This is a genomic window from Cytobacillus sp. EB106-05-05-XG126 (assembly GCF_058791715.1).
Genome location: NZ_JBYTDU010000001.1, coordinates 1,627,572 through 1,668,979 on the forward strand (window position 1 = coordinate 1,627,572; position 41,408 = coordinate 1,668,979).

Here is a 41,408-nt window from a genome sequence, read left to right on the forward strand (position 1 = left end):
TACTTTAAAAGGCGGCAGAATCAATAAGATTCAGCAGCCATATAAAAATGAAATCATTTTAGTTGTGCGGGCAAACGGGAAGAATCACAGGCTTTTGCTGTCAGCCCATCCAAGCTATGCGAGAGTCCAGCTGACGAATGAAACACACGAAAACCCTTCAGAGCCGCCGATGTTCTGCATGCTTTTAAGAAAGCACCTGGAAGGCTACATACTTGAAGATGTCCATCAAATCGGGCTTGACCGTATAATCGTGTTTGAGGTGAAAGGCAGGAATGAAATTGGCGATACATCCTATAAACAGCTGATTGTTGAGATTATGGGCAGGCACAGCAATATTACACTGGTGGATAAATCCCGCAACATCATTCTCGACAGCATCAAACATGTTTCTTTTGCCGTTAATAGCCATCGTGCGATTTTGCCCGGACAGGAGTACATACTCCCTCCATCTCAGGATAAAATGAATCCCTTCGAGGCAGATGAAGAAGTTATACTGCGTAAAATTGATTTTAACAGCGGGAAAGTTGATAAACAGCTTGTGGCGGGTTTCTCCGGAATCTCACCGCTCTTTGCCAAAGAAGTGATACACCATGCAGGTCTAGTAAACAGGACAACTGTTCCTAAGAGTTTCCAGCATTTTATTGACTTGCTGAAAAACCATAGAATAAGGCCGGCCATTACGGAAGGGGAAAATAAAGAAAGCTTTTATTTATTGCCCCTCCAGCATCTAAAAGGGGAAAGCCGGGAGTTTAATTCCCTGAGTGAAATGCTGGACCGCTTTTATTTTGGCAAAGCCGAAAGAGACCGGGTCAAACAGCAATCCAATGATCTTGAACGGTTTATAGTAAATGAGAAAGAAAAGAATGAAAAGAAAATTGAAAAGCTGAAAAGAACCCTTCATGAAGCGGAAAATGCCGATAAACATCAATTATATGGGGAATTGATCACGGCAAATATTTATGCGATTCAAAAGGGTATGAAGGAAGCGGAAGTCGTCAATTATTACGATGAAAATAGCGCTTCAGTGACGATTCCTTTGGATCCTCAAAAGACTCCTTCGGAGAATGCACAAAAGTATTTTACAAGATACCAAAAAGCAAAGAATGCCGTAATTGCAGTAAAAGAGCAAATTAAAAAAGCAGAAGAGGAAGCGGCATACTTCGAGTCTCTTCTTCAGCAAGTCGAAACCGCTTCAACAAGAGACATTTCCGAAATTAGAGAAGAGCTTGCAGAAGGCGGTTATATTCGTGAAAGGCAGAAACGGGGAAACAAGAAACAGCAAAACCTAAAGCCTGTTTTGGACCGTTATACCGCCACTGACGGAACGGAAATTCTAGTCGGGAAAAACAACAAGCAAAATGACTATTTAACGAACAAATTAGCTGGAAGGGATGAAATCTGGCTGCATACCAAAGATATCCCCGGTTCACATGTGGTTATTCGAAGCAAGGAACCGGCAGAAGACACAATTCTTGAAGCTGCATCCCTCGCAGCTTACTTCAGCAAGGCCCGCAATTCCAGTTCCGTACCCGTTGACTTCACCCAAGTCAGGCACGTGAAAAAGCCAAGCGGCGCGAAACCTGGATTTGTTATATATGACAATCAGCAGACTGTTTACGTTACACCTGATGAAGAAACGGTTCTGTCCTTAAAACAAAATCTTTAAATAAATGAAAAAAGCAAGCTCCGATGCTTGCTTTTTTTCATTTGACTAAACCTGAGATACTTTTCCCCACTCAGCAGGGTCTTTTCGCCATTCAATCAGCTTGTTCATATCCTCTTCCTGGATAAAGCCCTTTTCCACAGCTACTTCTGTCAGAGCTTCAATATCAGTCAGAGTATATGCTTTGATGTTCTCTTCAGCCAGCATTTCTTTTCCTTTTTCAAGCTGGTATGTGAAGATGGCCGCCACACCCAGCACCTCACAGCCTGCTTCTCTTAAAGCTTTGACAGCAGTAATGGCACTTCCACCTGTTGAGATCAGGTCTTCTACAACAACAACCTTCTGGCCTTTATTTGCTTGACCTTCAATTTGCTTTCCTTTTCCATGGCCCTTTGCCTTGGAACGAACATAGCACATTGGCAGTTCCATATTGCCACTGACCCAGGCTGCATGAGGAATGCCCGCTGTGGCAGTCCCGGCAATTAGTTCTGCTTCAGGAAATTTATTTAGAATGATAGCCTGAAGACCGGCAGCAATTTCTTTTCTGACTTCAGGATAAGACAGTGTCAGACGGTTATCACAATAAATTGGGGCACGCAGTCCTGAAGACCAAGTAAACGGATCGTTTGGGTTTAATGCTACAGCCTTTATATCCAGTAATTTTTCTGCAATTTTATGCTTCATTCAGAACACCCTCCCAGGATTGTTTGCATTGAATATACTTTTCGAAAGGATTTTCCGCTCTGGTAATCGACCGTCCCACCACAATGGCAGAAGCTCCTTCTTTTCTTGCGAATTCTGGTGTGGCCACTCTCTTCTGATCTCCATTATCGTCTGATGACAGGCGTATTCCCGGTGTTACAGTCAGAAAGGCAGAGCCTATTTTTGAACCTATCGCCCTTGCCTCAAAGCTTGAACAAACCACACCATCAAGTCCCGCTTCTTTGGCAAGATTGGCATAATGAAGAACAGATTCGTTTAATGAAACAGCGATTAATTGGTCAGATCTCATTTGCTGTTCCGATGTGCTTGTCAGCTGTGTCACCGCAATACAAGATGGCCTTTTTCCGGTGCTGCCTGCTTCAAGTCCTTCACATGCTGCTTCCATCATTGCTTTTCCTCCTGCGGCATGCACATTAACCATATCGCAGCCAAGCCCGGCAAGACGTTTCATTGCACTTTGTACTGTATTCGGAATATCATGAAGCTTGAGATCAAGGAAAATATTGTGCCCTTGTTCTTTTAAATCGTAAACAATGGAAGGTCCCTCCTGGTAAAACAACTCCATGCCGACCTTAAGAAATAACTTTTCATTTTCAAAGTTTTTCAGAAAATGATGAACTTCCTGTTTTCCTGGAAAATCAAGAGCAATAATGAGCGGATTTTTCAAGTTTCTTCCAGCTCCTTCCTGTGCATTCTGAAATATGTTCATAACCCAGCTTTCCAATAAGTTCCGGCAGTTCACCGATAATTTTCGGACACACAAAAGGATCTACGAAGTTAGCTGTTCCAACCGCTACTGCACTTGCCCCTGCGTAGAAGTATTCGATGACATCCTCAGCAGATTCAATTCCTCCCATGCCGATGATCGGAAGGGATACCTGCTGACTCACTTCATAGATCATCCGGAGTGCGACTGGCTTAATGGCTGGCCCTGAAAGACCGCCTGATTTGTTTGCCAGAATAGGCTTGCCGGTTTTCAGATCGATTCTCATGCCGACAAGCGTGTTGATCATCGTTAAACCATCAGCTCCGCCATCTTCTGCTGCTTTAGCCATTTCCACAATATTTGTGACATTTGGTGAAAGCTTCACATAGACAGGTACCTCAGAAACCTCTTTTACTTTTTTCGTTAAGTTTTTTGCAATTTCCGGAATAGTGCCGAATGCTATTCCGCCTGTTTTCACATTCGGGCATGAGATGTTGAGTTCAAGTGCATGTACATTCCGGCTTGTAGAAATTTTCCTGGCAACCGCCATATAATCTTCTTCCTGCGAACCGGCTACATTGGCAATGATCGGTACATCGTATTGTTCAAGCCATACAAGCTCTTCATTTACCACTTTATCCAGGCCGGGATTCTGCAGCCCGATTGCATTTAGCATACCTGCAGATGTCTCAGCCACTCTTGGTGTTGGATTTCCAAATCGGGGCTCTAAAGTCGTCGCCTTTATCATGATTGCGCCCAATTGGCTCAAATCATAAAGCTGGCTGAATTCCCTGCCGAAGCCAAAGCATCCTGATGCAGGCATGATTGGATTTTTTAACTCCAGCCCAGGCAGACTGACGTTTAATGAATTCATAGAACTACCTCCCCTGCTTTAAAGACCGGTCCGTCACTGCAGACTTTTTTATAACTGTATCCTTCAGGGTCATTCCCTGTATGGCAGACACATGCAAAACATGCCCCGATGCCGCATCCCATTCGTTCTTCCAATGACAGGAATACCTTTTTATGAGGGAATTGATTTTCAAGCGCCTTCAGCATCGGTGTAGGGCCGCAGGAATATAAAACATCGAAATCAATATTCAACCGATTAATAACATCTGTAACAAAGCCTTTCGTTCCTGCGCTTCCATCAGCTGTGGCAAGGCAGGTCTCACCCAGCCGGGCAAACTTTTCCTCATAAAATACCGCGCCGGCCGATTGAAATCCCAGGACGTGAATTACCTTAACGCCGCGGTTTACAAGCTGATTGGACAGTTCATATAAAGGGGGGACTCCGATTCCTCCCCCTACAAGAAGGGCCGTCTCTCCCCGGCCAGCTTCACTGATCGGAAACCCATTTCCAAGCGGTCCCAGTACATCAGTGAAATCACCAGGTTTTTTTTCTGAAAGCAATGCCGTTCCTCTGCCTTCAGCACGGTAAATCATTTTAAACTGGCTTTCATCAGGTAAAATTTCTGCAATGCTGATTGGCCTTCTCAGCATTGGATCATAGCCCTCTGATATTTTCAAATGGACGAATTGCCCGGGCTCTTTCATTTCATGAACAAGCTCACCTTGAAGGGTGAGCTCGTAAATGTTTTCGGCCAGTTTAATTTGTGATATGACTTTACATTGTTCCTGTCTGATCAAGATAAAACCGCCTCCCGGACTTCCTCTGGCTTATCCATCGCGTCTGCTGAAAAATTCATTGATTCGATTACTTGAAGAATTGCTTCTGCCGTATCAAGTGAGGTTAGGCATGGCACCCCATTTTCCACTGATTCACGGCGGATGCGGAAGCCATCTCTTGCAGGCTGTTTCCCTTTTGTTAAAGTATTAATAACAAATTGCGCTTCGCCATTTTTTATGACATCCAGAAGGTTAGGCCCTGCTGAGCCGATTTTTCCAGTTACTTTTACAGGTATGCCTTCAGTTTTCAGGAATAAAGCCGTTCCGCTTGTCGCCATTAGCCTGTAGCCGATGGATACAAATCTTTTTGCCAGCTGCAGAGCTTCTTCCTTATCCTTGTCGGCGACAGTCATTAGAACAGTTCCAAACGGCTGGATTTTCATGCCGGAAGCAACAAGACCTTTATAAAGGGCTTTTTCAAGCGTGGAATCTTTCCCCATAACTTCACCGGTTGACTTCATTTCAGGCCCTAAAGTGATGTCTACTCTTCTTAATTTCGCGAAAGAGAACACCGGCACTTTTACGAACACGCCTTTTCTCTCCGGAACAAGGCCGGATCCAAAGCCCTGCTGAGCAAGAGTTTGGCCCATGATAACCTTTGTGGCGATTTTAGCCATTGGCACATTTGTAATCTTGCTCAAGAACGGAACTGTCCGGCTTGAACGCGGATTGACTTCGAGAACATATACTTCCCCTTTAGCCACTACATACTGGATATTTAGCAGACCTATAATGCCAAGGCCTTTAGCCATCTTCTCCGTATACTCAACAAGCTTGTCTTTGATTGCTTCTGAAACATTTTGCGGAGGATAGACCGCAATAGAATCACCTGAGTGAACTCCTGCTCTTTCTATATGCTCCATGATGCCCGGTATGAGTACATTTTCCCCATCCGAGATAGCGTCCACTTCAATTTCCTTCCCAGTCAAATATCGGTCAATTAATACGGGATGCTCCGGGTTTACTTTTACGGCATTTTCCATATAGTATAGAAGCTCATCTTCTTTATAAACGATCTCCATGGCTCTTCCGCCAAGTACATATGATGGACGGACGACCACTGGATATCCGATTTCACCGGCAATTTCTACTGCCTGCTCCACCGACAGGGCAGTCTTTCCTTTAGGCATCGGGATGCCAAGCTCTGCAAGAGCTTGCTCAAATTTATCCCGGTCTTCTGCCCGGTCTAAGCTTTCAAGCGAAGTTCCCAGAATTTTTACGCCTCTTTCTACCAGATCTGCTGCAAGATTAATAGCGGTTTGTCCGCCAAATTGTACAACTACACCTTCCGGTTTCTCAAGATCGATAATGTGCATCACATCTTCAATCGTTAGCGGCTCAAAATAGAGCTTATCGGAGATGCTAAAGTCAGTAGAGACTGTTTCAGGATTATTATTAATGATGATTGCTTCATATCCTGCTTCCTTGATGGCCCATACCGCGTGAACAGTTGAATAATCAAACTCCACTCCCTGCCCGATCCGGATTGGCCCTGAGCCCAGAACGACAACACTTTTGCGGCCGGACACTTCTGATTCGTTCTCATCTTCATAAGTTCCATAGAAATACGGAGTTTCCGATTCAAATTCCGCTGCACATGTATCAACCATTTTGTATACCGGTACAATCGCATGTTCTTTTCTCCAGCTGTATACTTCCAACTCATTTGAATCCCACAGCCTGGCAATTACCAGATCGGCAAAGCCCATTTCCTTTGCAGCTTTCCCTGTTTCAGGGTCAAAAGGATTTTCAGTTAGTACATTCTCAAAATCTATGATTTTCTTAATCTTATAAAGGAAGAATAAATCAATTTTGCTCCATTCATGAATCGTCTCGATAGTGACTCCCCTTCTGATGGCTTCACCGATATAAAACAGGCGTTCATCTCCTGCTTTACGGATTCGCTTTTCGATCAATTCATCAGAAATTTGACCGGCATCCTTCAGCTCAAGATGATAAATGTTTGCTTCAAGTGAACGTACTGCTTTCAGGAGAGATTCTTCAAATGTCCGTCCTATCGCCATTACTTCTCCTGTAGCCTTCATTTGGGTGCCAAGCGAACGGTTTGCAGATTCGAACTTATCAAACGGCCAGCGCGGGATTTTTGAGACAATATAATCCAATGCCGGTTCAAAGCAGGCATATGTTTTCCCTGTCACAGGATTCATCATTTCATCAAGTGTCAGCCCTACCGCTATCTTGGCTGCCAATTTGGCAATCGGATAACCTGTTGCCTTTGATGCCAGCGCAGATGAACGGCTTACACGCGGGTTAACTTCGATGATGTAATAATTGAAGCTATCCGGATCAAGCGCCAGCTGCACATTGCATCCACCTTCAATCTCGAGGGCGCGGATAATTTTTAATGAGGTGTTTCTAAGCAGCTGATACTCACGATCACTCAAAGTTTGGCTGGGGGCTACAACGATTGAATCTCCTGTGTGGACCCCTACAGGATCAAAGTTTTCCATATTGCAGACAACAATCGCATTGTCATTGGAGTCCCGCATCACTTCATACTCAATTTCCTTGAAACCCGCAATGCTCTTTTCAAGCAAACACTGTGTAACAGGGCTATTCTTTAAGCCGCTTGTCACAATTTCTATCAGCTCTTCTTCATCATGGCAGATGCCCCCGCCTGTTCCCCCCAATGTAAAAGCAGGGCGTACAATGACCGGATAGCCAATCCTGTTTACAAATTCATATGCTTCATCCAGGTTATGAATAATTTCACTTTCAGGCACTGGTTCGCCAAGCTCATTCATCAAGTTTCTGAAAAGGTCCCGGTCTTCCGCCTTTTGGATAGCAGACAATTTTGTACCGAGGATTTCAACCCCGCATTCTTCCAAAACACCTGATTCAGCAAGCTCTACTGCCAGGTTTAATCCTGTCTGTCCCCCAAGAGTTGGAACGAGCGCATCAGGCCGTTCTTTCCGGATAATGCGGCTGACGAATTCCAGCGTAAGCGGCTCTATATATACCGCGTCAGCAATCTCGGTATCTGTCATAATAGTGGCAGGATTTGAGTTTACAAGAATTACGCGGTAGCCTTCCTCTTTCAAAGCAATGCAAGCCTGTGTTCCAGCATAATCAAACTCTGCTGCCTGCCCGATGACAATTGGTCCTGATCCGATTACTAAAATGCTTTTTATATCTGTACGCTTTGGCATGCTGCAGCACCTTCCTCTTTATGTGATTCAATCATTTGCAAGAATTGTTCAAATAATCCGTTTGCATCCTCAGGTCCCGGTGAAGCTTCAGGATGATATTGCACAGTGAATGCAGGGACTTCTTTATGCTTTAAGCCTTCAATTGTTCCATCGTTTAAGGCGATATGTGTTACTTCAAGCGGAATACCAGTAATTGAATTTTCTTCTACTGAGTATCCATGGTTTTGAGATGTTAAAGCGACTTTTCCGGTTTGCAGATCTTTCACCGGATGGTTTGAACCGCGATGGCCGAATTTCAGTTTTTCTGTATTGGCACCGCAAGCAAGGGCAAAAAGCTGATGTCCCAGACAAATTCCGAAAATCGGTACATTTCCCAGCAGTCCTTTAATCATTGTGATGGCTTCCGGAACATCTTTCGGGTCTCCAGGGCCATTTGAAAGCATAACACCATCCGGGCTCATGCTGAGTATTTCTTCAGCTGCTGTGTTATAAGGCACAACAATCACATCACAACCCCGTTTGTTCAATTCTCTTAAGATTCCGTGTTTCATGCCGAAATCTACAAGGACTACCCTTCTGCCGCGGCCAGGGCTTGGATATGGTGTCTTAGTTGAGACTTGCTTAACCTGATCGTTTCGCAGCTTGGTTGCCCTCAGTTTTTCAATGATCACTTCCGGGTTTTCACTTATGCTGCAAATAGCACCTTTCAGCGTACCATGCTGCCTGATAATTCTTGTTAATTTCCTTGTATCGATGCCAGCAATTCCAGGGATGTTTTTCATCTTAAAATATTCTTCAATCGATTGTTCATTTCTCCAGTTTGAAGGAAACTCGCACGCTTCTTTCACAATAAAACCGGAGATTGCCGGGGAGATCGATTCAAAATCGTCTCTGTTTATCCCATAATTTCCGATTAAGGGGTATGTCAAGGTTACGATTTGGCCGCAGTAGGATGGGTCAGACAGGATTTCCTGATAACCCGTCATTCCTGTATTGAATACTACTTCTCCTATCGAATTCGTATCACTTCCGAATCCCTTTCCAATAAAAATTGTTCCGTCTTCCAGAATCAGCTGTTTTTTCATGCTTTTACACTCCCTCTGTTCCAAACAATTTTTCCGCCTGCTATTGTCACTACCGGCCAGCCTTTACAATCCCAGCCGGTAAATGGCGTGTTTTTCCCTTTTGATAAGAACTGAGCTGGATCAATCTTTTCCTGACGGTTCAGGTCAAGCAGGACAAGATCTGCTATTTCACCAGCTTCCAATTTTCCTGATTGAATGCCGAATGCCTCTGCTGGCTTGATTGTTAAGTAATCAATCAGCTGCTTTAGTGTGAATATCCCCTTCTCAACGAATTGGGTGTAAAGAAGCGGAAAGGCAGTTTCAAGTCCGACAATCCCGAAAGGCGCCAGTGCCATCCCCTCTTCTTTTTCTGCTGCTGTATGTGGTGCATGGTCGGTGGCGATAAAGTCTATTGTGCCATCCTGCAATCCTTCGATTAAGGCAGCTCTGTCATCTGCTCCTCTTAATGGAGGATTCATTTTAAAGTTAGCATCCAGACCCGGGATATCCTCTTCACATAGAAGGAGATGATGAGGTGTCACCTCGGCTGTTACCTTGATGCCTGCCCGCTTTGCATCTCTTACCACCCTGACAGACTCTTTCGTGCTGATGTGGCAGACATGATAATGGCAGCCGGCAGCTTCGGCAAGAAGAACATCCCTTGCGATTTGCACTGATTCACAGACAGAAGGAATACCATTTAAACCGTTCTCTTTAGCAAAAACTCCATCATGTACGGAACCTTTGTTAATGAGGGTATTTTCTTCGCAGTGCGCAACTATCGGCATGCTGATCTCTGCGGCATTTCTCATTGCCTCAAGCATCATGGCTGCTGATTGCACTCCTACTCCATCATCTGTAAAAGCAAACGCCCCAGCTTCCTTCAAAGCTTTAAAATCTGTTAATTCCTGGCCAAGCTCACGGATTGTAATCGATGCATAAGGCAGAACCTTGACCGCCGCAGTCTCATCAATACGGCTGTTCAATTTTTCAAGCTGTTCTTTTGTATCAGGTACCGGCCGGGTATTCGGCATCGCAGCAACCGTTGTGAAACCGCCTTTAGCAGCTGCTCTTGTGCCAGTTTCGATTGTTTCTTTTTTTTCGCCGCCTGGTTCACGCAAGTGGACGTGCAGGTCTATAAAACCTGGAACAACCAGCAATCCTTCTGCATCAATCACTTCCTGTGCCTCTCTCCCCACGCCTGCACCTATCTCTGCGATTTTTCCTGACTTTATGTAAATGTCCGTTTTTTCAAAGTTCCCTTCCTTAGTAAGCAACTGGCCATTTTTTATCAATGTTGACATGTTTAGCTCCCCCTTCAATATGTTCAATTGATCGTTTTAATACAGCCATTCGGATGTACACACCATTTTGCATCTGCTTGAAGATCCTGGAGCGCCCGCATTCCACTAAACAATCTGCTATTTCAACACCCCGATTTACAGGTGCCGGATGCATTATAATGCTGTTTGGCTTCATTGTTCTTTCACGTTCTTCTGTAAGGCCGTATGCCAGGTGGTATTCTTCAGCCGTTTGGTCAGCTTTCGATTCATGCCGCTCATGCTGTATTCTCAGGAGCATGACAACATCAGAAGTTTCCATAGCTGTGTCAACATCTTCATACATTCCATTCTCAAGCAATTCTTCATTAAACCATTCTTTTGGACCTGAAAAAACAACCTTCGCACCGAGCCTGACAAGTGCATCTGCGTTGGACCTTGCGACACGGCTATGTGCGATATCACCGATGATGGCTACTTTTAATCCTTCAAAGGATCCGAATTCCTGTTTAATCGTCAGCAGATCCAGCAGTGATTGTGTTGGATGGTGCCCGCAGCCATCCCCTGCATTCAGGATGGACACACCGCTTTTGTCTGCCAATTCGTCAAAGTAGCGATCCTCGCTATGGCGGATGACGACTGCATGTACACCGATCGCTTCCAGTGTTTTGACTGTGTCGTATAATGACTCACCCTTGGATACACTTGAGGTGCTGACTTCAAAAGGAATTATGTCCAGTCCAAGCCGCCTTTCAGCCACTTCAAAGCTGCATTTAGTTCTTGTGCTATTCTCAAAGAAAAGGTTTGCGACAAAAACCTTTTGTACAGGGGTCCATGTTCCGCCGTTTAAAAAATATTGCGCATCTTCAAGAATTTTATTGATTTCTTTAATTTCCAACTCTGAGGTAGTGAGCAAATGTTTCATTTTTTATCCTCCTCTTCAAAAAAAGCACCCTGCCGATTTGGTCAGGGTGCTGCAAAGTTGAGGCAGCCGGATATACGGATACACTGATACCGTATAGCCAGGTTTGCCGCCAACACCCTTTTAAGCCTCTCGGGACTTAGTTAAAAAGCATTAAGCTACATTATTTTTTTTTTCGTTTTCTGTTTCAAAAATATCTTCCTTAGTCTCTTCCCTGCCAGGGAGAATCAGGTTCAGGAGAACACCGCTGATTGCTGCCAGTGCCATTCCTTCCAGTTTGAATGCCCAAATCTCGATATGAGCTCCCCCAATTCCCAGGACAAGGATGACTGATGCGATAACCAGATTGCGGTTGTTTCCAAAATCCACTTTGCTGTCAACCAGCATTCTTAATCCTGATGAAGCAATGATCCCGAACAGCAGGATCGATACGCCGCCCATTACTGGAGTAGGGATCGAGCTGATCAGTGCTGTCACCTTGCCAATGAATCCGAAGATGATGGCGATGACTGCAGCCCCCGCAAGTACATAGACACTGTAAATTTTCGTGATGGCGAGTACACCAATGTTTTCACCGTAAGTTGTCTTTGGCGGACCCCCAATTAATGCCGAGATCATTGTTCCTGTTCCATCAGCAAGGATGGAGCGGTGAAGACCCGGCTCTTTAATGTAATCTTTTCCAACTACTTTTCCAAGGACAAGCTGATGGCCGATATGTTCAGAGATTGTCACAACAGCTACTGGAATCATTAGAAGCGCAAGATCCAGAGTTATCCTCACTTCATAATCTGCGAACGGGAATAAGAATTCCGGCATTTCGAACCAGGCTGCCTGCTGTACAAGCGAGAAGTCGATCAGGCCTACAGTTAGTGAGTAAACATAGCCGATGATGATCCCTGCCAGAATCGGCACCATACTGAGCATACCTTTTGCATAGATGGAAAAGATGATTGTTGCACCTAAAGTGATAAGCGCTGCTGAGAAATGCAGCATGCTGTATTCACCAGTTTCAGGGTTGTTCATAGCCATCCCGACTGCTGTCCCTGCTAATGCCAATCCGATTACAATGATTACAGGTCCTACCACAATTGGCGGAAGCAAATTCATAATCCAGCGGTAGCCTGCTTTTTTGATGATCAGGGCTACTGCCCCATACACAAGTCCAGCCATGAAGCTGCCGATCATAGCAGCACCCGGGCCTCCGGCAGCTTTGGCAGCTAAGATCGGGGCAATGAATGCGAAAGATGAACCAAGGTATGCCGGCACCTGCCATTTTGTAATGATTAGAAAGGCTATCGTTGCCAGTCCGCTTGAGATTAGTGCAATGGCAGGATTTAATCCTACTAAGTATGGTACAAGTATAGTGGCTCCGAACATCGCGAATAAATGCTGTAAACTTAATGTCAGCCAATGAGCTGGTTTTGGAACATCCTTTATATCTAAAATAGGCTTATTCATTACGATCTCTCCTCTGCATTTTATTAAAAAACCCTCTTTGCAGGGGTGCAAAGAGGGTGCAAGAGCACAGCAAAGGACAGACCGATTCTGCTGTGTTCCCCTTTGCCAGCCTCTCTGGACTGCATTTAAAAGGGCTATTTAATTTTCAAATATACTTACCTGGTCGTTCTCATCCACTTCCTTCAGCTCGACGACAATTTTTTCCGAACTGGAGGTTGGAATGTTCTTTCCTACATAATCAGCTCTTATCGGAAGCTCCCTATGTCCGCGGTCCACAAGGACTGCAAGCTGAATCTGAGATGGCCTCCCAATATCGATCAGCGCATCAAGGGCAGCTCTAACTGTTCTTCCTGTATAAAGAACATCATCGATCAGGATCACCTTCTGATCGTTAATATCTTTTGGAACATCGGAGCCTTTGACAAGCGGCTCCTGATTTTCAGTCTTTTTCGTAAGATCATCTCTATAGAGAGTGATATCAAGTTCGCCTACATCAATTTTGGCTCCCTCGATTTGTTCAATTCTTTCAGCCAGGCGGTTCGCCAGGTAAATCCCCCTGGTCCGGATGCCAATCAGAATGCAATTTTCAATTCCTTTATTTTTCTCTATGATTTCATGAGCAATCCTTGTCAGCGCTCTCCTGATTGCCTGGTCATCCAAAACAATTGCTTTTTGCTGCGGCATCATGATCACCCCTATTATCAGATTTTATATGCAAAAAACCCTCTCACCGATCAGGTGAGAGGGTAAACGACTCTTTCTGCAGAATAAGGACACAATTCTCCTTATTCAATCCGTTTCCTTCCCAGCCTCACGGGACTGTTTTAAAGGACTTATTCAACTATAGTCATCATATAGCACAATTGGACAATTGTCAACGATTATTTGCCAGCTTCTCTACTAGTTCCTTAAAATAAGCAGGTGCAGGTGCTTCAAATTCAAGGTACTCGCCAGAACGTGGATGTTCAAAGCCAAGAACGCCTGCATGAAGTGCCTGTCCTCCGATATCAAGTGTCTTTCTGGGACCGTATTTAGGATCCCCTGCCAGAGGATAGCCAATGTATTTCATATGAACCCGGATTTGATGTGTTCTTCCTGTTTCCAGCTGGCATTCCACCAGTGTGAAATCCCTGAAACGCTCAATGACCTGAAAATGCGTAACCGCATGTTTTCCATTGTCCACGACACTCATACTTTGACGATCTTTGGGATCGCGGGCGATTGGCGCATCAATAGTACCGTAGTCGTGTGGAATAACTCCATGGACAATGGCCCGGTACTTACGTGTAACAGTTTTGTTCATCAGCTGGTTCACAAGACTCTCATGTGCCATATCATTCTTTGCAACCATGAGAAGTCCCGACGTATCTTTATCGATTCTATGAACTATTCCGGGCCTCATGACCCCATTAATTCCTGATAAGTCTTTGCAATGAGCCATAAGACCATTTACAAGTGTTCCAGTTCCATGCCCGGCTGCAGGATGGACAACCATTCCTTTCGGTTTATTTACAACGAGGACATCCTGGTCTTCATAATAAATATCCAAATCCATTTCTTCCGGCACCACATCCAGTTCTTCTGGTTCAGGTATTGATATTTCAATTTTATCGTTTGCGGAACATTTGTAATTAGTTTTAGGCTTTTGGCCATTCACCAAAACATTGCCATCCTTGATCCATTGCTGTACCTGAGTTCTTGACCAATCCGCATTCAATGTGGATAACACTTTATCTATTCTTTCTCCTGCCTGTTCATCAGGAATGATGTGTTCCATTTTCTCCATAAGATTTCTCCTTTTTCTTTGCTTCTCTCTCTTCAAGCACCATCTGAATCATCAATAATCCTACCCCAATGACCAGCGCCGAGTCAGCAATATTGAAAACGGGAAAGTCATAGCCAAAAATATAAGTGTTTACGAAATCCACCACTTCTTTTCGAAATACCCTGTCAATAAAGTTTCCAATTGCTCCGCCCAGCATCAGGCCCAAAGAGACTCCAAGAAGCAATTTGCCTTTGGCTGCTTTTTGAATGTAATAAATGATACCAATTATGACAATAACCGTTATAACGTAGAAAAACCACATTTGCCCCTGCAGGATGCCCCAGGCAGCGCCACGGTTGCGGTGCGATGTAATATAAAGAAAGTCCTCAATAACTTTAACACTTTCCCCTAATTCAAAGTTCTTTACAATCAGCCACTTCGTAAACTGATCAAGTGCAATAACGAACAATGCAATTATGTAATAAAACACAAAGGCAACCCCCATATCTCATATCATTACCTTTGCATTTTAGCACAATCTGAATAAAAAACACAGCACACGCTTAAACTCAGTGGAAAATAGACTTTCTGTAGAAATCCCCCAGTCTGCTGCAATCCTCCATTGTTTTTAAAGTAGGAATCATCTGCAGCAAATCTTCCGGCAGGAGCTCACCCGAAATTTCACACTTTCCAAATTTTCCTGATTCAATTTTGGCAAGTGTTTGTTCAATATCATATAGCTCTTCCAATAAAATAGGCTTTATCAAAGGGGAACTGTTGCCTTCCATAAGCTTTTCTAATATTTCCTGTCTTGTATTACGGAGTTCTGTATATAGCCCTTCTGCTTTTGCATCCATGCTTTTTCCTCCGTTCTGAGATGTTTACTTTATTATTTTCTCGGAACGGATTTCAGACACGGACAAACTTTTAGCAAACGGCACAACATTTAGTGAAGGTGGAATTATTTATAAAAAGGATTTGAAGAAGTTAATTAAAAACAGTCCCCCAATATTTGAGGGACTGCCGGTATTTAAGCCAAGTGGCTATAATTATTTTTTACAACATCAGCACAGCGAGGGCAAAGCGTGTCATATCCTTCTGTCTTGCCAACTTCTGGAGTGACTGTCCAGCAGCGGTCGCATGTTTCGCCTTCTGCTTTGGAAACAACAATAGCAGTGTTTTCAAATTTCACGGCATTTTCTGGAGCATCTGAAAGGCTTCCTGCTACTTCGAATCCAGATACGATAAAGAGCTGCTGAAGATTTTCCTGAATTGAATCCAGAAGGCTCTTGGCTTGATCATTTACATAAAGGGTTACTTTAGCAGTAAGTGATTTGCCGATCACCTTCTCATTACGTGCTTCTTCCAATGCCTTAAGGACATCATTGCGAAGCTTCATGAATGCAGTCCATTTATCTTCCAGCTGCTTCGCGTTCGGAAGCTCTGTATATTCAGGCATATCTGTTAATTGAACACTTTCTTCTTTCACATTCGGTATAAAGCTCCAAACTTCATCGGATGTATGGGAAAGAATAGGTGCAACAAGCTTCGTAAGAGCAATCAGGCTCTCATAGAGAACAGTTTGGATTGCACGGCGTTCTGCATTATCTTTTGCTTCAATATAAAGGACATCTTTTGCAAAATCAAGGTAAAATGCACTAAGGTCCAATGTGCAGAAATTGTTGACAGCGTGGTAGATGCTGGCAAATTCATAGCGATCATAGGACTCGCGAACACTCTTGATTAGCTTGTTCAGCTTCACTAGCATAAACTGATCTACTTCACGCAGATTCTCAAAGGATACCAAGTCTGCTGCTGGATTAAAATCATCCAGATTTCCAAGCAAGAAACGGAAAGTATTGCGAATCTTTCTATACACTTCAGCAACCTGCTTCAGAATTGCATCAGATACCCGGACATCAGCCTGATAATCAACTGAAGCCACCCATAAACGCAAAATGTCCGCACCAAGCTGGTTCATAACTTTTGCCGGAACAACTACATTTCCGATGGATTTACTCATTTTCCTTCCTTCACCATCAAGTGTGAAACCGTGGCTCAACACTCCTTTGTAGGGCGCTTTCCCTGTCACTGCTACCGCAGTTGAAAGTGAAGAGTTAAACCAGCCTCTGTATTGGTCAGAACCTTCAAGGTATAGATCTGCTGGACGCTGTAAATCATCGCGCTCTAAAAGAACTGCCTGGTGGGAAGAACCGGAATCAAACCAAACATCCATGATATCCGTTTCTTTTGAAAACTGGCCATTCGGGCTTCCTGGATGTGTAAAACCTTCAGGAAGCAATTCTTTCGCTTCTTTCTCGAACCAGATGTTTGAACCGTGTTCACGGAAAAGATTTGAAACATGTTCAATCGTCTCATCTGTGATAATTTCTTCGCCATTTTCCGCATAAAAGACCGGAATAGGCACTCCCCATACACGCTGGCGGGAGATGCACCAATCTCCGCGATCCCGGACCATATTAAAAAGTCTGGTCTCACCCCATGCAGGATACCAATTTGTTTCCTTAACAGCTTCCAAAAGCTCATTGCGGAAATCCTTAATGGATGCAAACCATTGGGCAGTAGCACGGAAAATAACAGGCTTTTTCGTTCTCCAGTCATGCGGATAAGAGTGCGTAATAAAAGTCAGTTTTAATAATGCTCCTGCTTCCTCAAGTTTCTCAGTAATCGGCTTATTGGCTGCATCATAGAATAACCCTTCAAAGCCGGGAGCTTCATTTGTCATGTTTCCTTTATCATCTACCGGGCATAATACGTCAAGCCCATACTTCATGCCGACTTGGAAATCATCTTCCCCATGTCCGGGAGCAGTATGAACACATCCTGTACCGGCATCAGTTGTAACATGCTCACCCAGCATGACAAGAGAATCACGGCCATAAAGCGGATGTTCAGCAATTACATTCTCAAGGTCAGTCCCCTTAACCGTCTGGACAACTTGATAACCTTCCCATTCGAACTCTTTAGCAACAGCTGCCAATAAATCTTCTGCAACCATAAACTTTTTGCCGTTTGCCTCAACTACACTATAAGAAAGGTCCGGATGAACTGAAATTCCAAGGTTTGCCGGAATGGTCCATGGAGTTGTAGTCCAAATGACGATATGAGTATCTTGATCCAATACTTCTTTGCCATCTTTTACTTTAAATGCAACATAAATGGATGGCGAACGTTTGTCTTTATATTCAATTTCCGCTTCTGCCAAAGCTGATTCAGATGACGGAGACCAATAAACAGGCTTTTTGCCTTTATAGATATAGCCTTTTTTTGCCATCTCCCCAAAAACCTTAATTTGCTGGGCTTCATATTCCGGCTTAAGTGTGATGTATGGGTTCTCCCAATCACCGCGGACACCTAAGCGCTTAAATTGTCCGCGCTGGCTGTCGATCTGCTCATATGCGTATTCTTCACATAGCTCGCGGAATTCAGCAACACTCATTTCTTTACGCTTTACGCCTTTGTTTGTCAGCGCCTGCTCAATTGGCAGACCATGTGTATCCCAGCCAGGAACATAAGGAGCATTATAGCCAGTCATCGACTTAGAGCGGACGATGAAATCCTTTAAGATCTTGTTCAGCGCATGGCCGATGTGGATGTCGCCATTTGCATATGGAGGGCCATCATGCAGAACAAACATCGGACGGCCTTTTGTCCGTTCCTGGACCTTTTCATAAATGTTCATCTCTTCCCATTTCGCCTGGATTTCAGGTTCGCGCTTTGGAAGATTGCCGCGCATTGGGAATTCAGTTTTTGGCATTAATAAACTATCTTTGTAATCCATTCCTTTTCCTCCTGTTTGTAACTCATTAAATACCATGATAGCCAATGAGAGCTTAGAAAAACCTCGGGAAAATACAAAAAACCCTCTCATCCCAAAAAGGGACGAGAAGGTTTTATTCTCCCGCGGTACCACCCTTGTAGATGAAATATAATGAAATTTCATCCGCTCAAAGCATTCTTAACGTGAATGATCCGCCTTGGCCTACTGATTGCTTAACGTTCGGCAAGGAACTCAAGGGTGATTTTCCAGCTTTTGCTTATACCCGGGCTTCCACCATCCCCGGCTCGCTTACAGAGTGAGTATGCCGCTCTGAACATAAGCTATTGAAAAGACTGTACTGTCCCTCTCATTGTTGATAAACATTGTATTTACTTTGTTTTAAAATTATATGCGATATTTCCAGCTTTCGTCAAGCCAGTGATTCTTCTTCTTCTCTTAATGATTTGAGTTCAGTGGAGTCCAGCTTATATTCCATTAAGTGATCCCAATCATCGTTATTCAGCATATCAAGCTGTGCTTCAACAAGCATTTTGAAGCGTGTTCGGAATACCTTGGACTGTTTCTTTAAATCCTCAATATCCAATGCGATTTTTCTTGCTTTGGATAGGGATTCATTCACTATCCTGTCAGCATTTTTTTCAGCTTCTTTAATGATAAGCTTTGCTTCTTTGTGAGCATTGCGTTTTACTTCTTCTGCTGCTTCCTGTGCAACCACAATAGATTTATTAAGTGTTTCTTCAATTGTGGTAAAGTGGCCAATGCGGTCATTCGTTTCATTGAGCTTTTCTTCTAGCTCTTTTTTTTCCCTGATCAGGATTTCATAGTCTTTTATGATTTGGTCGAGGAATTCGTTCACTTCATCTTCGTCATAACCTCGGAATCCTTTGCTGAATTCCTTGTTATGAATATCTAACGGTGTTAATGGCATTAGTGCCACCTCCCAGGTCTGTTGATCTTATGTACATTTATTCGAGCCTGCTGGTTCTATTTAATTATAGCAGACTCCGCTGTCTTTTGATTATTTATTCGACAGGTTGTTTCAAAATCCTTCAAATAAAATTAATTCTTTTAACTCTCTTTTAATTATTTTTGGCTCTTAAATGTTGCCCGTTGATTTCCACTGCGGACACTTACTTTCCGCGGGGCGGGCGGTGAGCCTCCTCGGCACTTTGCACCTGTGGAGTCTCACCTGTCGCGCTGGCTCCCGCAGGACATTGAATAAGCTTCCTCGAATGAACACCGCACGAAGGAAATGCTTCAGCATTACGAGGATCAAGTGCCCATAGCGAGGATCTACTCAGCAGATTAGCCATATGTTGCATTTTAACAATAAACTAAAAAAACAGTCTCAATATAGGCTTGTTAAAACCCTATCCTGATTTACTACCTCTGCCTTCCGGCAATTATTCTCCATTTGTCCTTTTTTGTTTTCCCATCTATTTCTATGATTTTGGATCGGCCTTGGCCCCTGACTGAGATGATGTCGCTTTGCTGACATTCAAATGAGGGGTTTTCAATTTGTATCCAATTGACTTTAACGAGCCCCTGTTGGATATAGAGCTGGGATTTCTGTCTTGAGATGTTGTAGATGGCTGAGATGACTGTGTCCAACCTCAGGGATGAAGAAGTGATGGAGCTTTCTTTCCACACTTCTGATGATTGAATCACCTGAGAAAAAGGCTGTTTTTTCAAAGATACTGTCGCTCTGCCAATGGACTGCAGCTGCAGGCTGATGTACTCTTCAATTTCTTGAGCTGCAAAAAACTGGATTCTGTCCTCTTCAAATAGGATATCACCAAACTTTCCTCTTTTTAGTCCCAGTGACATCAGGCTGCCGAGGACTTGCGGGTGTTCAATGGTAACAAACTTCTTTGGATAGTCCAATTCAAACAGCCGAATTTTAAAATCTTCTTCATCGCTTTCATAATAATCCGGAAATATCAGTGCTCTCTTTCTCTCAGCACCTGTTGTTCCGCCAAATAAAGCAAATAAGATTCCCGAATCCTGTCCTATGATGCTTTTTAGGATTTGCTGCTCCCTTGGATCAAGAAAATCAGTAAGCTTTGGTGCATATGTATTTTCCACAAGATTTTTCCAGTTAAGGACCTGGTCAATAAATTCTCTTTCTTCCGGCCGGAAGTGCTGATAAATAGACAAATTTTTGCGGGCCTCCTTTTACACAAATAAAAAAGGGCCATTTTGATAGCCCAGTTTTGTCAGTCTTATGAAATCCAATAAAAAAGCTGCTGCAAGCCTCCTGTGGCAAATCGCAAAACTAAGATAGCCACAATCGGAGAAATATCAATCATTCCAAGCGGCGGAATGATTTTGCGGAAAGGCTCAAGGTACGGTTCACAGATCCTTGCCAGAAATTGGCCAAAAGCCGATTCCCTTGCATTAGGGAACCAGGACAGCAGAATATAAATAATCAGTGCCCATGAGTAATAATAAATTGCAGATGACAATATTCCAAATACTAATTCCATTAAGTGCTACCACCTCGTATTTTCTAATTCTTGTTCTTTCATCAGCTGAGAGATGTTCCCGGATACTTCAACATTGTCAGGTGTACACAAGAAAATATCAGTACCAATCTTCTGAATGTCTCCGCCGATGGCATAAACGGTTCCGCTTAGGAAGTCAACAATGCGCTTTGCCTGATCTTTTTCTATTCTCTGCAGATTGACTACAACAGCTCTTCTGTTCTTCAGCTGATCCGCAATATCCTGCGCTTCTGCGTATACCCGCGGTTCAACAAGAACTACTTTAGAAGATTTCTGCACACTTTGAAGGCTGACAATGTTCTGTTTTTGAACTGGCTGCTGCTGTTTCTGCACCTGCTTCACCGGCTCTCTTTCTTCTTCGATGATTTCCTCTTCCTTATAGTCATATTCATCATCCAGGAAGAAAAATGTTTTAAACTTTGATTTTATACTCATTTTATTAAACCTCCTGACCCTCTTGACCTACTAAAGCTGTCCCAATCCTAACCATTGTGGCACCTTCTTCAATTGCCAGGGAAAAATCATTGGACATGCCCATTGAAAGCTCAGTGCAAGGAGCAAAATCAAATCCCTGATCTTTAACCTGTTTTTGAAGGTCCTTGAGCTTCCGGAAACAGGCACGCAGCAAATCCTTGTCTGATGTATGTGGCGCCATTGTCATCAGGCCAATGATATTGAGATTTTTATAATCAGCCAGGCTTGAAATAAAGTCACCTGCCTCTTCAGGATTTATTCCCTGTTTCGACGCTTCGCCTGAGACATTGACCTGTACAAAGCAATTTATCTTTCGATCCGCCCGCTTGTCGATTTCCTTCGCAAGGGATAGCCTGTCCAGTGAATGAATATAGTCAACTTTATCTATAATATTTTTTACTTTGCGCGTTTGCAGTGTTCCGATAAAATGCCAGGTTGGCCTGTCCTCTAAAACTTCCCATTTAGCAAGAAGTCCTTCATCCCTGTTTTCACCTAAATGATGAATACCTGCTTCAAAGGCTTCCTGTGCCCTTTCCGCTGAAACGTACTTAGTAACAGCAATTACGGTAATTTCTTCCCGCTTGCGGTTCGCCTTTATGCACGCTTCGTGGATAGCAGTCTCTATTTGATTTAAATTTTCCTCTACTCTCATTTAGTTCCCTGCTTCCTCCTTCCAGCCAATAAAACTCATCATCCTGCCGGTATTCCCCCTATCTCTTCGGTGGGAGAAAAAATAGTCTGCATGACAGCTTGTGCAAAAATCAGTCATTATGATATTTTCATGTGGAATCCCTGCGTTTAAAAGGATTTTCCTATTTAGTTCTTTTAGGTCAAGCTGGAATTGATTGTCACTAATTTGATTATATGGCTTTATATCGACATCTTCTAGTATTTTTTGCACTTTTGAAATAACACGATCATCAACAATATAACAGTTTCCGCAAATGGAAGGGCCAATCACGGCTTGGACCTCTCTTAAGTCTATGCCTTCACCTGCAAACAGTTCAGCCATATTCCTGCCAATCCCGCCAACAGTGCCTTTCCAGCCGGCGTGGGCAATGCCTATGGCTCCTGTCTTTTCATGCAGGAAATAAAGGGGCACACAATCGGCATAACATAGGGTCATCAGGACATCTTTAGAATATGTGAAAAAGCCGTCGGTACCTGAAAAGGAATCCTCATAAACAAGAGCACCTTTTCCTTTATCATTTTCAGTAACTTTTTTTATATTTACATCATGTGTTTGTTCAGCGCCAACCCAATTTTCAATTGAAAAGCCAAGCAAGTCAGCCACATGCTGCCGATTTTGGCTGACTGCTTCATAGCTGTCATTTACATGTAATCCTGCATTTAGAGTTTCATATTGATTGCGGCTGAAGCCGCCATTTTTTGTTGTAAAACCAGCCATTATATTAGGAAAACGATCCGCCCACTTTTTTATGACAAAATACTCTTCCTTTTTTAAAGAAAATGGTTCCATGCGATTAACCCCATTTTATTTTTCTATAGTTTACCACAAGGCAGGCCGTGATGACACCATTAACAACTCTTAGGCTTCATCCTCTATATATTTCGGCTCAATCGCATCCTGATAGCGGACAAGTATGACATCTTCACCGATTTTTATGATATTTTTCCAGGGAATGACAATATCTGCGTCTCTGCCAAAGAAGCCTAATACTTTCCCCGCTCCTCCGATAATGACCGCTTCAATTTTTCCTGTATTAATATTAATATCTATATCCCCAATATTTCCAAGCTTTTTGCCGTCAGCTACATTTACAACATCCTTCATTTGAAATTCAGATATTTTCACCATCGACACTTCACTCCCAATTTATGTTCTTATTTAATATATGTTTGCTTCTACAAGAAAAATGTTCAGTAAATATAAAAAGCAGCCAAATTGGCTGCTAGCTTTGAATATTTTTATTCATTTGTTTGATGGCAGCTTTTTCAAGCCTTGAAACTTGTGCCTGGGAAATGCCGATTTCCTCTGCCACTTCCATTTGAGTCTTGCCCTGGAAGAAGCGTTTTCTGAGAATTAGTTTTTCCCGTTCATTCAGTCTTCTCATTCCCTCTTTGAGCGCTATTTCCTCAATCCATTGAATATCTTTGTTCCGTTCATCGCTAAGCTGATCCATCACATAAATTGGATCCCCGCCATCATTATAAATCGGCTCAAATAAGGAAACAGGATCCTGGATGGCATCCAATGCAAAAACGATTTCTTCATGAGGCACATCCAGCTCTTTAGCTATTTCTTCAGCCGTAGGTTCCCTGGATGTTTTACTCATGAGACGTTCCCTTACTTGCAGAGCTTTATAAGCAATGTCCCTTAAAGAACGAGAAACACGGATCGGATTATTATCACGCAGATACCTGCGTATTTCTCCAATAATCATCGGAACGGCATAGGTGGAAAACTTAACGTTTTGACTTAAATCAAAATTATCAATAGATTTCATCAGACCGATACAGCCGACCTGGAAAAGGTCATCAACAAATTCGCCTCTGTTGTTAAAACGCTGAATCACACTCAATACGAGGCGCAAATTGCCGTTGACGAGTTTTTCCCGTGCGGTTATATCCCCCTTATGCATTTGCTTGAAGAGCTCTCTCATTTCTTCGTTTTTTAAAACTGGAAGCTTTGAAGTATCAACACCGCAAATTTCTACTTTATTTCGAGTCAATCCATTTCCCTCCTCACAGGAGCTGCTGTACAAAAAACAGTATCTCCTTGGAAAGGAAAAATATGCACCGGCTAATCGGGCTTCCGGATGGGGAATTGGTCAAAGCATCATTAACACTAGGTTTTCACCTTGCAAAATTTTGTAAAAAATATTCCGGGCTTTAAACTTCTAAACCATCTTATTAAATTCTTTTTTAAGTCTTTTTATTATTCTTTTTTCCAGGCGTGAAATATAGGACTGGGAAATTCCCAGCATATCCGCCACATCCTTTTGAGTTTTTTCTTCACCTGATCCGAGGCCGAACCTGAGCTCCATGATCTGTTTTTCACGATCTGAAAGCTGATGCAATGCCTTTAACAGCAGCTTTTTATCAACATTTGCTTCGAGATCTTTCGTAATAATATCATCCTCAGTGCCCAGAACATCAGATAGAAGAAGTTCATTGCCATCCCAATCAATATTTAGTGGTTCATCAAATGAAACTTCAGAACGAATTTTATTGTTCCTTCTTAAATACATGAGAATTTCATTCTCAATACAGCGTGATGCATATGTAGCCAGTTTGATTTTTTTCTCCGGGTTAAATGTATTTACCGCTTTAATAAGCCCAATCGTTCCAATACTGATTAGGTCCTCTATATTAATGCCTGTATTTTCAAACTTCCTGGCAATATACACAACAAGACGAAGATTTCTTTCAATTAAGATGGATCTTGCCGCTTTATCTCCTTTTGGAAGCTTAATCAGGAGCATTTCTTCTTCTTCCTTACTAAGTGGAGGAGGTAATGCTTCGCTGCCGCCTATATAATATACTTCATCTGTTTTGATCCCCAGCTTAATCAACAATTTATACCAATAGTAGGATAAGCGAAGTTTTAACTTATTCATGAATTGTCCTCCTTCTAAATTAAGTTCGTGCAGAGTATAGTATATTAACTTACTTTTGCATCCGGCTTCATTGTACTTCTGCCTGTAAGCATCTTGGGGTGTACGATGCACTGAAACGAATCGTCTGATGAAAGCTGCTGCATGGAAAATGAAATTAATCCGCGTTCTGCTTCAATTATTTCATTCTCTTTTTCAAAGAGAATCCGGTCAGGCTTGAACCCTATGATTAATTGGTGTTCTTGTCCAACAACCTTACATGGAATGACCCTCATTTTATGCTCCCAATCCACTCCAATTGACTCGCTGCCCATAATGATATCCTCCGGGTTTCCTGCCATTTTACTAATTTCAGCCGGAAACTCATCAAGCCTGTCTTTTATGGATATGAACATAACAGGCATTTTTGAAATGGGATCGTATAGCTGGTTGCCGCTGTCAATCAGGCCTTTGAAACAATATTCAGTTTCATTGATCACAACACGCACCAGGATTAAAGAGTCATACTGAATTTTTGTCATCTCAATTCCCTCAACATTTCTCTTTGAAAAATGCCAGGCAAGAGGAAACCCAATAACCACGAACAGCCAGCTGATTGGATCACCAAAGCCTTTAATACTGGCCATCATGACAGATGAAGAAAGCTTAAAATCAAAATTGATAAAATAATGAATTCCTATTAAGGAGCCTCCAACTAAAAAAGTAGCAAAATAAAAAGTCATGAGAGCTTTTACAAAATATTGCAAACGCTTAAAGCCGAAAACAGCCAGTACCATTACAATCGAGAATAGCAGCTTAGTGAACGGATGACCTGAATATTCATTAAAAGGTGTAAATGCTAATAAAATAATGATGGATCCTATGAAGCCGCCCGCAAAAATCCTCCATAATCCAGTTTCTCTTTTTAGAATTATGGCTGTTAAATAAAGGAGCAGGCTGTCAAACATAAAATTCAATGCCCAGATAACATCCAAATAGACCGTCAATTATCTTCCTCCTTTATAAAGTGAAACTTCAATCAGTGGGGGTTTTCTTTATCCCCCGCTGATTGTTAGTTTAACCAATCGGGCCTATACGGGCAGTTTGACCCCCACTTTTCCTCCGTTGATTCCGCTTAGTCTTGAAGCATGGGTTTTACTGTCCGTTAGACTGCGATAAAATCAGAATCTGATAGATTGACGTGATGTTCCAATTCTCTCATATAGTTAAAGTGCGTTGATTCTGTTAGAAAAAAGTATAGCGCATTTCAGTAAAGAAAGTGTGTCGCTTTCTGTATGCAAAAAGATAGAAATTTTCCCTATTCCCAACGGATTTTGTCATTATTTTTCTATTCATTGCCCCTCCTATTTTCACTGGGTGTGATTTATATCACATTTTTCGTTTTCATTATCAACTATAATGACAGTGAAAATATTAAAAAGGAGTTTTGCTGATATGCTAGACACAAAAACAATCGAAATTATTAAAAGCACTGTACCTGTACTTGAAAAACATGGTGAAGATATTACGAAAACCTTCTATAAACTGATGTTTACAAATCACCCTGAACTGCTGAACATTTTCAATCACGCTAATCAAAAACAGGGCCGTCAGCAAAAAGCACTTGCAAATTCAGTATATGCTGCGGCAAAATATATCGATAACCTCGAAGCTATTATTCCGGTTGTCACACAAATCGCACATAAACACAGATCATTAGGAATTAAACCTGAACATTATCCAATTGTGGGAGAACACTTAATTCTTGCAATTAAGGAAGTACTGCAGGAGGCAGCAACTGAAGAAATTATTGATGCGTGGGTTAAAGCATATGGTGTGATAGCTGATGCATTCATCGGATTGGAAAAAAACCTTTATGAGGACGCAGCACATAAGCCAGGAGGCTGGGATGACTTCAGAACTTTCACTGTGGCTAAAAAGGTGAAAGAAAGTGATGTGATTACATCCTTCTACTTTACACCGGCTGATGGAGGAAATATTTCCGGTTACCTTCCGGGTCAATATATTAGTGTGAAATTAACGATTCCAGGTGAAGAATACACACATATTCGCCAATACAGCCTGTCTGATTCCCCGGAAAAATCTTATTACCGGATTTCTGTTAAGAAAGAAGAAGGCTACTCTGAAAAGCCGGACGGAAAGGTTTCCAGCTATCTTCATAATAATCTTAACGAAGGCGATCAGATAGAGATTAGTGCTCCTGCTGGAGAATTTGTTCTGGAGAATGTGGATAAGCCTGTGGTTCTGCTTAGCGGCGGGGTAGGCATTACACCAATGCACAGCATGCTGCGTCATCTTGATGCAGCAGGAGTAAATCATGAAACTATTTTTGTTCATGCTGCACTTAATGGAAATGTACATGCATTTACCGGTGAAGTTCAGGAGATTGAAAAGAATAATCCCTTAGTTAAAACATATTTCTGCTATGAAAAGCCAACAGATAGAGATAAAACAGAAAAAGTATACAGCAAAGAAGGCTATATTACTACTGAGTGGTTAAAAACAATCGTGCCGAATAAAGAAAGTATGGTTTATATGTGCGGTCCAGTTCCTTTCATGCAGGCTATGTATGAAGCATTACTTGGTGCAGGTTTTAAAAAGGAAAATATCCGCTATGAATTCTTCGGGCCATCAATGCAATTAAAGGAAACTCAATCAGTTTAAAAATTTAATAAGCATGGCTCATCACTTTGAGCCGTGCTTAAATGTGTAAAAACTTTCATGACAATTGTAAAAAACACCTGGAATCGAGCTGATTCCAGGTGTTTTTTCATTCATATATTATCTTCTGCGGTTACGATTGCGAAGGAACGTCGGGATATCCAACGTTTCTTCCGGCTGATGAGATTGGCTGCTTCTTACAGTTTCCTGTGGAGCTTCCTCTCTCTTTGGCTCACGCTTCATAGCTGTTCCCATATTTGGAGCAGACTTAGGCTGTCCAAATGATGGCCTCATAGGCTTTGGCTGGATCACTTCTTCATTAAATCCCGTTGCAATGACCGTCACTACGATCTCATCTTTAAGATTTTCATTTATAACAGAACCGAAGATCATATTTACGTCCTGATCTGATGCCGAAGCAACAATATCAGCAGCTTCCTGTACTTCATAAAGGCTTAGATTCGACCCGCCGGTAATATTCATTAAGACGCCTTGTGCGCCATCAATGGATGTCTCGAGTAAAGGAGATGAAATCGCCTTTTTCGCGGCTTCTGCTGCACGGTTTTCTCCTGCAGCAACACCAATTCCCATTAGGGCTGAACCTTTATTTGACATGATTGTCTTCACATCTGCAAAGTCAAGGTTAATTAATCCCGGGACAGCGATTAAATCGGAAATACCCTGAACACCCTGGCGAAGAACATTATCCGCTTCGCGGAATGCTTCAAGCATTGGAGTGCTTTTATCAACGATTTCTAATAGCCTGTCGTTTGGAATCACAATCAGTGTATCAACCGCTTCCTTCATAGCAGCAATTCCGCCGGCTGCCTGAGTGGAACGCTTGCGGCCTTCAAAGGTGAAAGGGCGCGTAACAACACCGACAGTAAGAGCACCTAAATCGCGTGCAATCTGGGCAATTACTGGAGCCGCTCCGGTTCCAGTTCCTCCTCCCATACCAGCAGTAACAAATACCATATCCGCACCTTTAAGTGCTTCTTCTACCTGCTCTTTACTTTCTTCTGCTGCTTTTTTGCCTACCTCAGGGTTGGCACCAGCCCCAAGCCCTCTTGTAAGCTTGCCTCCGATTTGCATTTTCACTTCTGCTTTTGATAAATTCAGCGCCTGTGCATCCGTGTTAACTGCAATAAACTCGACACCTTGAACACCATGCTCAATCATTCTGTTTACTGCATTGTTACCGCCGCCTCCAACGCCGATGACTTTTATAGTTGCTAATGAATCCAAATTTGTATCAAATTCCAACATGACTTATCCTCCTAATTCGTCGACATTCCTAAGAACACCCTTATTTGATTCGCTTTTTAACGCACTCCCATAATGGGGCTGCAGTGCTTTTTCTATCCGCCGTATGGCTTTCGATTCCGTTTCCCTAACCCTTGCGAATCAAATCAAGTTATTCGAAAAAGTATCCGAGGAACTTTTTAACTCTTGATGTGATCTTTTCTTCCGGCTGTTTTTCCGGCTTTGTTTTTGGTTGCGGTTGCGGTTTTTGCACTCGGTTTTCTTTTGCTTCAGGGACAGTCACTGGCTGCTCCATTTTTCTGCCCTGTATTTTAGCATTCTTATATGCGAACTTAATCAATCCAACTGCAGTTGTGTACTGCGGTTCCCTTACTCCAATATAATCTGGAATTGCAATGCGGACTCTGTTTTGGAAAACATCCTGTGCCAGTTCAAGGATCCCCTGAGTGTTCGCAACACCACCAGATAATACATAGCCGCCAGGAAGATCTTTTGCACCAAGACGTTTCACTTCGTGCTGGATAAGATCAAAAATCTCCTCCATTCGCGCTTCTATAATATCTGAAATCTCCAGCTGATTAAATTGCTGATGCTGATCACTTCCGATGATGGGTACACTGAATACCTCATCTTCGGATGCATGATCATAGAACGCATAGCCATACTTTGTTTTAATTTTTTCTGCATCTTCTGTAGAAGTACGGAGTCCGATTGACAAGTCTTTTGTAATATGGTCTCCACCTACAGGAAGGACACTGGTTGCCTTTAAATAACCATTTTCGAATATGGCAATGGTTGTGGAGCCGCCGCCAATATCAACAAGTGCAACTCCAAGATTTTTCTCATCCTTGGATAATGCGAATGCACCTGCCGCCAGAGGCTGTAGTGTAATATCCATGATTTCAAGGCCAGCGCGTTCCACACAGCGCAGTGTGTTATGTAAAATCGTTTTTGATCCGGTAATAATGGTGCCTTCCATTTCCAGACGCACACCAATCATTCCTCGGGGATCACTGATTTCGTCCAATCCGTCGACAATAAACTGTTTTGGAATGACATCAATGATATCCCTTTCCGGCGGGATCGATACAACTTGTGCCGCATCTATAACTCTAGCAACATCCTCGTCTGTTATTTCCCTATTTTCACTAGAGACCGCGACAACACCATGGGATGGCTGAAGCATAACATGATTGCCTGTTATTCCCACAATCACATTTTTTATTTCCATACCTATCATTCTCTCAGCCTGTTCGATTGCCTTTTTAATAGAATGAACTGTTTCGTCTATATCAACAATAGAGCCCTTGCGCAGCCCCTCTGAATGTACATTGCCAACACCAATAATATTTAAAGAGTCATTGACCATTTCCCCAATGATTACTTTTACACTGGATGTACCGATGTCAAGACTAACATATATTTCATTGCTGTTCATTCTCTGGCACCTCCTTTTTTTGCTATTCCGAATATTGAACAACAATAATTTTTTGCTGTTATTTGTTTTAATAAGTTAGTTTATCTATAAAATTATTCGTCAAAACTAATATTTTCCCTTTTTTAAATATCATTTTTTTCTGTTTTTTCTCTGTTTTGAGACCATTTTGCAATTAATATTCTTCTGATGACCGCAATATTCTGGAATAGCCTGACCCCAAAAGCAAATACTGCTGCTAAATACAAGTCTACACCAAGATGCACACCCAGAAAAGCTAAACTTGCTGCCAGCAGGATGTTAAAAAAGAAACCGGAAACGAAAACTTTCTCATCATAAATGTTTTGAAGCTGCGCCCGAATCCCGCCGAATAGAGTATCCAATGCAGCAAGAACAGCAATGGACAGATAATTCGAGTATTCATCCGGCACTTTTATATCTGTCATAAGTCCAAGTATCACACCTATGATCAATCCTAAAACGGGAAGCCACATTATGATTTGCCTCCTTCATCAGGTTTCACAGGCTCCATATATCTGATTCTCAACGCCTCGTCATATGCAGGAACAGTAATTGGCTCTGCAGACTTTTCCACCTTTACCCGAAGATTGTCAATGAAGAATTCTTCTGCAGATTTTGATACCTGCATGCGGTTAAAAAGCTTCTCTGCAGATTGAACATTCTCAGTGATTACTTTCACTTCAATAGGCAAGGATTTTAAGGCATAACCGTCTATCATGGTCTCCCTGTTAATGTCCCTTATGACGGTAGTGTTGATGACCCTTCTGCCTCCAATAGATATGTGCATGGCATCATACATATTTAACTCGTTTACCAGCCGCTTAAGTAAATCAGGGGAAACAGAATCAGCCTGCTTGCCCAGGAGCAGCTCCTCATGTACCGGTTCTATGGTTAAGATTATGCCAGGTCCTGTCACTTCACTTAATCCGGCTTCCATTTTTAATTCCTTCAGCGTCTCACGAAGCACTTGTTCTTTGCTTTGTTTGCGCTTTGTTTCATATTGGGCAATTTTTTCTTCGTTTGAACTGATTTCACGCAAAAGTTTTAATTGCAGTTCTTTTTCTTTAAGGATGTCAGCTCTAAGCTCCCACGTATCTCTCGTATCACGGACAGCCGGTTCCTTAACTGTTTGAAACTGTATGGCAATCATAAAGCCAATTACAACTGTTATAAAGGTAAAGCTTAACTTCTTTTTGCTGTCCACTTTAATTCCACCTTGCTTTCCCGAATAAATTATTCTGTGGACAAATTTTATACGAATGCTGGTTTGGCTTTACGAACCCAGTAATGGTTCAATGATAATTTCGCCCTTTTCCTCTAAAGTGAATTGGATGTTTTCATCTACCAATGTATCTTTCACCCCGCCTGTGAGATTCAGAGCTGACGAAAGAACTTCGGCATCACCAATGGCAGTAATGACAAAAGGGGCAGGATGCTGATAGCCGTCTACTTCTATCACAGGTCCATTGCATACAATATATGAACTATGCGACAGCCTCTGCCCGTTTATGGCAACTGCAGAAGCACCGGAAATATAGAGCTCATTAATTACTTTAAAGACATGGTGTTCATGTACAATATAATTATTAATGTTATCTTCATCAGGATCATAATCGCCATCTGCAAGAGTAACTTCAACACCCGGGCCCTTTACTTTAACTTTTCCAAGATGCATCCGGTACTTTTCAGCATCCTCGGCTAGATTAAAATAAACCTGTGCTTCCTGTGAAAGCTCCTTTTCAATATCAAGAACGTTTTCCTGCTTTTGATTTAATTCTTTTTGAAGAGCTCTGTTTTTTTCCTCCAGTTCAACAAGCTGATTACGGAGCTCCAGGTCTCTTTCCCATTGCTTCCCGCTTAATGCCGGCTTTTCTTCTTCTCCCTGTGTAAGGTGATAGGAAAAAGCCATCATGTAACCCAGAACGAGAAAGACCAGGGAGAATATTACATGATTACCCTTCACCTTCATTTTCTTCTTCAATCTCTTCAGCTCCCTCTTTTTCATAAGCTTTAAAATAAGAGCCTACTTCCAAGTCAATGACTCCCTTTTTTTCGGGATCCAGCTGGCTTATGATAGAAGGGTAGTGTGCCATTTTTTCTGAAAAACTTCTTAGTGTAGCGCTGACTTCAAAACCATCATTCATATACAAAGTAATATGATTGGAATCTGTCTTTTTTGGAGTGTGGTGGACTTCTGAAATTGAATTTAATACCTCTTCGGGCAGTGTTTCCAGTTCTCCGATCATCATATCAAGGATGTCACCCTCAGAAAAGCCATTTAGGATTGGTGCGTTAACAGGGATCTCTGCAGCTTTTTCATCCTTTAATATGCTCCCATTCTCCATCACAGGAAGGTAGTGCTTCTCTTTCGCTATGTAGGCAATGCGCTTTAATTCATCTACCTGAATAATGATTGTGCTTGGCAGCTGAATCTTAACAGTTGAAGATTTTATTTCAGGCAGCTCTTTAAGCTTACCCTCCATACCCTCTTCATCAACCTTCCAAATATTTGTTTTTTCAGTAACACCGCTGATTTGGATAATTTCTTCTTTATCATAAATTGAATTGCCGGATACTTTAATTTGTTTAATATGGCTTAAGGGCGATTGAAAGTAGATAACTAAAACAATCAGCGAGAAAAAAAGCAGCAGCAAAAAGATCAGCCTTCTGTTCGCTTTCTTTTTTCTTTGCTGCTTAAGCTTCGGGATTCGATCCTCAAGCGAGACAACCTTACTTTTCTCCATATTTATCACCCCATCAAGAAAAGCGCAAGGACAATAAATTAAATTAATCAAATGGCTTGTCCAGCACAATTTATGCAATTAAAAATTAGGGAAGAGAACGGCATGTGAAACATGCCGTTAACACTGCATATACTGTTATCTAATTAATCATTATATCACAATAAATGGTATCTGTGAGGTATTATTTCCCGTTACTTTCGACCGATTATTTCCACTTCTGTCTCCATTTTTACTCCGTACATATCAAAGATTGTATCCTTAATATGCTGAATAAGCGCCAGGACATCTTCCGCTTTTGCATCTCCTGCATTCACGATGAAATTCCCATGCATATTGGAAATTTGAGCACCTCCAATGGAGTGGCCTTTCAAGCCGGCTTTCTCAATGAGCTGACCGGCATATTCAGGGAGCGGGTTACGGAAAATACTGCCTGCACATGGGAAGTTCCAAGGCTGAGTATCCTTCCTGTAATCTTTATTCTTTTGCATAGCGGAGGATATTTTTTCCCGGTCTCCCTCTGTAAGCTGAAAAACGGCCTCAAGAACAATTCCTGGACGCTTCTTTTGAAGAACGGAGGTTCTATAAGAAAATTCCATTTCTTCATTCGTGAGCCAGCCCATTTTCCCATCCTCAAAAAGAACATGTGCCTTGGTCAGAATTTGCGAAATATCTGAACCGTGAGCACCAGCGTTCATATAAACTGCTCCGCCTACCGACCCGGGAATCCCGCTGGCAAACTCAAGTCCTGACAAGCCTTTTTTACTGATTATGGTGGAGAGAGCTACCAATGAATAACCGCCGCCAGCTTTCAGCTCTGTTCCATTAAGATCCATGTGGTCCATGCCGCGGCCCAATTTAATGACCACGCCTTCTATGCCGCCATCAGATACGAGCAGATTCGATCCTCTTCCAATCGCTCTCCAGTTCAATTCAAATTGACGGATCAATTCCATCGCTTTTGACAGGTTTTCTATGGAAGAAGGCTCAATAAACAAATCGGCGGGACCGCCAATCTTCATTGTTGTATGATTAGCCATTGGTTCATTTTCTTTGATTGTTCCAATGTTTAATTCTCTAAGTTTGCTGATAAATCCGTCCATATTTACCTCCCTTTCTATTGATTTCAACCTAAATTTATTTATTCTATGCAAATTAACGATTCAGGGCTACTTTCCGCTATCTGAAACCAATTCTGCCATTAATTTGTAAAGTCTATTTGATGCATCCCGGATTCCAAGTTTTCTAGAAGCTTCCTTCATACTATCCATTTTATCTTTATCGAGAATAATTCGGTCAATGCTATCAATAAGTTTTTTGCCTGTTAATTCTTTTTCAAGCAATAGCTCTGCAGCACCATGGTCACTAAGCGCTCTTGCATTTTTCTCCTGGTGGTTATTTGTTACATACGGGCTTGGGATTAATATGCTTGGAATGCCTAAAGAAGTTATTTCTGCCAATGTGGTGGCTCCTGCACGTGATACGACAAGGCTGGCTCCGGCCAGCACTTCTGGCATATTGTGAATAAATGGTTTGATTATTACGTTTTCAGGATTTCCCACAAGCTCTACTTCTTTTTGCACATCATCATAGTGCACATCACCTGTAATATAAAGAACCTGATATGGCTTTTCACCAAGCTCAGCCAATGTTTTTAATACTGCATCATTTATTGGCCTTGCTCCTCTGCTGCCGCCAAAAATTAACACAGCAGGAACTCCTGTCTTTAATCCTGCAGATAGCCTTCCCCTTATTCCATCCTGTCCCAAAACCTCTGATGCACGCGGATTCCCTGTCATAACGGTTTTAGTTTCCGGAAAAAAAGCCTTTGCTTCTTCAAAACAAACTGCAATTTTATCTACATATCTGCTTAAGAATTTATTGGTTAATCCAGGGACGCTGTTTTGCTCATGAATAATGGTTGGGATCCCAAGCTTGGAAGCAGCATATACAACAGGTCCGCATACATATCCGCCTGTACCGATGACAACATCTGCCTTAAATTCCTTAAGCATCTTTTTGCTGTCACGAACGCCTTTCAGGAACCTTAAGACAGTTTTCACATTATCCAAAGAGATTTTTCTTTTAAAACCGGTTATATGTATTGATTTAAATGGGATATTTTCACGATTCACAATCGTGTTTTCAAGCCCTTTTTCAGTTCCAATATATAAAAATTCAGCATCCTTATGTTCTTTCTGAATTTGTCTTATAAGCGCAAGTGCCGGATATATATGACCGCCAGTTCCTCCGCCGCTAACAGCAATTTTCATTCTTTCACCTCATAAAAGAGTAATAATCTATAGTATTCATTTGTTAAGCCCTCGGTTAATATTTATAAAGGGCCACAGCACGTTGGAGTGCAAACACTCCCCCTCATTTCCCTATTCTACTATATTCAAAACAAATAGATAGGAACGAACATCATAATGTTAAAGAAATGTAATAATGTGCAAAATTGCAAAGAAGTTTGATAATTTAGCGTGCCGGATTTGTTATTGCTTCCAAAAAAGAAACCCTGCTTCACAGGGTTTCCTAAAATGCATGTTATAAATGCGCTAGTACCTTGCATATCTGCTAATATTAAGCAGAACCCCTATAGCCATTAGCATCAGTGTCAGGGAAGATCCCCCGTAGCTCAGAAATGGAAGCGTGATGCCCGTAACAGGCATTAGACCTGTTACAACCCCGATATTGATCATTACCTGAATAGCGACCATTGCTATAATCCCAACAGCCAAAAAACTCCCATATAAATCAGGGGCGCCAAGAGCTATACGGATGCCTCGCCATAAGAGAAGGGCAAATAACAATATGACAAAAGATCCGCCAATAAACCCAAGTTCCTCAGCTAAAATGGCAAAAATGAAATCTGTCTGCGGTTCAGGAAGATAGAAAAACTTTTGTCTGCTCTGACCCAGACCAAGGCCGAACAGCCCTCCAGGACCAATTGCATATAAGGATTGGATAATCTGGAAACCGCTTCCGAGCGGGTCCTCCCATGGGTCAAGAAAGGATGTAATCCTTTTTATTCTGTAAGGGGCTGACAGAACCAGTGCCACAAATCCGGCCAGACCTGCAGCGGCAAACCAGACAAAGTGGCTGATTCTGGCCCCTGCAATGAAAATCATGACAACACAGGTACCCACCATTACAGTTCCAGTCCCTAAATCAGGCTGCAGCATAATTAATCCAAATGCTAGAAACACCAGCCCTAAAGATGGTACAAGACCTTTTCGGAAAGAAGTGATCAGCTTTTGTTTTTCGGAGAGGAATTTTGCCATAAACACAATCATGGCAAGCTTCATAAACTCCGAAGGCTGTATGGAAAATGCACCAACGCCAATCCAGCTCCTGGAACCGTTTCGCACATTGCCTACGCCCGGAACCAGCACCAATATCAAAAGCACAAAACAGATGATAATTAACACTTTTGCCCAAGTTCTCCAGGTCCAGTAATCCACATTCATAATAAAAAACATCGCAATAATTCCGACTCCGGCAAAAAGCATTTGCCTTTTCGCAAAAAAGAAAGAATCGTCAAATTTATAATCTGCCCAAATTGCACTGGCACTGTATACCATAGTCAATCCTACAGCAAGCAGCGTTAAAGTGACGATCATTAATATAAAATCGGGAGTGGTTTTTTTAGCCGGCAACGAAAACACCTCGAATGCAAGTTTTAGGGCTGTCAAGTAGAACAATAAGCCCTGCCGAAATAAGCTTACCCGCTTATAGGCAGTCTATTGTTTCTTTTTTATAGCTCCAAATGCCACACGAGGAAGATGAATGCCTTTGCTGAAAGTTTCTTAGTCCCGCAGACAAGCCCTTAACTAAGTTTATGCACCGCATCTATAAACATGTCTCCCCGAACCTCAAAAGTTTTATATTGGTCCCAGCTTGCACAGGCAGGAGAAAGCAGAATCACATCTCCCGGCTCCGAAAGCTTGAAGGCTGCTGGTACGGCGTTTTCAACATTATCGACACGCTCAATTGTTTTTATTCCCGCTTCCATTGCTGCTTTTTCAATCTTTTCAGCAGTTTGGCCAAAGGTTACCAGTGCCTTTACCTTTTTAAGAGATGGAATAAGTTCATCAAAGCTATTTCCGCGGTCAAGACCTCCTGCAAGAAGAAGAACAGGCTGATCAAATGCTGCGACTGCATTCTTAGTTGCAAGGATGTTCGTTGCTTTAGAATCATTATAAAATTTCCTATTTTGATATTCCCCAACATATTGCAGGCGGTGCTTTACACCTGTAAACGAGCCCAGAATCCGGCTGATGGCTTCATTCCCGACTCCCGTCAGCTTGGCAGCAGCCACTGACGAAAGGATATTCTCAAGGTTGTGCTCTCCTGGCAATGATACATCTTTTCTTTCCATCACTTGTTCATCATTAAAATAAATCCAGCCATCTTTAACATATGCACCTTCAGACAGGACTTTGGAAGTCGAAAAAGGAATGATCTGAGCCTTTGACCGGGCAGCACATTCCATTACTTTATCCTGGTCGGCATTGACAATGAAATAATCCTGTTCAGTCTGATTCATCGTTATGTTTGCTTTGGCTGCATGGTAATCTTCTCTTGTGCCATGGTAATCCAAATGGGCATCATATAAATTGGTTAAAATGGCAATTCTCGGCCTGAAATCCTGAATGCCCATCAGCTGAAACGATGAAAGCTCAATCACGATATTGTTTTCTTCCGCGGCATCCTGCGCAACTTCTGAAGCTACTGTACCAATATTTCCAGCTATCAGCGGCATCTTGCTCCCTGCCTGAAGCATTTCAAACACAAGTGTAGTCGTTGTCGTTTTTCCATTAGTGCCAGTAATCGCAATAAAAGGAGCTTCAGAAACCTGATAGGCAAGCTCCACTTCTGTAATAACCGGTATGCCCTTTTCAAGGGCTCCTTTTATCATTGGATTATGATAAGGTATACCGGGATTTTTTACAATCAGCTCAAACCCCTCTTCAAGAAGTTCAATGGGATGGCCACCGCAAATAACTGTAATCCCCTGCTCAAGCAGTCCTTGTGCTTCAGGATTTTCTGCAAGCGGCTTATAATCATTAACAGTCACAAATGCTCCAAGCTTATGTAAAAGGGAAGCTGCACTCACTCCGCTTTTCGCCAGCCCCAGTACTAATATTTTCTTATGTCTATAGCGATTGACTTCTTTCACTTACACCCACACCTCAATATAAATTCCTAAGATTGCAAACAATAACCCAACCGTCCAGAACGTAACAACAACCCGCCATTCTGACCAGCCTACCAATTCATAATGATGGTGAAGCGGGCTCATGCGGAAAATCCGTCTGCCGGTGGTTTTAAAGGAGGCCACCTGTAGAATAACAGATAATGTTTCAATAACAAAAACCCCGCCGATAATAATCAGGATGATTTCAAGTTTTGTCAGGATGGCTATGGTCGCAATAGCACCGCCAAGAGCCAGTGAGCCCGTGTCTCCCATAAACACCTTTGCAGGATGGGCGTTAAAGACAAGGAAACCCAATACTGCTCCAACTACTGCTACAGAAAAAATGGATACTTCAAATTGGGATTGATTCCAGGCCAGTACTGCAAATGCTCCAAAAGCGATTGCGGCAGTCCCGGATACAAGTCCATCAAGTCCATCTGTCAGATTGACAGCATTTGAGAATCCGACCAGCCAGATAATAATAAATAAAACATACCCCCAGCCCAAATCAATCGAAATATCTGTCAGCGGAATATGTACCTCTGTTGAAAAGTCATTCTGCTTATAAACAAAATAAAAAATCACTGAAATAATAATCTGGCCCAGAAGCTTCTGTTTTGAAGTCAGGCCTAAATTACGCTTCAAAACCACTTTAATAAAATCATCCAGGAAACCGAGGAGTCCAAACCCCAGGGTAACCAGAAGCAGCAAATATGTTTCTACTGCAGGCTGTGAAAATTTACTGGTCATAAATAAAGTGGTCACCGTGACGGAAAGAAGAATCATAATCCCGCCCATTGTCGGAGTACCTGTCTTCTTCATATGGGATTTCGGGCCTTCTTCACGGATGCTTTGCCCAAATTTTAACCTTCTCAGGAAGGGAATAAATATGGGAGACAGCAATACCGTAATTAAAAAACCTGCCAATATTGTGAAAAAAATAACTTGCTCCATCATACTTATCCCCTCCTTTCGCGTTTGGCATTACCCGCAGTTTCCGCTAATCTTGCAGCCATTACAGCAATATCATATGTTGTTTCTTTTTCTTTAAGACTTTCTTCATTCGAAATAAGAAAATTAGTTGTGTTCATCTTTTCTTCTGCTTTACTTAATTTATTAATATATAATTCCATGATATCCTTTAAGCCTTTCGTTAAGTCGTTTGTATAAAAAATAGGGAAATGATTTGGGGTGTATGACGGCGTCTCGGCATTCTCATTCCAGATTGCAGCAACAGCCCCTCTTTCAATAGCTTCCTTCAGATTTCCGTCTTCCTCGTAAGGAATATAAATTCCTTTTGGCTGCAGGTCAGAAGAGGACGATGCCACGGTATGAAATTCCAGCTCATGATCCTTTATTCCTTTGGCAGCCGGAAACAATTCCGCTAAATCCTGATACGTCAAATACATTTTATCGCTCCTCTATAGCCTCTTTTGCCACCAGACGGTCATCAAAGTCAAAAACATGGCTGCCTACTATCTGATAGGTCTCATGACCTTTTCCTGCTATTAAGATAACGTCTCCTGCACTGGCATTTTTCACCGCATAGTGAATGGCTTCTTTTCGATCGACGATTATTTTATAACTTTCTTCTTTTACTCCCTCTTCCATATCTCTCAGGATTTGGATTGGATCTTCACTTCTCGGATTATCTGAAGTGAAAATTGGGTCTGTACTGTACTGGCATGCAATTTCTGCCATTAACGGACGTTTGGATCTGTCTCTGTCTCCTCCGCAGCCCACGATGGCGAAAATGCGCTTCAGGGCAAATTGCTTTACCGTTTCCAGCGCATTTTTCAGACTGTCCGGTGTATGCGAATAATCAACAATCACAGAAAAATCCTGGCCTGCATCTACGGTTTCAAATCTGCCGGCAACTCCTTTAACTTCTTCTGCAGATTTAATGATTTGAGAGATTGATATGCCTGCAGCGATACCAGCACCAATACTTGCCAGTACATTATAGATGCTGAACTTTCCTATCATTTTTAAAGAAACTTTATGCTTCCCGAATGGGGAAATTAAGTCAAATTCCGTACCGGCAGCAGTCATTTGAATATTAACAGCCCGCAGATCAGCTTCCTGATCAATTCCGTAGGAAATGACATGAGCAGCTGTCGCTTTTTCATATTCTGCGGAGGCAGGGTCATCTGAATTTAAAATGGCATACTTCGGTTCTCCATGATTATAGGCGCTTCCAAGCTGGGCAAACAACAGCCCTTTTGCTCTCCTGTATTCATCCATCGTTTTATGATAATCCAGGTGATCCTGTGTCAGGTTCGTAAATACGGCTATATTAAAATCACAGCCATGAACACGGCCTTCAACAAGTGCATGAGAAGACACTTCCATTACAGCTGAATCCACACCTGCATCTGCCATTTTTCTAAATGTGCTTTGCAAAGTCAGGCTTTCAGGAGTAGTATTTTTCACTTCAAAAGTTTCATCGGCAATCTTCGTATACATCGTGCCAATTAAGCCGGTCTTCCTTCCTGCGTCTGCAAGAATCTTTTCAATTAAATGACTTGTTGTTGTTTTGCCATTGGTCCCTGTTATGCCAATTAAATGAAGCTGCTTGCTCGGCTGTCCATAAAAAGCATCAGCCAGCACGGCCATCGCCCGTTTTGTATTATTAACTACTATAACCGGGATATCTAAGTCCAGCTCTTTTTGGGCCACTATCGCTGCTGCGCCTTTTTCGGCAGCAGAAGCTGCAAAGTCATGGCCATCCACCGTATAGCCCTCAATGCAAATAAACAGACTTCCAGGCAGAACTTTCCGGTTATCGTTAACAATCGCTGTGATTTCAGGGTTTTCCCCTTTATATGTCATATAAGGCTGTAAAAATCGCAGCAGTTTATGTAATTCCATCTTTACCATTCCTCTCATGTTAAAACAGAGCAAACTATTCCCTTATTTAATAAAACTGGTCAGTATAAAGTGAAACTTCAATTAGTGGGGAGTGCTTTTTCCCCGCTAATTGTTAGTTGAACCAATCGGGCCTTTACGGGCAGTTTGACCCCCGCTTATCTCAATTGATTCCTCTGAGTCTTGAAGTGGGGTCTTACTGCCCGTTAGACTGCGATAAAGTGAAACTTCAATCAGTGGGGGGTTTTCTTTTCCCCACTGATTGTTAGTTGAACCAATCGGGCCTTTACGGGCAGTTTGACCCCCTTATCACCTTTGGTTCCGCTGAGTCTTGAAGTGGGGTTTTACTGCCCGTTAGACTGCGATAAAGTGAAACTTCAATCAGTGGGGGGTTTTCTTTTCCCCACTGATTGTTAGTTGA

General features: G+C 42.3%; 39 protein-coding genes and 1 other annotated feature (1 of these 40 only partly in view). Of the genes, 2 read left to right on the forward strand and 37 right to left on the reverse strand.

Features of this window, described 5'->3' with window-relative positions; translation table 11 throughout:
- Positions 1–1,666 carry the 3' portion of an Rqc2 family fibronectin-binding protein gene (locus AC3WTL_RS08035; protein ID WP_335688120.1) on the forward strand. 50 nt of this gene lie to the left of the window's left edge, so only the last 1,666 of its 1,716 coding nucleotides appear in the window; the start codon falls outside the window, past its left edge; the stop codon is at positions 1,664–1,666.
- A gap of 45 nt (positions 1,667–1,711) precedes the next feature.
- Here the strand turns inward: AC3WTL_RS08035 and pyrE are convergent, their stop codons facing one another.
- From pyrE to spoIIGA, 24 genes are all read right to left on the reverse strand, one after another.
- Positions 1,712–2,347, reverse strand: a complete 636-nt coding sequence (gene pyrE / locus AC3WTL_RS08040) for an orotate phosphoribosyltransferase (RefSeq protein WP_076255679.1) — start codon at positions 2,345–2,347, stop codon at positions 1,712–1,714.
- Positions 2,337–3,053: an orotidine-5'-phosphate decarboxylase gene (pyrF, locus tag AC3WTL_RS08045; RefSeq protein WP_076255677.1), complete on the reverse strand. Its 717-nt coding sequence runs from the start codon at positions 3,051–3,053 to the stop codon at positions 2,337–2,339. The genes pyrE and pyrF overlap by 11 nt, the downstream gene beginning before the upstream one ends.
- Positions 3,025–3,966 carry a dihydroorotate dehydrogenase gene (locus AC3WTL_RS08050; RefSeq protein WP_492369272.1) on the reverse strand — a complete coding sequence of 314 codons (942 nt, stop codon included), beginning with the start codon at positions 3,964–3,966 and terminating at the stop codon, positions 3,025–3,027. Before AC3WTL_RS08050 ends, pyrF begins: the two co-directional genes overlap by 29 nt.
- On the reverse strand, positions 3,963–4,739 hold the full coding sequence (locus AC3WTL_RS08055; RefSeq protein ID WP_335688517.1) for a dihydroorotate dehydrogenase electron transfer subunit: 777 nt from the start codon (positions 4,737–4,739) through the stop codon (positions 3,963–3,965). The genes AC3WTL_RS08050 and AC3WTL_RS08055 overlap by 4 nt, the downstream gene beginning before the upstream one ends.
- On the reverse strand, positions 4,739–7,951 hold the full coding sequence (gene carB / locus AC3WTL_RS08060) for a carbamoyl-phosphate synthase large subunit (protein ID WP_335688126.1): 3,213 nt from the start codon (positions 7,949–7,951) through the stop codon (positions 4,739–4,741). Before carB ends, AC3WTL_RS08055 begins: the two co-directional genes overlap by 1 nt.
- A complete protein-coding gene (locus AC3WTL_RS08065; RefSeq protein WP_492369273.1) occupies positions 7,930–9,036 on the reverse strand; it encodes a carbamoyl phosphate synthase small subunit in 1,107 nt (368 codons plus the stop codon). Before AC3WTL_RS08065 ends, carB begins: the two co-directional genes overlap by 22 nt.
- On the reverse strand, positions 9,033–10,319 hold the full coding sequence (gene pyrC, locus AC3WTL_RS08070) for a dihydroorotase (RefSeq protein WP_335688129.1): 1,287 nt from the start codon (positions 10,317–10,319) through the stop codon (positions 9,033–9,035). Before pyrC ends, AC3WTL_RS08065 begins: the two co-directional genes overlap by 4 nt.
- Positions 10,282–11,220 (reverse strand): aspartate carbamoyltransferase catalytic subunit, encoded by a 939-nt coding sequence (locus AC3WTL_RS08075; protein WP_492369274.1) that lies wholly within the window; start codon positions 11,218–11,220, stop codon positions 10,282–10,284. The genes pyrC and AC3WTL_RS08075 overlap by 38 nt, the downstream gene beginning before the upstream one ends.
- 150 nt (positions 11,221–11,370) lie before the next feature.
- Positions 11,371–12,675 (reverse strand): solute carrier family 23 protein, encoded by a 1,305-nt coding sequence (locus tag AC3WTL_RS08080; RefSeq protein ID WP_335688133.1) that lies wholly within the window; start codon positions 12,673–12,675, stop codon positions 11,371–11,373.
- Between the two features lie 138 nt (positions 12,676–12,813).
- Positions 12,814–13,359, reverse strand: coding sequence for a bifunctional pyr operon transcriptional regulator/uracil phosphoribosyltransferase PyrR (pyrR, locus tag AC3WTL_RS08085; RefSeq protein WP_076255660.1), 546 nt, complete (start codon positions 13,357–13,359; stop codon positions 12,814–12,816).
- 190 nt (positions 13,360–13,549) lie between these two features.
- Positions 13,550–14,461, reverse strand: a complete 912-nt coding sequence (locus AC3WTL_RS08090; protein ID WP_222497060.1) for an RluA family pseudouridine synthase — start codon at positions 14,459–14,461, stop codon at positions 13,550–13,552.
- Complete coding sequence (gene lspA, locus AC3WTL_RS08095) at positions 14,433–14,930, reverse strand: signal peptidase II (RefSeq protein WP_163143126.1); 498 nt, start codon at positions 14,928–14,930, stop codon at positions 14,433–14,435. The genes AC3WTL_RS08090 and lspA overlap by 29 nt, the downstream gene beginning before the upstream one ends.
- A 79-nt stretch (positions 14,931–15,009) precedes the next feature.
- The gene (locus AC3WTL_RS08100; protein WP_492369275.1) at positions 15,010–15,297 is read right to left on the reverse strand and encodes a hypothetical protein; all 288 of its coding nucleotides are present in this window, start codon (positions 15,295–15,297) and stop codon (positions 15,010–15,012) included.
- Between the two features lie 173 nt (positions 15,298–15,470).
- A complete protein-coding gene (gene ileS / locus AC3WTL_RS08105; RefSeq protein WP_248346886.1) occupies positions 15,471–18,242 on the reverse strand; it encodes an isoleucine--tRNA ligase in 2,772 nt (923 codons plus the stop codon).
- A 94-nt stretch (positions 18,243–18,336) separates the two neighbouring features.
- Positions 18,337–18,601, reverse strand: a binding site (T-box leader).
- Positions 18,602–18,651: 50 nt separating this feature from the next.
- Positions 18,652–19,170: a DivIVA domain-containing protein gene (locus AC3WTL_RS08110; protein WP_048007906.1), complete on the reverse strand. Its 519-nt coding sequence runs from the start codon at positions 19,168–19,170 to the stop codon at positions 18,652–18,654.
- Between the two features lie 455 nt (positions 19,171–19,625).
- A complete protein-coding gene (locus tag AC3WTL_RS08115) occupies positions 19,626–20,399 on the reverse strand; it encodes a YlmH family RNA-binding protein (protein WP_492369276.1) in 774 nt (257 codons plus the stop codon).
- A 65-nt stretch (positions 20,400–20,464) separates the two neighbouring features.
- A complete protein-coding gene (locus AC3WTL_RS08120) occupies positions 20,465–20,728 on the reverse strand; it encodes a YggT family protein (RefSeq protein ID WP_009330847.1) in 264 nt (87 codons plus the stop codon).
- 6 nt (positions 20,729–20,734) lie between these two features.
- Entirely contained in the window at positions 20,735–21,181 is a 447-nt protein-coding gene (locus tag AC3WTL_RS08125) for a cell division protein SepF (protein ID WP_048007904.1), read from the reverse strand.
- Positions 21,182–21,185: 4 nt separating this feature from the next.
- The gene (locus tag AC3WTL_RS08130) at positions 21,186–21,872 is read right to left on the reverse strand and encodes a YggS family pyridoxal phosphate-dependent enzyme (protein ID WP_159344832.1); all 687 of its coding nucleotides are present in this window, start codon (positions 21,870–21,872) and stop codon (positions 21,186–21,188) included.
- Complete coding sequence (gene pgeF, locus AC3WTL_RS08135) at positions 21,873–22,700, reverse strand: peptidoglycan editing factor PgeF (protein ID WP_048007902.1); 828 nt, start codon at positions 22,698–22,700, stop codon at positions 21,873–21,875.
- A gap of 69 nt (positions 22,701–22,769) precedes the next feature.
- The gene (locus AC3WTL_RS08140) at positions 22,770–23,039 is read right to left on the reverse strand and encodes a YlmC/YmxH family sporulation protein (RefSeq protein ID WP_095242286.1); all 270 of its coding nucleotides are present in this window, start codon (positions 23,037–23,039) and stop codon (positions 22,770–22,772) included.
- A 94-nt stretch (positions 23,040–23,133) separates the two neighbouring features.
- Positions 23,134–23,913, reverse strand: coding sequence for an RNA polymerase sporulation sigma factor SigG (gene sigG / locus AC3WTL_RS08145; RefSeq protein WP_026041699.1), 780 nt, complete (start codon positions 23,911–23,913; stop codon positions 23,134–23,136).
- 168 nt (positions 23,914–24,081) lie between these two features.
- Positions 24,082–24,801: an RNA polymerase sporulation sigma factor SigE gene (sigE, locus tag AC3WTL_RS08150; RefSeq protein ID WP_048007900.1), complete on the reverse strand. Its 720-nt coding sequence runs from the start codon at positions 24,799–24,801 to the stop codon at positions 24,082–24,084.
- A 44-nt stretch (positions 24,802–24,845) separates the two neighbouring features.
- Complete coding sequence (spoIIGA, locus tag AC3WTL_RS08155) at positions 24,846–25,784, reverse strand: sigma-E processing peptidase SpoIIGA (protein ID WP_248346883.1); 939 nt, start codon at positions 25,782–25,784, stop codon at positions 24,846–24,848.
- A gap of 448 nt (positions 25,785–26,232) precedes the next feature.
- Between spoIIGA and hmpA the strand changes: the two genes are divergently transcribed.
- Positions 26,233–27,462, forward strand: a complete 1,230-nt coding sequence (gene hmpA / locus AC3WTL_RS08160) for an NO-inducible flavohemoprotein (RefSeq protein WP_252221448.1) — start codon at positions 26,233–26,235, stop codon at positions 27,460–27,462.
- 117 nt (positions 27,463–27,579) lie between these two features.
- Here hmpA and ftsZ read toward each other — a convergent pair whose 3' ends face one another.
- The 13 genes from ftsZ to AC3WTL_RS08225 form a co-directional block, all read right to left on the reverse strand.
- Positions 27,580–28,725 (reverse strand): cell division protein FtsZ, encoded by a 1,146-nt coding sequence (ftsZ, locus tag AC3WTL_RS08165; protein WP_076255640.1) that lies wholly within the window; start codon positions 28,723–28,725, stop codon positions 27,580–27,582.
- 148 nt (positions 28,726–28,873) lie between these two features.
- Positions 28,874–30,160: a cell division protein FtsA gene (ftsA, locus tag AC3WTL_RS08170; protein ID WP_035328805.1), complete on the reverse strand. Its 1,287-nt coding sequence runs from the start codon at positions 30,158–30,160 to the stop codon at positions 28,874–28,876.
- A 122-nt stretch (positions 30,161–30,282) separates the two neighbouring features.
- Positions 30,283–30,651 (reverse strand): small basic family protein, encoded by a 369-nt coding sequence (locus tag AC3WTL_RS08175; protein ID WP_019381715.1) that lies wholly within the window; start codon positions 30,649–30,651, stop codon positions 30,283–30,285.
- The gene (locus AC3WTL_RS08180; protein ID WP_076255636.1) at positions 30,651–31,382 is read right to left on the reverse strand and encodes a DUF881 domain-containing protein; all 732 of its coding nucleotides are present in this window, start codon (positions 31,380–31,382) and stop codon (positions 30,651–30,653) included. The genes AC3WTL_RS08175 and AC3WTL_RS08180 overlap by 1 nt, the downstream gene beginning before the upstream one ends.
- Positions 31,383–31,451: 69 nt before the next feature.
- A complete protein-coding gene (locus tag AC3WTL_RS08185) occupies positions 31,452–32,183 on the reverse strand; it encodes a DUF881 domain-containing protein (protein WP_076255633.1) in 732 nt (243 codons plus the stop codon).
- A complete protein-coding gene (locus AC3WTL_RS08190; protein ID WP_252221446.1) occupies positions 32,131–32,922 on the reverse strand; it encodes a cell division protein FtsQ/DivIB in 792 nt (263 codons plus the stop codon). Before AC3WTL_RS08190 ends, AC3WTL_RS08185 begins: the two co-directional genes overlap by 53 nt.
- Before the next feature lie 191 nt (positions 32,923–33,113).
- On the reverse strand, positions 33,114–34,022 hold the full coding sequence (gene murB, locus AC3WTL_RS08195) for a UDP-N-acetylmuramate dehydrogenase (protein WP_252221445.1): 909 nt from the start codon (positions 34,020–34,022) through the stop codon (positions 33,114–33,116).
- 66 nt (positions 34,023–34,088) lie between these two features.
- Entirely contained in the window at positions 34,089–35,192 is a 1,104-nt protein-coding gene (gene murG / locus AC3WTL_RS08200) for an undecaprenyldiphospho-muramoylpentapeptide beta-N-acetylglucosaminyltransferase (RefSeq protein WP_252221444.1), read from the reverse strand.
- 285 nt (positions 35,193–35,477) lie between these two features.
- Positions 35,478–36,578, reverse strand: coding sequence for a stage V sporulation protein E (gene spoVE, locus AC3WTL_RS08205; RefSeq protein ID WP_252222342.1), 1,101 nt, complete (start codon positions 36,576–36,578; stop codon positions 35,478–35,480).
- 170 nt (positions 36,579–36,748) lie between these two features.
- Positions 36,749–38,101: a UDP-N-acetylmuramoyl-L-alanine--D-glutamate ligase gene (gene murD, locus AC3WTL_RS08210; RefSeq protein WP_252221443.1), complete on the reverse strand. Its 1,353-nt coding sequence runs from the start codon at positions 38,099–38,101 to the stop codon at positions 36,749–36,751.
- Positions 38,102–39,076 carry a phospho-N-acetylmuramoyl-pentapeptide-transferase gene (mraY, locus tag AC3WTL_RS08215; protein ID WP_252221441.1) on the reverse strand — a complete coding sequence of 325 codons (975 nt, stop codon included), beginning with the start codon at positions 39,074–39,076 and terminating at the stop codon, positions 38,102–38,104. It abuts the gene before it with no gap.
- Positions 39,077–39,078: 2 nt separating this feature from the next.
- A complete protein-coding gene (locus AC3WTL_RS08220) occupies positions 39,079–39,528 on the reverse strand; it encodes a hypothetical protein (RefSeq protein ID WP_076255620.1) in 450 nt (149 codons plus the stop codon).
- 1 nt (position 39,529) lies between these two features.
- Positions 39,530–40,990, reverse strand: a complete 1,461-nt coding sequence (locus tag AC3WTL_RS08225; RefSeq protein ID WP_252221439.1) for a UDP-N-acetylmuramoyl-L-alanyl-D-glutamate--2,6-diaminopimelate ligase — start codon at positions 40,988–40,990, stop codon at positions 39,530–39,532.
- Positions 40,991–41,408: the final 418 nt, after the last annotated feature.

Excerpts from the sequence above, each read along its gene's own strand:
- pyrE (WP_076255679.1), bottom strand. The coding sequence starts at position 2,347 with ATGAAGCATAAAATTGCAGAAAAATTACTGGATATAAAGGCTGTAGCA.
- AC3WTL_RS08050 (WP_492369272.1), bottom strand. The coding sequence starts at position 3,966 with ATGAATTCATTAAACGTCAGTCTGCCTGGGCTGGAGTTAAAAAATCCA.
- carB (WP_335688126.1), bottom strand. The coding sequence starts at position 7,951 with ATGCCAAAGCGTACAGATATAAAAAGCATTTTAGTAATCGGATCAGGA.
- AC3WTL_RS08065 (WP_492369273.1), bottom strand. The coding sequence starts at position 9,036 with ATGAAAAAACAGCTGATTCTGGAAGACGGAACAATTTTTATTGGAAAG.
- pyrC (WP_335688129.1), bottom strand. The coding sequence starts at position 10,319 with ATGTCAACATTGATAAAAAATGGCCAGTTGCTTACTAAGGAAGGGAAC.
- AC3WTL_RS08075 (WP_492369274.1), bottom strand. The coding sequence starts at position 11,220 with ATGAAACATTTGCTCACTACCTCAGAGTTGGAAATTAAAGAAATCAAT.
- AC3WTL_RS08080 (WP_335688133.1), bottom strand. The coding sequence starts at position 12,675 with ATGAATAAGCCTATTTTAGATATAAAGGATGTTCCAAAACCAGCTCAT.
- pyrR (WP_076255660.1), bottom strand. The coding sequence starts at position 13,359 with ATGCCGCAGCAAAAAGCAATTGTTTTGGATGACCAGGCAATCAGGAGA.
- AC3WTL_RS08090 (WP_222497060.1), bottom strand. The coding sequence starts at position 14,461 with ATGGAGAAAATGGAACACATCATTCCTGATGAACAGGCAGGAGAAAGA.
- AC3WTL_RS08100 (WP_492369275.1), bottom strand. The coding sequence starts at position 15,297 with ATGGATGCAAAAGCAGAAGGGCTATATACAGAACTCCGTAATACAAGA.
- ileS (WP_248346886.1), bottom strand. The coding sequence starts at position 18,242 with ATGGATTACAAAGATAGTTTATTAATGCCAAAAACTGAATTCCCAATG.
- AC3WTL_RS08110 (WP_048007906.1), bottom strand. The coding sequence starts at position 19,170 with ATGCCATTAACACCGTTAGATATTCATAACAAGGAATTCAGCAAAGGA.
- AC3WTL_RS08120 (WP_009330847.1), bottom strand. The coding sequence starts at position 20,728 with ATGGAATTAGTATTTGGAATATTGTCATCTGCAATTTATTATTACTCA.
- AC3WTL_RS08125 (WP_048007904.1), bottom strand. The coding sequence starts at position 21,181 with ATGAGTATAAAATCAAAGTTTAAAACATTTTTCTTCCTGGATGATGAA.
- AC3WTL_RS08130 (WP_159344832.1), bottom strand. The coding sequence starts at position 21,872 with ATGAGAGTAGAGGAAAATTTAAATCAAATAGAGACTGCTATCCACGAA.
- pgeF (WP_048007902.1), bottom strand. The coding sequence starts at position 22,700 with ATGGAACCATTTTCTTTAAAAAAGGAAGAGTATTTTGTCATAAAAAAG.
- AC3WTL_RS08140 (WP_095242286.1), bottom strand. The coding sequence starts at position 23,039 with ATGGTGAAAATATCTGAATTTCAAATGAAGGATGTTGTAAATGTAGCT.
- sigE (WP_048007900.1), bottom strand. The coding sequence starts at position 24,801 with ATGAATAAGTTAAAACTTCGCTTATCCTACTATTGGTATAAATTGTTG.
- hmpA (WP_252221448.1), top strand. The coding sequence starts at position 26,233 with ATGCTAGACACAAAAACAATCGAAATTATTAAAAGCACTGTACCTGTA.
- ftsZ (WP_076255640.1), bottom strand. The coding sequence starts at position 28,725 with ATGTTGGAATTTGATACAAATTTGGATTCATTAGCAACTATAAAAGTC.
- ftsA (WP_035328805.1), bottom strand. The coding sequence starts at position 30,160 with ATGAACAGCAATGAAATATATGTTAGTCTTGACATCGGTACATCCAGT.
- AC3WTL_RS08175 (WP_019381715.1), bottom strand. The coding sequence starts at position 30,651 with ATGTGGCTTCCCGTTTTAGGATTGATCATAGGTGTGATACTTGGACTT.
- AC3WTL_RS08185 (WP_076255633.1), bottom strand. The coding sequence starts at position 32,183 with ATGAAAAAGAGGGAGCTGAAGAGATTGAAGAAGAAAATGAAGGTGAAG.
- AC3WTL_RS08190 (WP_252221446.1), bottom strand. The coding sequence starts at position 32,922 with ATGGAGAAAAGTAAGGTTGTCTCGCTTGAGGATCGAATCCCGAAGCTT.
- murB (WP_252221445.1), bottom strand. The coding sequence starts at position 34,022 with ATGGACGGATTTATCAGCAAACTTAGAGAATTAAACATTGGAACAATC.
- murG (WP_252221444.1), bottom strand. The coding sequence starts at position 35,192 with ATGAAAATTGCTGTTAGCGGCGGAGGAACTGGCGGTCATATATATCCG.
- mraY (WP_252221441.1), bottom strand. The coding sequence starts at position 39,076 with ATGATGGAGCAAGTTATTTTTTTCACAATATTGGCAGGTTTTTTAATT.
- AC3WTL_RS08220 (WP_076255620.1), bottom strand. The coding sequence starts at position 39,528 with ATGTATTTGACGTATCAGGATTTAGCGGAATTGTTTCCGGCTGCCAAA.
- AC3WTL_RS08225 (WP_252221439.1), bottom strand. The coding sequence starts at position 40,990 with ATGGAATTACATAAACTGCTGCGATTTTTACAGCCTTATATGACATAT.